This window comes from Exiguobacterium sp. s149, from assembly GCF_018618395.1.
Lineage (GTDB): Bacteria > Bacillota > Bacilli > Exiguobacteriales > Exiguobacteriaceae > Exiguobacterium > Exiguobacterium chiriqhucha.
On record NZ_JACSLZ010000010.1, the window covers coordinates 1 to 56,244 of the forward strand.

Below are 56,244 nucleotides of genomic sequence, written 5' to 3' on the forward strand. Positions count from 1 at the left end.
GAATAGGTTCATTATAGCGATTCATGCGCACACGAAAAACCCCGAGTGAGGCACTTTTTTCAAGTGTCCATCATTCGGGGTTCAGTTCATAATTCGTCTGAGGGTCTTTTCTGTTCGTCATATTCAAGTTCTTTCGGCGATTATAATTCTGTACTTCTCACCATTTTCAGACACGTAGTCCAAGTCTTGTCCATACAATGACTTCAGACTCATTTCCTCTATTTCATCTGTAAGATCCATGACAAGGTGTACTGTTCTATCTAGTAACTTCACCAAAACCCCTCCGTTTACGAACGACCGTTCATGTATTTATTTTGTACCCTAAAGATACCATCACATTTTGAATCACAGTCAATAAAATCCAAATATTCAATTATATCTTTGAAGTATATGAAACAACATAAAAATGTTATAAACATACTATAATTATGTTATAAACAAGATATTAGGAACGTTTGTTCCTATTTATGTACTCAGTATGAGCCCAACACAAAATATTTTCAACAATTTTCCCCATTGAGACAATCTGAGATGTTCGACAAAGTCCCAAAAATAGCATATTTTTGTCGAATGATTCTCATTTGAAAAATATGGGTGCTCTATATTCTGAATGGTACACTTATTTTGTATTCGGATAATTACATAGACGCAATGTCCTATTGATTTAGCAAGTAATAAAAAAGTGGCAAGGCGAAACAATCGTCCTGCCACTTTTTCATGTTCAGTAAAACTTTGGAGGGAGATGAATTACATGGGTTGGTGGCAAGATATCATGAACGCCCGGCAGAACCGGGAGGAAGTCGAGCGTTTGACTAAAGAGATCGAACGGATTGAGCTGACGAAGGAAGAGGTTCAGTATTTAGACCTGAAAAAGGAATCAGAATTCATCAAGTGGGAGAATCAAAAAAATCTTCAGTCTCATAAAGAAGAACTGGAGTCTATTACAGAAGCTTTGAAATTAGAACATGGTAAACTTCGTAATGAAATTTCTTCGTTGCAGAGTAAATGTGTTCTATTGAAATCTGATATTGGCGAATACGAAGGAATATTGAATTCACTTGAGCATGGACTTTATTCACCACCGCGTTATTTAAGCGATGAAGATTCATCGGAGAAGTTGAAAGCTAAACTCGGCTCTGTGCGCGCTAAACAAAAAGCTCTTATTAAAAATAAAAATGCAACTACACATCCACCTGCTTACACAGTTGATGGCGACAAAAAGAAAGGTAAGGAATTTGTTAACGACACAATTAAATTGTTACTACGAGCTTTTAATAACGAGTGTGATGTGATTATTTCTGGAGTCAAACACACAAATTTTGAACGATCTGTCGAAAAAGTTCAAAAAAGTTTTCATCAGCTGAACTCCTTGACAGATATGCAAACAGTCTTCATGACAACAGAGTACAAAAAACTAAAAGTCGATGAACTTACTATAATGTATAAATATCGCGTGAAGAAGCAGGAAGAGAAAGAGGAGCAACAAGCCATCAAAGAGCAGATGCGTGAAGAAGCTCGTGTCTTGAAAGAGATTGAGGAGGCTCGGAAAAAGGTCGAAAAAGAAGAGACTCATTTCAAGGCCGCCCTACTCGCTGCACGCACCAAGATCGAGAACGCGAGCGAGTCTGAGCGTACGGCACTCGAGGCGAAGATCGCGGAACTTGAGGCGAAACTTCAAGAAGTCGAAGAGATCAAAGGCGACATCGAGAATCGTGAGCGCAACACGCGCGCCGGTTACGTCTATGTCATTTCGAACATCGGGTCATTCGGGGAACATGTCTACAAAATCAGCATGACCCGTCGTCTCGAGCCGCTCGATCGGATCCGTGAGCTCGGGAGCGCATCGGTTCCGTTCACGTTCGACATCCATGCCATGATTTTCTCAGAGGATGCACCGAACCTCGAGAACAAGCTGCACAAACGTTTCACTGACCGTCGCGTGAACCAGGTCAACTTCCGTAAGGAGTTCTTCAAGGTCAACATCGACGAGGTCGCCGACGTCATCAAGCAGGAATTCGATCAGACGCTTGAAATCACTATGCTCGCGCAGGCTGAAGAGTATAATCGAACGCTTCAAATCATCTCTGAAAAGAAGGTTGCAGTGTATTAAGCTTATTAATAAATTTTACGTTTTGAAACAAGGGGAGAATTTACAGTGCAAATTTTAATGGATGTTCAATTTTTTAAGTGGAACGGAGACTTTGGTTGGTCTGATTTGATCAGTGCAATAGCTGCTATATTAACTTTAATTGCTGTTTTCATAAGTGCCAAAGCATCAAAAAGTGCCCAAAAGTCTGCAGAAATATCTAGTGCAGCTGCTTTGCTAGCTGATGAACAAACAAAATTAATGAGAGAAGAATTGGAGTATAATCAGCTTCCGACCGTTCTCCCTATACAAACACACGCAAAACTTAATCTTCAATCCATTACTTCTTACTCCAAAGAAGATCTAAATCCTTACACTGGTACTATACATTTTTCTTTAGTAAACATCGGACAAGGAAATGCGTACAATATAAACTCTTGGTTCAACTTAGAAGATAAAGATTTCTTGTTTGAACATAATCCAATAAAATCTGGCGTATTATATAATCAACTTTTTAACTCAAGTGGCTATTTACTTCGCTTCGAAAAAGATTATAAAACTAAAGTAATCGGACTTGTAGACACCTTGAATATAACTTTTATTGACGAGGATTCGATTAGAAGATTATCTATAGATGATTCTAAAAACTATAATACATATTTGAGGAACAATGAAACTTTTAAAGTGAATTTCCCTTCGTTTGCTCAGGTGATTATAGTTGATCATGCTCTCAGACGAAAAAATTATTTTCATCAGTACGTTGCAAAAAAAGTAGAGGGATCATTATCAGAGACAATGTCACCTGTTTTAAGAAGTTTTGAAGAGGCAGACTATATTAATTTAATCAATAATTTAACACTCAATGTAAAATACAAGACAGAAAAACAATTGAAAACTAATTCATCCTTACTAATTAAATATAAAATGAGTGTAACAGAGACAAAAATAGAGTCAGTTGTAAGTGCGAGTGTAGCATTTAAAATCTCATTTAACTACCTCAGTGAGGAAATAATCGAAGATGTGAAGCCTGACTTACTTCAAGATTAAACGAAAAAAAGAAGAAACCTTCTACGTAATCTTGCTGCAAAGATACGTAAAAGGTTTCTTTTAATTACTTTTCAGTTTCTGATTCAAGTTCGTCCACAGGGATGAACCAGGCTCTCTTGCCATATGTCTTCGCATAAATCTTTTGTTGGGTGCGAGGGTCAATTCTCCATGCACGAAAAACTCCGTAGCAACCAAACTTCTCACTGTATACCATTTTCGACATATATATCATGTCCCTTCTTTACAAGTTTTTACTTGTAGAAGGGCCGAATATTTTGTTATCATATTTAAGTACACCACTCGGCAAAGTATGTACAAGAACATGATGCAGCAAACAAAATGATGTATCTTAGTTCGTCGGCCCTCTACAAGGGCTATTTTTTTTGCCCATTTTTTTCTCCTCACTTTCGGATGTTATTAAAACGATGCGACGCTACAGACCAAGAAACTCCGCATTGCTCAACAATCTGATCAACGTCCAAATCTGCAATTAGATGTGCCGGAGCTAACAATTCACCAGCGAATTCGTTGGCCTGCCATTCCGGATTTTCGTAAGCCTTGATATTAGGAAGCTTGCCTTGAATACGTGCAAGCTTCCTAATGTCATTATGCAGCACAGCGTGACCAATTTCATGAGCGATGGTGAAACGGTGCCTCGGATTTCCTTTGAGAGCTTGTTCATAAACATCTTCGCGAATCACAATTGTTTTTATATCCGGTAGATACAGAGCGTACTCGTGCATTTCATCTCTATCTACAATTTGCAATTCGTACGCTTCCCCAAAGAAATTGAACATCCCAGCCTCAAGTACATCAATGATGTCTAGATTCATATTCATTCCTTGCCCAAAGATTCCTCTTAATACAAACGCTATATCTCTGATGTCTTTTCGTGATAGTGGCTTCGTTTTATATTGTGATTGTGTCATCGTAACCTCCGGGTTATTGGAATTATTTAAGGATGTCAAAGACTTTTTTCAGTTGTTCCTCAGAAATGTCTTCGGATTTTCTAGCTAATGCTTTGAGCAATACTTGGTTGTTCTCGCCTGTCTCGTTCAAATTAAAGGCGATGAGATTTTCTGTCTCTATGACGGATTCTTTGAGCTCCCATCGTTGGATATCGTCAAATTGATACAGAAGCGGGATTGATGTTTCCCATTCGTTAGGGATAGGACGTTTACCATGTTCGACCGCCGATAGATACGATACGGTCACACCGAGTTTGGAAGCCATGTCTTTCAAGATTTCATTGCGATCAATTCGAAGCTTGCGACAAAACTTCCCGAATGGAGTAAGCATAATAGTTCCTCCTAATGTTGATGATAAATTTTTGAGGCAGTCGGTTATTATCGACTTAGAAAGTCATTTTGCACTTTCTATGTATAATATAAACCTAACTAACCGAACTAGTCAACACTTATAATTTATAGTTCAACAAATTTGTTGAACTAACTTTTTTTATTTTCGATTTGTTTAAAATCGTATCGTCTTATAAACTTATTCCAAAGGAGTGAACATCATGGCAAACAGCAAGAAGAACGAGAAGACCGGCAAATGGGAGGTTCGACTCTCCGGGGTTCAACGAGGAAGGCAAGCGCGTGCAGCGCTACTTCTCCGACGAGCGAAAGAAGACGGTCGAATATTAGGTCGCCGACCAAATCCGAGCGCAGAAGGAAGGCGAGTTCGTCAAGGTACGTCCGAAAGGACGGGTCGGCGAGGTGCTCGATGGCTGGCTCGAGTTTTACATCAAGACGACGATGGCCAAGACGACGTACCACTCATACACGAGTTTAGTCGAGAACGTGCCGGGTTGGTTCAAGCGCCTGAACATGGACAACGTGAAACCGCAGCACTGCCTACGTTTACTCCGTGAATACCTCGACTCTGGCTTACAGCCGAACACCGTCAACATTCGCCGGAGCGTCTATGTCGGCTTCTTCTCCTGGGCGCGCCGTCTGGGCTATTATAAAGGTGACAACCCGATGGCTGCCGTCGAGAAACTGTCGGAGGGCTTAAAAGAATACAAGACGCTCACGCCTGATGAGCTGAGATGTTACCTCGAGACGGCGGATGAGACGATGGCGAATGGTTATCGTACAGCGGTCCACCTGATCGCCTATACCGGCATGCGTGCCCGCGAGGCGACGTCCCTCCGTTGGTCCGACATCGACTTCGACCGGAAACAGATCACGATTGCCCGTACCGCCATCGAGACGAAGGGCGGCTATTCGTTCGAGCAGACCAAAGGGAAAAAGGTGCGGGTCGTCACCATCCCCGACCAGTTGATCCGCTTCCTCGAGAAGTCGCGGCTTCGTCAGAAGTATGACATGGTCAAGTTCGGATGGCGCAACGACGAGGACCTTGTCTGCCTCGGCATCAAGGGCGCCTATGTCTGGTATTCCGGATTGCGACGACGCCATACCCTGACCGTCAAAACGGCCGAGATTCCTGAGATCACGATGCGTGAGTTACGACATACCCATGCGACGCTGCTCATCAAGGCCGGTGTCCATGCGAAGGTCATCCAAGAACGTCTGGGGCATGCCGATGCCAAGACGACGATGGATATCTACGCTCACGTATTGCACACTACTCAGGGAGATACGGCCGAGCTCTTCTCCACCATGATCGAGGACGTAAAAAAACCGCTCTAGGGAGCGGTTTTCGTGTGTCTGCGGCAGAAAAAAATAAAAAGTGTGCAATTAGTGTGCAATGGGTGATTACTTACCCTCTACAAACGTCTCTGTTGAGCGTCTTTTTGGACGTAAACCATAATACTGGTAGTATTGCGTCTCAATATTTCCGTTGTACAGCTTACGGCGTTTCGTCGCTGGACGGCCGTACGCTTTCTCGAAGTCCTCATAGCTCGTCAACATATAGACGCTGTAACCCGGATACTTGGCGAACTGTTGCCCGATCCGCTCGTACAGGTCGATAATTTCTTCTTCGGTCTGCAACCGTTCCCCATATGGCGGGTTCCCGATGATGACGCCGTACTCTTCTTTCGGCTTCAAGGCAGCCGCGTCACTGTGGACGAACGTGATCGCGTCACGGACGTCGGCGAGCTCGGCGTTATCCTTGGCGAGCTTGACCATGCGTGGGTCGAGGTCGATGCCGTAGATTTTAAGCGGTTTGTCCCACTCGGCTGTATCGTTTGCTTCATTGATGGCATCATACCAGGCCTTCTTCGGCACGCACGGCCAGTCTTGTGAACAGAACTCACGGTTGAGACCCGGCGCGATGTTGCGGCCGATGAGCGCCGCCTCGATGGCGAGCGTCCCCGAACCGGTGAAGACGTCGTAGAACGGCATGTCCGGCTTCCAGTTCGTCAGCTGAATCATTGCCGCAGCCATCGTCTCTTTGAGCGGTGCCTGTGAGTGGAGCTCACGGTAACCACGACGGTGAAGCGCGTCACCTGACGTGTCGATCGTGATCGTCGCCACATCTTTCAACAAGGCGACTTCAATCGGATAGTAGGCGCCCGTCTTCGGCAGCCACTCGCCCGGCTTATCGTATCCGCGTTGCATCGCGTCGACAATCGCCTTCTCCGTGATTTTCTGACAGTCGCGGATCGAGAACAACTTCGACTTGACCGAGCGGCCGTCGACGATGAATCGAGCGTCCCACGGCATGAGATCCTTCCAAGGCAATTCGACGACACCGTCGAACAGTTCCGTGAACGTCGTCGCTTTGAACTCGGCGACGACGAGCTTGACGCGGTCTGCCGTCCGGAGCCATAGGTTCAATCGCGGAATGTCTTCCATTTCTGCATCGATATAGACGCGTCCGTTCTCTATCTCACACGTGTAGCCGAGGTCGCGCACTTCTTTGGCGACGAGTGCTTCGATGCCCATCGCTGCGGTGGCAATCAGTTTTCGTTTTGCCATACTATCCCTACTTTCTATAAGTGTTACTCCTAAAATGGTCATGTAAAAAGGAGCTCAAGTAGGATTGCTTGAACTCCTGGTCAATGTTAAATGAGAGACTATGCTGCCCTGTAAGCCATGTTCTGTACTCCGGTGCTCATAACGGTCTCCCTGGCACGATGGAGTGACAATCATCTATCTGCGCCGATTGGCGCCTTCCGTCCCGTTCGGTTCCAGTCAGGAAGTTCCCCTACCATAGTTTGGGTTTCTCGCTCGTGGGGTTTACCTCGTTCCACTCTGAACGTTTCCGATCAGACTCCGTCACTGTGGCACTTTCAAGAAGCTTGCACCATATCCGAGGACTTAGGTGCTTCTTCTGCCGTCAACTTGCGTTGCCTACACTTATCTTTTCGTGTAGCACGATCACTACAGCCATCACAGGCTGTGCGAGCATGGACTTTCCTCAAGACTTGCGTCCCGCGATTGCCCAGACCTCATAGTCACTTTACCCATTGTAGCGGATAACCCGTGAAATGACAACCGAGAACCTGAACTTGATTTTCACCGGCGTCAGCGCTAAAATAAGGCGTGTTCCATTGAACAAGGAGGGATTTTGATGCGTCAAGATGCAAAAAACGGTTGGATTCAACGACTGACCTATGTGATTGAAATCGATGACATTAAAGCGCTCCACCCGAACAACGGCGTGTTCGCCTTCTACCGGAATAATCGACTCGTCCGAGGATTCGAGCCGTTTGACATTAAAGCACCGAATGAACTGTCTAAACGCCCGTATCACTTCGACCATCATAACTTGGCCCACTTACAGGAACGTTTTCCTGAATCGATTCCGACGTTCGACGCGTCGACTCAGACACGTCGCGCATGGAGCGAGGATGTCCGTGTCGGTCTCTGTGAGATTATCGTCGACGGGAAACTGAGTTTTGAACATATCGACGACAACGGCAACGTCTTAGAAGCGAACATTCGTTGGAGCGGTGAAGCCATCACGAAAGTATAAATCAACACCCGGAGCCAGCGCTGGCTCCGGGTGTTTTTTCATGTCGATTCCGCCGAGGTGTCCGTCTCGGCTTGGACCGGTTGTGGCGCATACTTGACCGTCACCACTTTCTCAGAGACGTCGGTCGGTTTCAAGACAACCGTGTAAGCGACGCTTGTGTTGCTCCGGACCGGGAACTTGCCTGGTACATGAAGCGCCTCATAGACGACTTTTTTGTTCGCATCGATTACGGTGACGACCCCTTTTCGCGTCGTCGCCAATTCGAACATACCGACTTCTGTAGCTTTAATCGAAACCATTGTCTTAACCGGACTAATATAAGAAAATGAGCGAGTAAAAGAGCGTTTATACTTTCCATCGGTTACTGCGCCTTGCAAGGTATACTTTCCAGAAGGTAACCAGTCACCAGATGCATACATTGTAAACGGTGAATCTGAAATTGAAAGAGTCTTAACTTTTCGAGTTCCCTGATAAAGTGCATACGTTGATTTTAAGTTCTGTTTCTTCATAGTCGTCATTCTTGCTTCCTTAACGTAGTTACTTTTAATTACTAAAGGTGCCGTAATGGTAATCGGTCTCGGTGTGTGATCGAGGAGCCGCTTCGTGTTCAACTCCGTATATGTCTTACCACTAGCCTTTGGCATCTTTTGAATCAAGCCTTCCACTTCGGCCGGTGTCAAGAACGGATTGACCGACTTGACGAGCGCGAGACCCGACGATACCATCGGCGCGGCCATTGACGTGCCGTCCATATAAACAAAACTATTTTTCACTCCGAGTGAGAGGACATTCACGCCTGGTGCAACGATTTTGACTTGGCTGCTCATATTGCTGAAGTTAGCGACGCGACGGTTCGCATCAATCGCCCCGACCGCGATGACTTCCTTCATATTGGCCGGGAACGAGACGGTCTTCTTCCCATCGTTTCCGGCCGACGCGACGATGATGACTCCTTTAGCTCGGGCCCGGCGAATCGAATCGGCAAGGACTTGATCGTAATCTTGTCCGCCGAGCGACAGGTTGATGATGTTCGCCCCCTTCGCCACGGCCGTATCAACCGCTTTGGCGACGGTCCAAGAATCTGTGTACTCCGAGTTCTTCCCATAGAAGACGTTATAAAAATGATAGCGTACGTTCGGAGCAAGTCCGGCCATCCCAAACTTGTTATGACGACCCGCCATGATGCCGGCCGTATGCGTCCCATGATAATCGACGCTGTATGGCCCTTTCATCGAATTGACGACGCGAGGGACATTATAGAGTTCTTTATGACTACGGTCTGCCGACGAGTCAATCAGAGCGATTACGATGTCTGAAGCACCACGCGTCGTGTTCCACGCCAAATCGGTGCCCGTTTGCTTGATATAATATTGGTTCCCAACCCTCGGCTCGGCCACGACGTAACCATGTTTCTCCAACACGACCGGTTTCGCCGCGTCCACCGACGTCGGCACGAGCAGCGCAAGCGCCGCCATAAGCATCATTTTCTTCATCGCCTACCGCTCCATTCCAAACTTCCTAAGATACCACCATTATCTCAAATTACGGAATCAATTTCCCTTTTTTTTTCGAAAAATAGATTGTGACATTTTTCCGACGCTCACCAATAGTTCGGTTCGTCGGGCTCGTCCATCTCATAGTCGACAATCTTTCCGATGGTCAAATACGTATAATAACGCGCCAGTTCTATCCGATATGGATCGGGTGTGAACCCGTCGAGGTCCTCACCGAGCGGAGAGCCGTCAATCGTCTCGAACTGTTGACAGAAAAACGATTCCGTCTCTTTGTCCCAGACGATATTATCGCCGATATATCCACTACCGAACCGAATATAGTCGATGATGGAAGGGACGATCACCTCGGCCGGGAGCCGTTCACTCATCCGGCCGACCAGTTCATAGCGGTCTCGGTCGACATAGTCGGCCTGATCAAGGGACGTACATTTTAATACTTCCTTGTTGATTTCAATCAACACGACATAATCCCCCGGTTCTATCGATAGCTTCATCTCATCACCTCATCTCAACATCCGCATAGCTCTATCATATTCAAGTATTCGCAATCAATCCACGAAATCCTGTATGCCTGTAAAATTTTCCATCTGGTCGATTCGTACAACATGTCGAATTTTGTTTTTGGTATACTAATTCATATGAATGCAAGAAAGGAAGTGCAACATGGCCAAACGTCCTCTGACCCCTCGCGAGAGTGAATTGATTGCCACCGCCTTGTTCGTCGTCGGACACGTCCCGTACGTTGGGCATATCGACCGTCTCGAATCAATCACACTCCGAGATATCGCCGACGATTATTTGAGCGGAAAAAATTCCGTCACCGACGCCGTAGAGGCGCTCGATCAATACATCTTCGTCCGCCGGCATCGTTTCAAGAATGTCACACCGAACAATCTATGGACGCTCGACGACAAGACCGAGCAAGAAGCGCTCCGCTACATCGTCCGTCGGCCAGAACTGAAAAAAGGCGAGACGCTCAACAAACAGAACCAACCGTTCACGGTCGGTCAGGACATCGAGTTCAAAGTCGATAAGCAACTCGACCGCGGCCAGTTCCGGATTTATATCGGCAAACTGAACGGCTACACGGTCAAAGCCCAGTCGAAAGACAAGGATAAGCTCAAGACGGTCAAAGGATGGATCACCCACCTCGATCGCAAGGACCGTCTCGTCTTCGTCAACATCTCCGAATTCGGACGCGAACCGATCGAGCCAGAAGCCAAGGCTCGACTCGAAGCGATGAGTGCCGGACTGCTCGGCTGGTTCGCCACGGCCACGCTGCCGTCCGAGGCGGAGGCACAGACGGCCAAACAGATGATTGCCACGTTGCAGCGTCGGGACCAACCGTATTGGTTCACGCTGACCGTCGCGATGGACCATCCGAAGCCCGAGCACGTCAAGCGCTGGGGAACGGTCGTCAACCTGCTCGTCAAAGCGAGCGCCGGCGATACGACCGCGCTCGAGACGCTCGAGGCACAAGAAGACAAATATTTCAAAGATGCCTTCCTGCGGGCGCTCCGGGCACTACACAAAGAACTGACCAAAACGACATAACGGCCAGGTGACCTGACAAAGGTCACCTGTTTTCGATGTCTTCACGAGAAAGGAAGAGAGTCATGCACGTACTGATTGTAGAAGACGACCTGGCCATCTTGCATCTGATTGAAACGACGCTGCAGCGGGCCGGTCACACCGTCACCACGGCCATGGACGGAAACGTCGCCGAGCGATTGTTTTTAGAGCGACCTGCAGATGCTGCCGTGATTGACATCCTGTTGCCGGGCCAAGACGGGCGAACGCTCTGTTCACGGCTGAAACGATTGACAGATATCCCAGTCATCCTATTGACCGCCCTCGGGGAATGGGAGGAGAAACGGAGCGGTTTTGAGCACGGGGCTGACGATTACATGACGAAACCGTTCATTCCGGAAGAACTGCTCTTCCGGCTCCAAGCCGTTGCGAAACGTTACGCCAAGAATGCGGCCACGGTTGTCACTGCCGGACCGCTCAAACTCGACTTGCGTGATTATCGGCTCGAACTTCATGAGGAGACGATCCACTTGCCGAAAAAAGAGTTCGAGCTGCTCTATCAGTTGGCAGCATTTCCAAGTCGCGTGTTCACCCGAGATGAATTGATTGAGCAAGTATGGGGCCTCGAGTTTGAAGGCGATGACCGGACGATCGACGTCCACATCAAGCGATTGCGGGGTCGCCTCCGTGACGAAGGCAACATGATTCGGACGGTGCGAGGCGTCGGGTATACGCTCAAGGTGACGCCATGAAGACGCTATACACACGGATTGTCTTGACCGTGTTTATGATTTTATTGTTGTCGGGCGCCATCGCCCTGCTCGTCAGCAACGTCGCCTACTACGTGTGGTGGCAACCGTCCTATAGCGACAAGACCGAACAGACGGCTGAAGCCGCGAAATCGTACTTCGAGACCCATACCGATGGTGAGACGTCTATGTTTTATACACTGCTCGCTCAGACCGGCTATCAGTTGTTCGTCGTACGACCGGACGATACGATTGAACGCTATGGCGGAGCGTTCCGGGATGAGCGGCTCGACACCGACGTCATCGCCTCCATCCGGACCGGCGAAACCTACGACGGGATGCGCACTTATCCGTTCCACTTGTTTTTGCTCGGACTCTTCGACAACGAGGTCGTCAATACGTACGGATTTAGCATCGATGGTGAGGATGCCGTCTTCATCCGTCCCGACCTGAGTGCCCAAATTCGCGAGCTGCATTTATTCGTCGGGTTATTCTTCGCCTTGTTGACCGGGCTCGCCTTCATCTTGATTGCCTTGTCGACGAGTCAACTCGTCCGCCCGTTGCGGACGTTGACCGCGGCGACCGATTCGGTCGCGTCCGGGGGACGGCCGAGTGACCTCCCGCTCGAGCGCAACGATGAGATTGGCACGCTCTCCCGTCGCTTCAACGATATGGTCGACTCGCTTGAAAAATCGGAAGGCGAGCGCAGACGATTTGTCTCGAGCGTCTCCCATGAGTTCCAGACCCCTCTCACTTCCATCAAAGGCTACGCCTCGGAACTCGTCGGGACAACCGACGGTGACGCGAAGGCGCATGCCGCCATCATTCGTGACGAGGCTTCGCGCCTGTCCGAGCTGACGAGACAGTTACTGCTCCTCGCCCGGCTCGACGAGGCCAACGTGTCGTTAACGAAACCGGTCGATGTGCGTGCGTCCATCGAGGATGTCATCCGCCGGCACACGTTCCAACTCGACGAGAAAGGGATTGCTGTCGCCACAGAACTCGATTCGACGCTCATCGTGACCGGCGACCCGCTGTTACTGGCACAAGTGTGGTCCAACTTGCTGACGAACGCGATTCACGCTTCTGCAGACGGTGGCCTCATTACCATCAAGGCGTATCAAGGCGAACGCCCGACCGTCTCGATTCAAGACGTTGGTGTCGGCATGGATGAAGCGACGCAGGCACGGCTGTTCGAACGTTTCTATAAAGGAGACACCTCACGATCCGGACGAGGCACCGGGCTCGGCCTCGCCATCGCCCGAGATATCGTCCACCTGCACGGCGGCACGTTGACGGTCGAATCTCAGCTCGGGTCGGGTACCGTCTTTTACGTCACGTTGTAGTCATGTTCATATTCCGTTCATCTTGGTCGGTTATGCTTCCTTCATCGCTATGAAGGAGGCTTTTTTTATGAATTTAGGATTGAAAGAAATGTGGCGGCAAAAACGAAAATTTTCTCTCATCTTCGTGATCACGCTACTCATCGTCTTGTTGTCGACATTGATCACCGGACTCGCGGACGGCCTGGCTTATGATAACGGGGCCACCTTGCGTGAACTCGATGTCGAGTCGTTTCAACTGGCCGATGATGCCGACGGGCAATTGACCCGCTCGTTCATCGAACTGCCGACGCCCGATGCGCTCACCCCGCTCGGCGTCAAATCGATGACGCTCGTCCATGGGACGAAAAAACAGGATGCCACATTATTCACACTACCGAAAGATTCGACAATCGGCCCCGAGCTTGACCTCGCCGTCGGGGACGTGCTCGTCGACCCAAGTTTTCTCGGTGACGTCGAGATCGGAGATACGGTTCGCGACTTTACGTCCGGGTATGCATTCACCGTCGTCGGGACGACGGGCGGTCGCTATAGCCACGCCCCGGTCATCTGGGCAACACAGGACACGTGGAAAGCGTTCCAGACGTCTAGTGGTCAGCCCGCCTACGTCTCGGCCTGGCTCGGGAAGGCTGACACCTCACTCGCGCCGATGACGAAACAGGAAGTCGTTGAGGCCGTCCCTGGGTATACGGCAGAGCAAGGCACATTCATGATGATGCGCGGCTTCTTGCTGTTCATCGGAGCGTTCATCTTGACCGCGTTCTTTTATATGTTGACGCTCCAAAAGCTCCCGGAGCTCGGGATTTTGAAAGCAATCGGGATTCGTCCCCGTGTGATCGGCACGGCACTCGTCATCCAGGTCATGGTCACAGTGCTCACGGCGAGCCTGCTAGCCACGGTGCTGACAGGGCTCACCGGCACGTTCGTCCCCGACGCCATCCCGTTCCGGTTCGACTTGGGCAACGTGCTCGCATATGGTGCGATCATGGCCGTCCTCTCACTCATCGGGACGCTGTTGCCACTTTGGAAATTACGCCGGCTTGACGCCGCCGACGCGCTAGGAGGAATTGGACAATGAAATTGACGAATATTTGCCATACGTATGACGGACAGCCCATTTTGCGTGGCATCAATTTACAGGTCGAGCCCGGGGAATGTATCGGCATCATCGGACCGAGCGGGAGCGGGAAGAGCACGTTGCTCCAAATTCTTGGTTTATTGAAACAACCTGATGTTGGGCACATCGAGCTTGAGGGACGGGAGTTGCTCGCTGCGAGTGAAGAAGAACGACGCTTGCTTCGCTTGAATGAAATCGGCTTCGTGTTTCAGCAGGCCCACCTCGTTCCATATTTGACGGTTCGAGAACAACTCGAGCTCGTCCAGGCCGACAGCGAATCCAAACAAGACCCGCTCCACCTGCTCGACGTCCTCGGTCTGAGTCATCGCCTCAATCAACTGCCGAAACACTTGTCGGGCGGCGAACGGCAGCGTGTCGCCGTCGCCCGTGCCCTCATCAATCGGCCTCGGCTCTTGTTGGCCGATGAACCGACAGCGAGCCTCGATTTCGAGAACGGGCGCCGGGTCATGGAGTTGCTCGTCGCTGAAGCACGTAATCACGGACGTCGAGTCCTCGTCATCACTCACGATGAACGCATGCTAGACGTCTGCGACCGGGTCCTGTTGCTTCAGGACGGACAGCTTCAACCCTCGCCCCGACACTAACAAAAAGGGAAGACCGCGTCGGTCGCGGCCTTCCCTTTTTGTTGTTCAAGTATGTCACATGGCGTGCACGCGAGGCGGCAGCTCGACCCACTCGCCCGATAGATGGTCCAAATGATGCGTCAGCCAAGCGTTGAAACCGATGACGAGCGTCAATCGACCCGCTTCATCGATGCCCGCCGAGACGACACGAATCAATCTCTCCTCGATATGTTGCGAGACGAGAGTAATGCGGGCGAGCGCGAGCACAGACCGGACAATTTCGTCCGCCGACACGTCGATGGAAACGGCGATGTCCGGGACCGATAGTTCGATTGCCTGCCCAGGCCGACATAAGTAGCGGTCAATTAACACGTCCAAGACGATTCCATGTTGCCGTTCCCCGTTCGTCGGAGCGCGATAAAACGTCACCCCGTCAGTCGTCGTATAATCCGTCTGTCCCATCAAACATGCCTGTAAAAATTGATACATCGCCTGTCGCTCCATCGGTTCATATCCTCCCACTTGGTGACTATTCGCTACCATCATATGTGGCAACTCTATTCGGCACAATGTGTCTTATCTTACATAAGCCTTGGCGTTCCGTCATTGAAAACTCACCATGATCCATATGGCACGTGAATTGGGAACGCGTTTTCGGGTACAATAATGGAGAAAGGAGCGGTTCACATGCAGAAGAGATGGAAGGTTGGACTCGCAACATTATTCACTGGCTATTATGCCATCAGCTACTATGCGTTCAAACGCATGACACGAGGGAAACGCAAGACGCCCGAGATGCTGTTGGCCCCCTACACGAAGGAAGATCAATCCTTTTATCACGACGTGCCATTTGAGCACGTCTCGCTCCGCTCGCAAGACGGATATCGCCTCTATGGGCGTGTCTACCGAAACGAAGGCTCATCGAAGTGGATCGTCTTCGTGCATGGCTATACGGCGTCCCACAGCTTCATGGCCCCGCATTTGGCGATGTTCCATCGCCTCGGCTACAATCTGCTCGCCGTCGATTTGCGGTCCCACGGCGAATCCGAGGGCGTGTACGCCTCGTACGGCTATCATGAGAAACATGACATCGTAGATTGGGTCGACTGGTTGCGGGTTAATGAGTCCGTCTCCGAGGTCGGGCTGCATGGCGTGTCGATGGGCGCCGCCTCGATTTTACAGGCCGGTCCATTGACAGATGTCGATTTTTTGATTGCCGAGTGCCCGTTCGACGACATGAGACAACTCATGCGCCATCAGTTGAACGTCTTACACCGACTGCCTGGTGATTTGTTGTTGCCGGGAATCAATTACTTCCTTTGGACGCGAGCCGGATTCCGGATGCACCAAGTCCGACCGAAACGAGCGCTCGCGGCAATCGATGTGCCGGTCTTGTTCATCCATGGGACAGAGGATGATTTCGTCCCTACCTGGATGTCCGTCGAGATGAATGCGCTCAATCGCAAAAATGAGATCGCCCTCATCCACGGCGCGGAACATACGAACTGTATTTTGAAAGACCAGCCCGCGTATGAGGCGGCCGTCAGTCAGTTTCTGAATCGACGACGTGAATCGGTCCAGCAATAAAATCGAGCAAGGCATGAACGATCATCACCGGCCAGAGGATACCCATCGCCACATATAAATAACCGAGCCCCCACCCGACGAGACCGGTCACGAGGATGCCTCGGACACCTTGATAAGCGTGGGCCAACCCGAATAACGCTCCGCCGATCAAGGCGAGCATCAGGGGCGAGACGTCCACCCACAATGTGACCGTATAGAGCAGCACGCCACGGAAGATGAACTCTTCGGTCACTCCGGCCGTCCAAGACACGGCGCCCCACGCTCTCGCCTCCTGAATCGTCTGAGGCAACAGCAACCGTTCAATCTCGAGCTCATAATATGGCCGTAACCGGCGCCGCAAACCTGGGGACGTTTTCACGAGCAGATAGAACGCAATCAATGCCGAGATGAGGACACTCGTCAAAAAGAAGAACTGCCAGGCGCGCAAATCCCCTTCAGCCGGGGCGAAGCCAAGCCCGACTGCTTCAGGCGGGACCTGGAACAAAAAGACGAGGGCGAGCAACAGCAAGCAGAGTCCCCACGCCGATTTGATGGTCTGATCGTACACGCGGCTTCGCCCGAGCGTTTCAATCATCGGTTTCATCAACCGGGCGTTGAACAACTGGACAATCAATAAGTACACGAGAATGATGGTAAAGACGGCCTGTTCGAGCATGAATATCCACTCCTGTCCTTCCTGTTAGCTATATGCTACACTATTCGGGTATTGTCTAGAAAGCTAGGAGGCGGAATCTTGAAACGATTGATTTTGCGACTGACCGGTCTCTTGCTTGTGATCGTGCTGTGCCTCGGCGCAATCGGCTGGTTTGGTCAACATGATAAAGTGAACAACGCCCTTTACCGGGCCTATTACGGGGATCATGGCATCCCCGCCGTCCATCGTGACGTTTATGAGGATGCGGCGGCGACCTATGACGTCGATTGGCGACTCCTCGCCGCGGTCCATCGCGTCGAGACGATTTTCTCCCATAGCTCATCGATGCGTTCATCGGTCGGGGCGATTGGTCCGTTCCAATTCATGCCGCGGACGTGGCTCGGTTGGCAGTACGACACCAACGACCAAAAAGGAGATGTCCCCGAGGATGAAGTCGATTTGACAGACCTCGCCCTTATCGAACAGTATGGCGGTCTCGGACGGGACGGCAACAACGACGGTCAGGCCGACCCGCACAGTCTCGTCGATTCGGCCCATACGGCCGCATATTATTTGAGTGAGCACGGTGGGACGACGGCAGACTCGACGGATTCGATTCGGAACGCCATCTTCGAGTACAACCGAAGTGAGCAGTATGTCAACGATGTGATGTCGTTTTATGAGTCATATCAAACTGACGTGTCTTATTTACCAGATGACAAGGCGTCGGCGACGCAACAAGTCGCCCGCTATACGATTCGCTATTTGGAATGGTTCGCCGGCTGGGTCTGACCTGGCACTATTTGAGCAAAAGTGAGGAAACATTATGAACACCCATATCGAGGAAGTGACGATTCGCGTCAAGTCGGTCTTCAATGAGGACAAGACGAAACGATATATGCGAACGTACGAATTCACCGATGTCGTCGACGGCGTCATCTGTGCCGTCATTATCTACTCGCCCCGGATGAGCGATGCCTTCTTGTCCGGCACGACCACGCAGCGGGCGTATATGCTCATGCGTAACCATCTCGATCAACCAATTCGTGAGATGCGCGTTATCAGTCTCGTCCCGACGCTTGCCATCAATGACAATCTGCCTTACGTCGAGTCTCAGCTTGACGAGGTCAACTTTCATTACGTGGAGGAAACGCTCGACGAGGTTGAGGCGACCGGCGGGATGATCATCGTCGGCTGGGGCTCTCCAGGACGCTTGATGCACCATGCGACTCCGTATAAGACGCTGTTCGCCGACCATGAGGCTCATATGTTCTGTATCGGTACGACGTCCAAAGGCGAGCCGCAACAGATTCGTATGGCCAACGAGAACACTGTGCTCGAGGCGTTCAATAACGAATCGGTCAAACCGAAGTTTAGAATCGTGAAAGAAACGAAACAAGACGACTCCGAGTGAGTCGTCTTGTTTCGTTTATATGCCAATCCATACGCTCACTCCGAACAATACAATCAAGAGCGACGCCAACAGAAAGTCGTACCGAGTGATGGCGACGACTTCATACGTCGCTCGTGGTTCGCCCGTGAACCCGCGTGCCTCCATCGAGAACGCGATGCGTTCCGCTTGTCGGATCGATCCTGCCAGAAGCGGGATGATTAAATTCGGAACGTGCCGAATGTGATCGAGTCGCGTCTCTAAACGAACGCCTCGCAAAGCATGCGTTTCATACAGCTGCATCAGTTCATGCTTCAAAATCGGAAAGAAACGAAAGCCGACGAAGACACTGTAAGCGATTTTAGGCGACAACTTCCCTTGTTGCATCAAGCTGTAGACGAACCGTTTGGGGTCCGTCGTCAGTGTGAATAGGAGTGATAACGCGGTGAATGCTAATACCCGTAAGGAGAGCGTCGATGCTAGCATCACATTTTCGACGGTCACGTCGTTGCCGAACAGCGTGAACATGACCTCCCCGCCCGCCTCTTTTCCAAAGACGAGCGTCGTCCACAATGTCCCGAGCGCGGTGAATAAAAACGGAATCATGAACAGCCCCCAGCGTTTCCAGTTCACGTTAGAAAAGAGAATTTGAAGTATAAGCGTTCCGATGAATACAGCAAGCGGCGTCCATGGATTGTACATAAAGGCGAGACCGAACATGAGCAACGTGACGGTCAGAAATTTAATCGTCGGGTTCATCTCATGAAACGTCATCACGATTCCTCCAGCAATAAACCGTGAGCTTGTAGAAGCTCTGTCTCATTCCAGAGCGATGCATCATATGGCCCACTCAAGTAACCTTCACGCATCAAGTAATATGTGTTCGCGATTCTGGCGAAACTAAGGTCGTGCGTCACAAACAGAACCGTCTGGCCGGCGCGGGTTCGTTCAACCATCAATTCATAAAGCGCACGAAGCGATATCTCATCCTGTCCAGCAGTTGGTTCATCGAACGCGATGAGCCGTTTATTCGAGAGCATCATCACCCCGATGGCGAGCCTTCGTTTTTGACCGTGACTAAGCGAGAGTGGATGGTCGTTACGAAACGGTCCAAGCCCGAGCCGGTTCATGATGTCCTCAATCGGACGATTATGGCCATATGCGAGTTCACGTGTCACATCACTCGTGATAAACAGACGAGCCGGAGATTGTGGGACGAGTCCGACTTCTTGATGTTCGCGGGCAAGGCTCTTGAGCCAAGTCGATTTGCCACTGCCGTTTCGACCAAGTACGGCAATGAGATCACCCTCGGCGACGGTCAGCTCGCTCGCTGCTAGTTTGAATGTTATTCGTTTCAATTGCGGTACGTGAAATAAAACAGTATTTCCTTGTGTCACCTTAACCGGAGAGAACGTATAATCCGGGCGGGCAACGAACGGTCCGTCATAGTTGATGCGTCCGTTCACGAGCTCCACTTCTCTATCGAAGAACCCGCCCCATAGGAAGGGTCGATGTTCGATGACGACAACGTTTACCGTCTGTGCGACGTTGTCGAGCCACTGAACGAAACGGGTTGAGGTTTCGGGATCAAGGTGCGCGAGCGGCTCATCGAGTAGTAGCCATTCCGGCTTCCCGATCAAAGCACAGGCGACAGCGATTTGTTGCTTTTCACCACCTGACAGGTCATGAATGACTCGGTCACGATAATCGGTCAACTGCAATTCCGCTAAAATCGTGGCCACACGCGCCATCATCTCGTCCCTCGCCACGGCAAAATTTTCAAGTGTGAAAATCAATTCCTCCTCGACCGTCTGCATGACGAATTGACTGTCAGGATCTTGAAACACCGTTCCAACACGACGATTCACCTCACCAGCTGTATACGTGTCGTAAGAGCGGTCAAACAAATGTAATTTGCCTGTCACGATGCCATCGCAGTTATCCGGGTACAGACGATTCATCAAAGAGAACAATGTCGATTTCCCCGATCCGCTCGCCCCTGTGATGAGCGTCCTCCCAGCCGTTAATTGAAGCGTGATGTCTGTCAATACTTCGCGCTGTTTGTCCGGATAGCGGAACGCCAGCTGTTCTGCCTCAACCATGTACTCGTCCCTTACGCGCGAGGGCATACCCTTCGAGCGCACCCGTACGAAGCAACAAGTCGCTCAAAATCTTACCTCCCAGACCGGCAATGAGCATTCCGCTTGTCGCACGTAACGCGAACATCGTCGCTACGTATGTCGGACTGAGGGCAACGAGTCCACCCATGACATACGTATACGCGAAACTCGTCGCAGCTGCACCAAATCCGGCCAGCATGAGCACCCAAAGGTCATATCGCTTGTAGCCCGTGACCGCAAACGCCGCTTCAGCACCAAGTCCTTGAATGATCCCGACTAAAATAATACGAGGTCCAATCGCGTTACCAATCATCATCTCAATCGTCGCCGCAAGCACTTCTGACAAAAATGCTGCGCCAGGTCGGCGGATGATATAAGCCGCAATAATCGAGACGATGAACCAAATCCCAAAAATCCATTCGTACGCGATTGGTCCAATCAAGCCTGCCCATAGATTCCCGACATGGACGAACGCCAAATAGACGACAGCGAATACGACCGATAAAATGGCCAACAAGACGATTTCTTTTAACTTCCACGACTTAAGCATGCTGCTGTCCCTCGTGTGACGGGCTGTTCACGCTGAACGTGACCGTCATGACGACATGGCTCGTCTTCGCACGGACGCGGTCGAACGTCGCCTCGTAAAATGAAAACACCGGTTCGATGTCGCCGTGAATACCCGAGGCATAATGCATCGAGTCATTGAAAACGCCACGCTCTTTCGCAAACGCAATTTCTTCGTAGATGATGTCCATATACTTCGGGTCCCCGAGCGGATAGAGTGCAAATTGTGAAGATACGTACTGCGAGCCCGCCGTGCCATTCCCCGGCTCAGTCGTCACGTCGAGCAGATTGTCTCCTGCCGTGTCGCCTGGGCAGCCGACCGAGAACGTCCCGCTCATCGACACATGTTCTCCTGTCTTCGTCGCATGTGACAGGACGGCTTTGGCCACATCGAACACATGCTCACTTCGTCCACGGATGACCGTCGAGACGTCGTCGGTATGTCGCCAGACGTTTTGCAAGTTCGTCTCCTTCAATGCCCCTTTGATGACACTCACAAAATCAGACGTCATTGGGCTCAGCGTAAAGCGGAATCCGACGATCGGACTCCTTTCACATTGATTGTTCATGTTCTATTCCCCCTTAATTGTATGTACACAAAAAAGCCGCATCCATGAGAATGCGGCCACTCGTCCAATTTACAAATCCATTAGAAAAAGTGCCACACTTCCTCACGCCGGTATTACCCGGATCGAGTCATAAGGGATTGGAGCCATGCTCACATCTCAGCCGAAGCACCCCTAGTGTAGTCCAATGTATGCGGTTGTCTATGCAACGAAAAGTATAGACGACCACTCCGGATTTGTAAACGGTTTATGTGAAAGTCACGATACCGTTCCCCGGAAGCGTATCTTGCAACGTCGTCCAATCGAGGGTCATCTCCTCGTCTGTCAACAGACACGCGTCGAGTCCGGCCTCGATGACCGAACGCTCCATCCGCTGCCCAATCAAGACGAGCTCCGTCTGACGGTCCCCGTACGGCTCGACGTAATCGGCGGCGAGCTCGGGTTCTGCTGCGAACATAAGACGACGCTCTTCCTTCGGCAGCGTCGCGAGCCAACGTCCTGCGTGTTCAAGCGTCGAGGCGTACCCCGCTTGCGAGAACAGGCAGGCGAGGTCGTTTCGAGAAGCAATCCATAAGAACCCTTTGGCGCGGACGACTTGTTCCGGGAACGCCTCGATCCACGCATGAAGCCGCTCCGGGTGGAACGGACGGCGTCGACGATAGACGAACGAGCTGATGCCGTACTCTTCTGTCTCCGGCGTATGTACTTCCGCCTCAAGCTCGTGAATCCAGCCGGCGGCATGCATCGCCTGCTCGAAATCGAACAGATTGACGTCTAACAGCTCGGTCAATTCTACGTTCGCAAGGACCGACGTCAACAGTTTGGCGGTAGGATTGAGCGCCTTTAACAGCCCGGCCATCTCGTCGACTTCCGTCTCTGTCACGCGGTCCGCCTTGTTCAAGACGATGATGTCCGCGAACTCGATTTGATCGACGAGCAGATCGACGACTTCACGGACGTCCGTCTCATCGATGGCCTGCTTGCGTTCATGGAGTGACTCGCCCGAGTTAAAATCTTTCAAGAATCGATATGCATCGACGACGGTCACCATCGCATCGATATAGACGCGGCTCGTTAAATCGATCCCGAGGGCGTCATCGGCGTATGTAAACGTTTGAGCGACCGGAATCGGTTCTGAGATGCCGGATGATTCGATGATAATCCCGTCGAGTTCACGGTCGTTCGTGATGTCCTGTACCGCTTCGAGCAGGTCCTCACGAAGCGTGCAACAAATGCAGCCGTTCGATAGCTCGACCAATTTTTCGTCCGTCCGCGAGAAACCGCCCTGCTCAATCAATCGTTCGTCGATGTTCAACTCGCTCATGTCGTTGACGATGACCGCATATTTCTTACCTGACCGATTGTTCAACAGATGATTCATCAACGTCGTCTTGCCGCTCCCTAAATAACCGGACAGCACCGTGATTGGAATTCGTTTCATATATCCCCACTCCTAAATCGTAATCATTACTTTTTAGATAATGACGGGTCACCATTGTCTTGTCAAGAAAAAAACACGCCCGTTCCCAGACGTGTTCCTTTCCCTATTCTTCCAACGCCTTGCGTTCCGCCTCGGAGCGGGGATACGTGTTCGCCTGCCACTCGGCCCGATAAATCGAATCGAGCTGCGTCAGACCGACCTCATCCTCATCCTTATCGGCATCGACACTCGGGGCCTCATCCCAGCGCGGATTCAAATACGTGTGGTCGTCTTCCCGGTTCGCATCCAATAGTTTTTGGATCCCGACCCGGGCCACTGCCGCGAGTGCCAAACCGATGCCTGCACGAACGAGCAATCGCTTCACCATTTCTTTACCTCCTTATCGTCCAAACCGATAGAGCGGCATCCCTTTCACGTCTGTATCGATTTTAAAGACCGACCCTGCGTCCGGATGGGCTTTGAGCGCCTCGTCATCCATCCCTTCACGAGCCGTCGTGATGGCGAGTTGGTTCAAGTTGTCGCCGACAAAACAGCACGACGTGACGTTCGGGGCCGGCACGAGCACCTCGAGCACTTTTTCACCCGTCTCCGGGTTCCAGCGCGAGACGCGGCCGCCGGCAAAGTGCGCAATCCATAAGAACCCTTCCTCATCGGACGTCATGCCGTCCGGGAATCCTTCTTCGACTGTGAAATCGATGATGGCCTCCCCTTCGCCGAGCGTACCCGTCTTCAAGTCAAAGGCGTATTTACGGACCGTCTCGGTCGGTGTATCGATATGATAGAACGTCGAATGGTCGGGTGACCATGTCAGTCCGTTCGATAATGTCAACTCGCTCAACATGACCTCGGTCGTGCCGTCGCGATTCAGACGGTATAGCGTCGCTTGTTCCGCCTCGTCTTCAAGATGGAGCGTGCCGGCGAAGATGCGTCCGTACGGGTCGGCTTTGCCGTCATTGAAGCGGAGCTTTCCTTCTGGGTCGTCGAGTTCGACGATTTTATCGAGCTCTTTTGACGTCTCGTCCCACTCATAAATCCCGTCTTTCAAGCCGACGACGACGCCGTCCGTCACTTTCGGGACCGCGAACCCGATCTGTTGTCCCATATCGAACGACGACAGTTCATCTTCTTTCTCATCGTACCACCAGAGTGTATGTCCCTCGATATCGACCCAATAGAAGCGTTTCAGTTCCGCATCCCAACACGGCCCTTCCCCAAGCGTATTTCGAACTCGAATCCATAACGCAGCGTTTACTGTCTCCATTGAATTGCCTCCACTCTCTACATTGATTTCAAGTGACTATTCCCTGAGGGGGCAATCTCTATTCAACATTTCCCAAAATAGCAACCGCTCGGAAGAAAAATATTGAACCGGGCCGGCATCCTTCTAGGGCAGAAGACAAAAAAACTCCTTGAATCATGAGATTCAAGGAGTCTCTGTCATTTTGCGCCTTCGACATTCATATGCTTGCTGCGCAACTGGCCACAGGCCGCATCGATATCGGTCCCGTGCTCGAGGCGGACCCCGGTATTGATGCCCCGTTTCTTCAAGACGTCATAAAACGCCATGATGTCCTCGGACGTGCTCCGCTCATACTGGATATGCTCGTTGACCGGGTTGTACGGAATCAAGTTGACGTATGACTTGTCTTTAATATCGTCAATCAAGTCGGCAAGTTCCTCGGCGTGCTCAGGCAAATCGTTCACTTTCGATAAGAGAATATATTCGAACGTGATCCGCTTGTTCGTCGTTTCGACGTAATAACGGATGGCCGGCATGAGCTTGTCGAGCGGGAACGCCCGGTTGATTTTCATGATTTGCGTCCGAAGCGCGTCGTTCGGCGCGTGGAGCGACAGCGCCAAATTAATGCGCAAATCGAGGTCCGCGAACTTGTAAATCTTGTCGGCGAGTCCGCTCGTCGACACGTTGATTTTACGCGGTGCGATCGCGAGGCCGCGCTCGTCCTTGACGACACGGAGGAAGTCGACCAAGTTGTCGAAGTTATCGAACGGTTCCCCGATTCCCATGACAACGATATGGCTGACGCGAGCACCTTCCCCGACCTCGTCCAAGTAGTGTTGCACGGTCATGATTTGTTCGACGACTTCACCGGCCGTCAAATCGCGTGTCTTCTTCAACAGACCACTCGCACAGAAGCTACAGCCGATATTGCAGCCGACCTGTGTCGTCACACAGACCGAACGTCCGTATTTGTGACGCATGAGCACCGTCTCGATATAGTGCCCGTCGTGTAATTTAAGTAAAAATTTGACCGTCCCGTCGCCCGCTTCTTGTTTGACGAACAGGTCTTGCGTCGAGATGACGTATTCGGCGGCGAGCGCCTCACGCACTTCAGCGCGAACCGAGATGTCCTCGATGTGCTTGACTCGGTCGATATAGAGTGAGTCCCAGATTTGTCTCGCGTGGAAGGCACTGTATCCCCAAGAGACGCACGCTTCCGACAGCTGATCGAATGTCAGCCCGTATATAGATGGTTTCATTGCTATCTGTCCTTTCTTCAATCCGCATACGTACCATTGTAGCGGACGTGGACGACCGGTGCAACGTTCTTATAACGGTGGGACGGGACGTGTCACATGACGCTCGAACGCGTAGGCGAGACGAATCAAGTCGCATTCGGCATAGCTCGTCCCGGTGAACGATAGACCGAACGGGGCCCCGCTCGCCTTCAAGCGATACGGGATCGTGACGGTCGGATGGCCGGCTTTCGCCGCCATGTCATAATTGTGGTCATGCGGCAAGACGAGGGCATGAAGTTCCTGCTCGGCCAACAATCGGTCGATGCCGTCCGTCTTGGCGTGATAAACGTCGTCGAGGCGGCGCGTCAAATAGGCGTCCTCAATCAAGCGGCCCGATTGTTCATCCGCTTTCTCGAACGTCTTCTGTCCATGCGGAATCGTCTCGGGATGACTGTTGTTACAGTTAATCAAATCCGACAACGTCTCATACGGGAGCGTCGTCGAGGCGAGATACGCCTCGATTCCGAGCTTGAACTCATGGTACAGGATATCCCCTTGGTCGAGCCCTGCTTTCGACGGCAGTTCGACGGTGACGACCTCGATGCCGCTCTGTTTCAGCAATGCGATCGCTTCGTCGTAGAGCACCTGCTCTTCTTCAGACAGATCGGTCTTGACGACGCCGACACGCATACCGACTGCTTGCCGCTCATCAAGACAAGTCCGGTAAGGCGGACCGGCCGGAAGATGCGTCGTCGCTGGGTCAGCGGGATCTTCCCCGACCATCGCCTCAAGGGCGAGCACCGCATCCCGTAGTGTCCGTGCCATTGGGCCGGCCGTGTCCTGCGACCGGGAGATCGGGATGATGCCGCTGCGGCTAATCAAACCGACGGTCGGTTTGATGCCAACGATTCCATTATGGACGCTCGGGTGGATAATCGAGCCACTCGTCTCGCTGCCGACGGCAAGCAACGTCAAGTTGGCAGCGACCGCCGACGCCGAACCTGAACTCGACCCTCCGACATCGAGCTTGTCCCCATATGGATTGAGCGTCTGGCCACCAACCCCACTCCAGCCGTTCGGCATGCCCTCAGTCAAAAAGTTGGCCCATTCGGATAAGTTCGCTTTTCCGAGGATGATGGCCCCATTCGCGCGCAGGCTTTGAACGAGATGGGCGTCCCGGCCGGCGAAGTGATGCGCGAGGGCGACGGCCCCGGCCGTCGTCTTCATCAATCCCGCCGTCTCGACATTGTCTTTAATCAACACCGGGATGCCGAGCAACGGCAAGCGGTCACCTCGTCGAAACGCCCGGTCGGCCGCCTCGGCCTCGAACAAGGCGTCCGGGTTCACTTGAATGACCGCTCTCAGCTTGTCGTTCAACTGGGCGATCCGTGTCAAATAGTAGGCCGTCACGTCACGCGCCGTGAACGTTCCTTCTTTATATCCGCGCTGGGCGGTCTCGATATCGAGTTCGAAACATGTGTTTGGTTCAGTCATATAGATTCCTCCTTTGGTCACTCGATGGTATTCGCTATCTCCAGATGATTTCCTGTTTTCGTTCGCCAACGAATATGTAACTTGGTACACTGAAAGAAAAGGGAGGTTACTATGAATCGTTCGTACGTACTCGTCTTATTGTCCGTCTTTGCCTTGTTCTTCTTACAGCTATATGCCGGGGACGCTCCGTATACGCTACCGCTCTCCATCGTCCTCGTCATCTTGATTCTCGGCGCCACCTTGTTCCAACTTCGACGCAAACCAAACCGTTGACGCCGCTTCAAATCTGATGGTATGATGCTCTCACCAACTACATATCGATATCTTGAGTGAACGAGAGACCTGGCTCTATGACTTCACAGCAACCTGCTTCGGCAAGGTGCTACTTCCAGCAAGGCATGTGCCTTGGCCGATATGACAGAGCGCTCATGTCGATGACATGAGCGCTTTTTTTGGGAAAATTGATCGAGGGGGACTTACTAATGGAAAAAGCAACATTCGCAGGCGGCTGTTTTTGGTGCATGGTGACGCCGTTCGAGGAGCAACCTGGCATCGAGTCAATCGTATCCGGTTATACGGGAGGTCACGTCGATGACCCGACGTATGAACAAGTGAAAACAGGGACGACGGGACATTATGAGGTCGTCGAGATCACGTTCGACCCGACGCTGTTCGTTTATGAGCGCCTGCTCGAACTATATTGGATTCAGACCGATCCGACCGATGACGGCGGCCAGTTCCAAGACCGCGGCAGCCAATATGCGCCGGCCATCTTCTATCATACTGAAGAACAACGCGTGAAAGCAGAGCAGAGTCGCGACGCGCTCGCGGCGAGCGGACGATTCAAACAGCCAATCGTCACGAAGATTCTACCGGCCGACACGTTCTATCCGGCCGAGGAATACCATCAAGACTTCCATAAAAAAAATCCGGCCCACTATAAAGAGGACCGGAAGAAATCTGGGCGCGACGCATTCATCGAGCAAGCCTGGTAAACAAAAGACGGGTCGTCTGACCCGTCTTTTTAGCTTTTCGCAATCCCGAGCATGAATCCGGCCACGACGATGAGCCCGATTCCCATAAAGACGAAGACCCGTTCTTTCGTCGTCTTCTCTTCTTTCAATAGATAAATCCCACCGAGCGTCGCCACGACGACGTTCAATTGCGACAAGGCGAACGACGTCGCGATGCCGACCTCACCGCTCGACACGAACAGCCCGAAGTTCCCAATCCCCCAGGCGAGACCGGCCAAGATGTTTTTGAACGTCTTCGGGTCGAACTTCTTGACATCTTTCTCGCGCAAGCTGAACAAGAGCGCTGCGATGAACATCCCGACCGATTGCGGCAAGATGGCCGTGATGCCGTCGACCTCGAAATAGTTCGTCAAGACGGCATACGTCACATAACCGATACTCGACACGAGCAGGACGAGCAAGCCTTTCTTCAAGGCCCCGCTACTGTCGCCGTCTTTGTTCTGCTGATATGACGTCAGTGCCGCCCCGATGATAATCAACACGAGCGCAGAAAAACCGAGCCATAACTCGGTCGACGTCTGCCAATCACCGAGCACGATGACGCCGAACAAGGACGTCCCGACGAGTTGCATACCGGTGCTGATCGGCATCGCTTTCGATACACTTAAAATTTGGAACGATTGGAACTGTAAATATTGCCCGAGTGCCCAGAACACACCGGAGATGAAGCCGGTCACGATTGCTAGCGTCGTGAACTCCGGATTGAATACGAGTGCGATGATGACCGCCATCACCATCGCCCCAATCGTCGTCCCGATTAACTGTTGAATCGGCTTACCACCGACTTTCGACACGATGAGCGGGATACTCCCCCACATCAAGGCAGGTAAGAGTGCGAGTAAAATCATTTCCATAGATAACACCTGCTTTCGTAGAATAACATTACCAATGATTTTCCCACGTTTACGCACGATTAAACTTTGTTCGAAAAAATTTAAAAATATCCATTGCCAAATGTTTTACTAGGATGATATAATAATTTTCGAACGGGGCATTAGCTCAGCTGGGAGAGCGCCACGCTGGCAGCGTGGAGGTCAGCGGTTCGAGCCCGCTATGCTCCATTATGGAAGTCACCACTCATTTGAGGGGTGACTTTTTTTTGCGTCTCCGCCCGGTTTAAGTCACCTGGTAGCGGGTAATGATTGTAAGACATCATTATTCTAAGGGGGACTTACTATGGATCGTGCCTCTGTCGAAGAGACCATTTTAGCCGTCATCGACTGTATGCGGGCAAGCAATCACTGTTTCTCAAAATGTTTACAAGAAGAGGATTTATTGATGGTCGCCGAGTGTATCCGGCTGACGAAAGAATGTTCGGAAGTGTGTGCGCTCGCCTTGAACGCGCTCGAGACCGATTCGGCTTTCACCAAACCGATTGCTGCACTCTGCGCCCAGGTGTGCGACACGTGCGCCGTCGAATGTGGCCGCCACTTGCATGACCATTGCCAACGTTGTTCCGAAGCGTGTCTCCGCTGCGCAGAGGCGTGTCGCAACCTCGTGGCCGCATAATCGCTTTTTAGTCTAACGATATGTTAGACTTTTTTTATACTTGTTTTATGAGAAAGGGACCGATTATGTCATATTCAATTCTTGCCATCGACGTCGAGACGGCCAACCGCGATAGTCGCAGCATCTGCTCTGTCGGCTGGAGCCTACTCGTCGACGGTGAAATCATCGAGACGAACCAACTACTCGTCAATCCAGAAGAAGACTTTGACGCAGGCAATATCCGCGTCCACGGCATCCGGCCGAGCGACGTCTGGGACGCCCCAGCCTTACCCGAGGTGCTTGAACAGCTCTATCCGACGCTGCGGGATGTCGACCTCGTCATGGCGCACAATGCCTCATTTGATATGGGCGCTTTCAAGAAAGCAATCGCCAAATATGATTTATATACGTTTCCGACGATCGAGTACGGCTGTACCGTCAAGCTGTCGAGAAAACTGTATCCTGGACTGCCGAATCACAAGCTGAATACGATGGCGGAATATTTGAACGTCCCGTTCATCCATCACGATGCGGCTGAAGATGCCCGCGTCTGCGCATTGCTCATGCGCGATATGATGCAGAAGACCGGGATACATGACCCGCGTGAACTGCACCGCTTTACATCGGTCAAGCTCGGGAAGCTTGCCTATTAATCGAAATGTACGTCAGACAGGCCAAGACGATCGTCTTGGCCTGTTAGCGTTTAAAGATCCATCTTTTTTGGATGTAATAACTGACGACGAACAAAAGGCTGTCGACAAACACTTTAATCCATACTTCCCCGTCCCGAAACAACAGGAACAATACATAGACGAGACCGGCCGACAACGCCATCTGCAAGCCGACGAGACCGAAGTATTTCGGCATCGCCCGTCTCGCTTTCGAGTCGAACACGACTTTTCGATTCACCACGTAATTGAATAAGGACGAGATGATGCGGGCCAATACCGTCGCAATTAAGACATGGGTCGTCTCGAACCACGGATTCAATAAAAAGATGAACAAGGCATAGGCGCCGATATCTAATAAAAATGAGGCGACCGAGGATAACGAATAGGCTAAAAACATGCGATAAATCAGAATCGAGTCGATGACCGGGCGAAAATGGGATGAGGCGTTCTCGGCCACATACACGGTTTGAATCGGAATCTGTTGAATCGGGACTTGCCAACGTTTCGTGAACGTCAACATGTTCATCTCGAACTCATAACGGTTCCCGGGCACGTCGAGCAACTGTTCCGCATAGCGCAACGGAACGGCCCGTAGACCGGTTTGGGTGTCTTTCAGTCGAAGCCCGCTGCCGACGAGCATGACACCACGTGTCATCTGGTTCCCGAATCGGCTCCGAAACGGAATATGCGCGACAGAAAAATCACGACAGCCCATGACCAGATGGTGCGGCCGTTGAACCCCTGCTTCATACAAGCTTTTTACATCCTCCGGCAGATGCTGTCCGTCCGCATCGACGGTGATGACACCATGCGTACCGGGGAATCGTTCGACGACGTAACGAATCCCCGTCTTCAACGCCGCACCCTTACCTTGATTCCGTTCATGGACGAGAACAGTCGTCACCCACTTCCCGACCTCATCGAAGACAGTTTGGGATGTCTCGACACTCCCATCGTTCACGACGATGACATGGACAAATCCCGTCTCTTTCAGCTCGCGGACAAGTGTGACGAGCGCTTGATCCGGATTATAGGCTGGGATTAAAACGACATACTCATCTAAACGTTCTACGGAATGCATTTGCATCGCCACCCCTCCTTCCCTCCTTCTATACCCAAGACGATGAAAAGTGATTCCTCTGACCGCGGTAAACAAAAAAACACGGTGTCTCGGAGGACACCGTGCCAGATTAACCGATGAAGATGAAGTAAGACGAAGCGAAGTAGACGAGTACGACAAGCACTGACGGCAAGACATAGCGGAACTTCGACGTCACGTCTTTACGAAGGAGCGTATACATGACGAGCACCGACAAGATCGTGATCCCAATCGCAGTCACCAAGTGAGACGCCGACACGTCGGCCAGAATCGAACCGTTGCGGTAAAACACGTCCGACATGGCGATGATAAGCATGTTAAAGATGTTACTTCCTAAAATCGAACCAAACGCCAAGTTGACGTTTCCAAGCTTCAAGGCGACGAAGACAGCCACTGCTTCCGGGAGCGAGGTCGTCGCGGCAATCAAGAAGCTGCCGACGAAGCTCGAACCGAGGCCGGTGACGACGGCGATTTGATCGCCTAACACCGATAGCGCCGTTCCGGCCGCCATGATGACGAGCGCGGCGATGATGAAGCCGATGACCGCACGTTTGACCGTGATCGAGTTCGTCGCACTCGCGCCGACTTCTTGTACCGTCTCGTGGGCAGCCTCACGCTCGACGGCAGGTTGTTGCGGACGTTTTCCGATATAGTAAATCCCAATCCCGTACAATGCCGCGATCAATAAGGCGTCGATTCCGATGCCGAGAACCGTGAAATCGATGCGCACGATGAGAGCAATCATCGTGACGAGCGTCAACATGAGCCCGAGACCGGCCGTATAGAGATGATCTCGGCTCGCTTCATTGAACAAGCGTTTCTGACGATAGAAGAGATCGAACATCGCCAAGATGAAAATGTTGAACAAGTTCGATCCGAGCATGTTCCCGATCGCGATATCCGGATTGTCAATCAAGACGGCCGAGACGCTCGTCGTCACTTCCGGCAGCGATGTCGCACCGGCCAGCAATACCGTCCCGACGAGCATCCCGCTCATCGTCGACTTCTCACTGATGACGTCAGCGTAAGTCGAGAGTTTCATGGCAGCGTAAACGGTGATGGCTGCGGCCAAAATGAAATAAATAAATACCATTTGAATAAGTCTCCCCTTTTTCATGAATTCAAAAAGACCTTTTTATGGACGCCGAAAAAGCATCCATAAAAAGGTCTTGCGGACTTGGTAAGAAGCTCGATGGACCGAGTGCGTTGCACCGTAATGACGACCCATCGACCACAGCTGTGGTCGCTACTCCCCCTCTTATGTTCACGACGAATATATCACGTTACAATTCATTTGACAATCAATTGACCCTTAAATGGGCGACGACGTCATCGACTGGCATCGCCGTCCGGTAAGACAGTTCATCAATCGCTTGGAGTATCGGGAGCGGCAACGGTTTCCAAAGCCCCGCTTCTTTCAATTGTGCGGACAAGCCGTCGAGCTCCGGTTGATTGACGTCCGTGCCGTGGCGATAGCCTTCGCGCATTGCCTCGTGTAACTCATAGGCGGTCTGACAGAGCGTCGTCGTCTCTTGAAGCCAGTCCTCTTCGTGAAATCCGTGCTGTATGACATCAAACAATTTCCCGAGTTTCTCGAACCGCTCGTCGGCGACGCCGTAAAACAATAAGTTCAGCTCGGTCTCGAATGACTCGATGAGCGTCGTCGTCTGTCTAAACGGTCGGAACGCTTGGAGCAGTTCGTGATAATACCATGACTGGTCGCGGAGCGGTCGTCTGAACCGGTCCCGCACTTGTCTCCCGGCAGACTCGACGTCGAGTCGAATCGAACGAAGGTTATGTAACTTGTCCGCCGCCAAGAGCGCCACTTCATCATACTGCATCGTCTGGACGTGTTGAACCGTCATCCGTTTCCGCTCTTCCCATGACAGGTGCTTCCCGGGTTCGGACACTGCTTCGACGAGTCGTCTCACTTCGCTTCCGAATCGTTCCTCGATCTCTTCAGGTGTCGTCAACGTGTCTTCAAGCAAATCGTGGAGCAGGCCGGCCGCCACGACCGGGACCGGTTGCCGGTCTTCGACGAGCAACATCGACACGGCGACGGGATGGGTCAAGTAGGGAATATTCGTTCCTTTTCGAAACTGTCCGTCGTGTCGGACGGCCGCGAATCGGAGTGCCTCTTCAATCAACTGGTGCACGGCGATTCCTCCTTCAATGGGTTGATAAAGCGTCCCCATCCTTTACCCGTGCCTAGTCCTATCTACTCACATCTGTTGTTAAAACATAGGGTAATGGTCCCGGTTAGACGAATTACGGCTCATAAATCATCTTCTTCGTCATCCCGCCGTCAACGACGAGGTTATGCCCGTTGACGAAATCGTTCTGTTCATCAATCAAATAGGCGACCGCACGGACGATATCATCCGGTTTCCCGACCCGGCCCGACGGATGTTGCGCATGATCGATGTCACGGAGCGACTCGTCCGACGTGTGGATCCAACCGGGACTAATCGCATTCACCGTGATCGGGCGTTCCGCGAGCGAGACCGCCATCGATTGGGTCAATGATACGATGCCGCCTTTGGACGCGCCGTACGCTTCCCAATCTGGTTCGTTTTGAAGGGAGCGCGTCGAGGCCAGGTTGATGATGCGGCCATATTCAGCTTTCTCGTTCAACGTTAAGAACGCCTTGGCACAAGCGAACGTCCCGACGAGGTTGACGTCAATCACCTGCTTGAACGTCTCGACGTCAAGTTCAGCCATTGGTTTGACGAGTGACGAGACGCCGCCATTATTGATGAGCACGTGAGCGATACCGACTTGGCGCTGAATGTCAGTGAATACGTGAGCAATCGCCTCATGGTCGCCCAAATCCAGCTCGTGGAACGTCACTCCGTCCAGTTGCGGATCATCGCTTTTATCGAGTCCGATGACGTGATACGTCTCGCGGAAATGACGTGCCAATTCATGTCCGATGCCTTGGCTGACACCTGTGATAATCATAACTTGTTTCATATACATCCCTCCTGCACACTCACATACCCGGATTCGATGGATTTGAGTCCTATCCGTTCGTCCAAAGCCGTTGGTCGGACGTCGTCACGACCGTCGCACCGGCCTCGAGGGCGGCCTCGACTTCCTCGGTCGACGAAATCAGTCCGCCGGCAAAGACCGGGATTCCGGTTTCCGCCTTCACGGCCCGGATATATTTCGGGACGAGACCCGGTAACACTTCAATATAGTCCGGTTGCGTCCGCTTGATGAGGCGATAGCTTCGCTCGAGCGAGCTCGAATCGATTAAAAACAAACGTTGGACCGTTTTGACCTGTTTTTGCTTCGCTTTTAAAATGACGCTTCCTTTCGTCGAGATGATGCCGTACGGACGATACGTCTGGCAAATATACTCGGTCGCATACTCATCTGCCTTCAATCCTTGAATCAGGTCGAGATGGACGAAGACGTGTTTATCGTGGGCCGCCAATAATTGAAACACGGCATCGAGCCGGGCGACGTGCACTTCGAGCAGGACACCGATGTTAAACGGACCTTTTACAAATTTTTCGAGGTCACGCATATCACGCAGGGCGGGTAAAATCGTTTGACCATCTATCATCTGAACACGTCCTTTTTTTCATATCCTGGTTTCATTATTTGAATAACGCGGACCGGAAATCAAGGTTTACCGATTCAATATAGCGGGAAAATAATTTCAACTTATGCACAGAGAGGAAGTAGCGATATGGTCAATGAAGTGGAAGTACGAATCGAGACACCGACACCGGAGGAACATCAGCGCCTTCGCGTCATCGCCGGGATGCCGAAACGTTCCGACTCGGGGACGGTGAAAGGACTGGCCAACACGTTATATGGCGTCTGTCTATATAAAGATGATCACATGGTCGGGATGGGCCGCGTCGTCGGCGACGGCGGAATGGTGTTCCACCTTGTCGATATCGTCGTCGACCCGGATTGTCAGGGGCTCGGGCTCGGAAAATTGATCGTGGAGCAGTTAATGGACTGGATTTTACAGGAAGCCGACGAGACGGCCATCATCAGCCTGATTGCGGATATCCCGGCCGACGGACTGTACCGTCAATTCGGCTTTGACTATTCGCGCCCGGAATCGGTCGGGATGGAATACCAATGGAACCGAGACTGATTTGTTACCCGGTAATCCTGTCTGATATCTGGGGTGTCATATGGAACTGAATATGATCGTCTTACTCGGTTTAGCGTTAGCCGTCATTTCCGTGCTCAGTCTCATCATCGAGCGGTTATTCTTTCCGAGTATTCTTGCCTTTATCGCCATCGGCGTCGCCGTCGGCTTCTTCTGGGACGGAAATGAGGTCTTTAAAATCGCCGGCGAAATCGGGATTATCCTGTTATTCTTTTTACTCGGTTTGAAGTTTCCGCTCGGCGAGTTGATGAAGCGCCTAAAACGGGTATGGAAGGCAGGCGTCTTAGACATCGTGCTCGCCTTTGGCGTCACGATCGGGATTGCCATGCTGTTCGGACTCGATTTTTCACAATCTTTTTTAATCGGTGCCGTTTTATTTGCGACGAGCTCGTCGATTTCCGCGCGCCTGCTTGAACGGCATGCCGATAAACATGAAGATGTGAAAGAGTTCGTCTTGGCGCTCCTCATCTTTGAAGATATCTTCGCCCCGCTCATCTTGACAGTCGCCCCGTTCATCATTCAAGATGAGCCGATTGAAGTGTCCGATATCGGGAAAGTCTTCGCCGGTTTTCTCATCTTTGGCGTCTTACTCTTTATTGGATCGAGCTTCGTCAAAAAACAGCCGAAAATCGCCAAACATCTGTTGCGACAAGATGATGCGAGCATCGGCTTGATTGGCTTGATTCTCTTTTTCGCCGGAATCGGGATGGTGTTCGGACTGTCCGAGATTCTCGGTGCGTTCATTGCCGGGATCATGCTTGCTGGCATCCACGACGTGCGTCCGTTGAAACGGTTGACCGTCCCCGTTCGCGATTTGTTTTTACCGATTTTCTTCATCTCGTTCGGAATTTCAATCAACCTGGAACAAGGCGTCATCGTCAACACGCTCTTCTTCGTCTTAATCGTCTGGGGGGTGTTATCGAAATGGATTGTCGGCCGCGTCGGGGGCCGTCTGTATGGCCTGACACGGGTCCAAGCCAACGAGGCGGGTTTCTCGCTCGCTCCGCGCGGGGAGTTCTCGATTCTTTTCACGGCCCTATCGAACGGGGCAATCAACCTGTTCGTCGGACTATATATTTTCGTCTCGGCTATCATCGGAATCGTCTTGTTCCGCTTCTCTGAGATTTTAGCCGCCAAAACGGAAGAAAAACTTGAAAGAGTCTTGCCTGACGAGAACAAGGATGATTCGAACAAATGAAACGTGATATAAAGGACCGATCTTCTCGAGAAGATTGGTCCTTGTCGTTTAGAAAGAAGAGGCCCGTTTGTCCTGCTTCTTCTTCCGTTTTTTTCGCCAAACGAAAAAAACGATCACCCCGATTGCCAAAAGTCCGTAAATGGCGTACGAGTATACATCCAAATAGCTTAAAATCGATTCCCAATTCTCACCGACGCGAATGCCGATATAGATGAGAATTGTATTCCAAATCACCGTCCCCGCCGTACTGAGCAATAAAAATTTCAAGAACGGCATATTCGACATACCGGCCGGGATTGAAATCAAACTCCTCACGACCGGCATCAAGCGGCCAAAGAACACCATCCATCCTCCGTATTTGTCGAACCAGGCGTCGGCCCGATGCACGTCGGCAATGTCGAGCCGAATCCATTTGCCGTACCGTTTCGTCCACTTCTCGATTTGTTCGACATCCAAATAAAGTCCGATACCATACAGCAGGACCGCTCCTAGGATGGCGCCTGCCGTCGCTGCGAAGATGACGAGCGGGACGATCAAATCGGTCTTCACGGCGAAAAATCCGCCGAACAAGAGCACGACTTCCGAAGGAATCGGCGGGAACACGTTCTCAATAAAGATCATGAACGCGATACCGAAGTAACCGAACTGTTCAATGACTTGGATCATCCAGTCTCTCATGTGCTTCACCCTCCAATAGTTCCTACTATACCCGTCACGCCCGGTCAAAAACCGAAACAGCATGTTAAAATGAAGTACTTGAAGGAAAGCGAGGACATGACATGACTGAAGTAACACGTTGCCCATGGTGCGGCACCGACCCGTTGTACGTTCGTTATCACGATGAGGAATGGGGCAAACCCGTCCATGATGATCATAAGCACTTCGAATGTTTGACGCTCGAGAGCGCCCAGGCCGGTCTCAGCTGGATCACCATCTTACGGAAACGCGAGCATTACCGGGACGCCTATGCCGGGTTTGACGTCGCGACCGTCGCGACGTTCGACGAGACGGACGTGGAACGGTTGCTGACCAATCCTGGTCTCGTCCGAAACCGTCGTAAAATCGAGGCATCCATCAACAACGCCAAGCGATTCATCGAGATTCAACAAGAGTTCGGGTCGTTCGATGCCTACATTTGGTCATTCGTTGACAACACAGTGATTCGCAACGAGTGGGAATCGACCGACGACATCCCTGCCACGACCGAATTGTCCCATCAAGTGAGCAAAGACTTGAAGCGCCGCGGATTCAAATTTTTGGGACCGACGACCGTCTATGCCCACCTGCAAGCGACGGGCCTCATCAATGACCATCTCGCCTCTTGCTTCGCCAAATAATTTGATTATTTGGTCAATCCCTAAACAAAATCGTGCACTTCATTCATTTTTGTGACAAAATTTTGTCATGGTGCAATCCATAGATTTTGAAAGCGTTTTCATTACGAATGAGGGGGATGTTGTATGAACGGTGTATTGATTTCGATTACAGTGTATATGGCGCTCATGGTGTTACTCGGTGTCATCGCCTATCGGCGTACTGAGAGCATCGGCGACTATATGCTCGGAGGACGCGGCCTTGGTCCGGCCGTGGCGGCTTTGTCGGCCGGTGCTTCCGATATGAGTGGTTGGCTGTTGATGGGGTTGCCGGGGGCGATGTTCGCGACCGGACTCTCGAGCGGATGGATCGTCATCGGGTTGACGATCGGTGCGTACTTGAACTGGTTGCTCGTCGCACCTCGCTTACGGACATATTCGTATTTGTCCGAGGATGCCATCACGATTCCAGATTTCTTTGAGAAACGATTTAAAGATTCACGCGGGACGCTCCGGACGTTCTCGGCGGCCGTGACACTCGTATTCTTCACACTCTATGCCACGAGCGGGTTCGTGGCCGGTGGTCGCTTGTTCGAAGCCGTCTTTGATATCAATTTCGGGACCGGGGTCGTCATTTTGGCTTCGATTATCATCATCTATACGTTCATCGGTGGCTTTTTGGCCGTCAGTTGGACCGACTTCGTCCAAGGGCTCATCATGTTGTTCGCTCTCATCCTCGTACCGGCCATCGCCATCACGGCGACCGACGGGGTGAGCGCCGCGTTCCAGACGATCGGTGATATCGATGAGGCGCTACTCGATCCATTGACGGGGCAATCGCTCATCGGCATCGTCTCGCTATTCGCTTGGGGACTCGGTTACTTCGGACAACCGCATATCATCGTCCGTTTTATGGCCATCGAGAAGTTGCAGGACATCAAGAAAGCACGACGCATCGGCATCTCGTGGATGTTGTTCACCGTCGTCGGGGCGATGGCGACCGGATTGTTCGGCCTCGCCTACTACACCCAGCGCGGACTTGAAATCGACAACCCGGAAAATGTTTTCATCAATTTATCTGATTTGTTGTTCGTCGATCTCATCACCGGGGTGTTGCTCGCAGCCTTGCTTGCAGCTATCATGTCGACGATTTCGTCACAGCTCCTCGTCTCATCGAGTGCCGCGACGACCGATTTCTATCAGAAGTTCTTCCGAAAAGACGCCGGCGACCGCGAACTCGTCATGGTCGGCCGAATTACCGTCATCCTCGTCTCGTTGATTTCGATTTGGCTCGCGTTCGGGGCGGATGACACGATTTTGAACTTGGTTGGCTATGCTTGGGCCGGATTCGGCTCGTCATTCGGTCCACTCATCTTGTTCAGCCTGTTCTGGAAACGGACGACGCGTCAAGGTGCGCTGGCAGGCATGTTGACCGGTGCGTTCATCGTCATCGTCTGGAAAAACTTTGCTGCCGATTGGTTCGGGACCTTCGGCGAACTGTATGAGATGATTCCAGCGTTCTTGTTGTCGAGCCTTGCCATCTACGTCGTCAGTTTGATGACACCACCGCCGAGCTCGATTATCACGAACGAGTTCGAGGAGATGGAACACATCTTGAAGACAGAACGAATTTAACAAACAGCGTGCCAGGCTACAATCGCCTGGCACTTTTTCTTATTCCCTGACAAGGATATTCTTCTTCCATGGCGAATGAATGGAGTAGTCCAGTTTGAATGACACGAAAGGAAGTGACTCGTCCGTTGAAACGAGTAATCCGATATAAACAAACGATGTTGACTTTGCCCCTCCTCCTGCTGTTCGGCTGCGCGACCGCCGACGTCGAGACGTCTCCAGAGCAAACGGAGACCCCGGCTCCAGAGACCGAGGAGGAAGCCCCGGCACCCGTTCCGGAAGAGCCAGAACCCGTCGTGACGACGACGTCGCTTTATGCAATCGGCGACATCTTGTTACATGACAGCGTCTATAACGCCGCCAAGAGCGGAGACGGCTATGATTTCACTTCCGCCTTCGAACCGATTGCGCCGATTTTGACCGAGGCCGACATTGCCATCGCCAACCAGGAGAGCATGATCGGCGGCAGTCAGATCGGATTGTCGAGTTATCCCGCCTTCAACAGTCCGTATGAGGTCGGCGATGCACTCCAAGACGCCGGCGTCGATTTGGTGACGACCGCGAACAACCATACGCTCGACCGGGGTGTCACGGCCATCGAGAATTCAATCGCGCACTGGAACGAGATTGGCATGCCGTACACCGGTTCGTTCTTATCGGAGGCGGACAAGTCTGAGCTTCGGACGCTGACCGAGAATGACATCTCATTTGCCTTTCTCGCCTATACGTACGGGACGAATGGGGTCGTTCCGAAACAACCGTATCACGTCAATTACATCGATCTCGAGGCGATGACCCCTGAAATCGAAGCGGCCGAGCAAGCGGCCGATATCACTGTTGTCTCGCTTCATTTCGGGAACGAATACGAGACGGTCCCGAACGAGGCGCAACAGACGCTCGTCCAACAACTGTCCGACCTCGGGGTCGATCTCATCATCGGCCACCATCCCCACGTCCTCCAACCGGTCGCCTGGGTGGACGGCGCCGAAGGCAATCGGACATTCGTCGCCTACTCGCTCGGCAACTTCCTGTCCGGACAACAAGGGGACGACCGGAATACAGGTGGCATCGTCGGCATCGATGTCGTCAAGACGGTCGAGGCGGATGAGACGACGTTCGAACTCGCCAACCCGATGTTCTATCCGACGTTCACCCGCCGCACAAGTGCCGACGGTCCGTTCGAGGTCGTACCGCTCCAGACCGGCAAGCCGGAGCTGTTCGAGGCCACGAGCCAACACATGTCCCAATGGATGCCCGAGCTCGAAATCGTCCAATGAAGGATCACTTTTCACAAGTGATTCTTTTTTTTTTGCCAAAAAGGTTGCTTTACGGAGAATCATACGTTAGAGTAATTCGTATATTTATAAATACAGATGAATAATTATGTATAAGGGGTGTAAGGAAATGAAACAAAAACTCGTATTAGCTTATTCAGGTGGACTTGATACATCGGTCGCAATCAAATGGTTGGATGAACAAGGGTATGACGTCATCGCCTGCTGTTTGAACGTCGGCGAAGGAAAAGACTTGGAGCGCATCCAACAGAAGGCACTCAAAGTCGGGGCCGTCAAATCGGTCGTCATCGATGCGGTCGATGAGTTCGTCAACGATTTCGCCCGTTACTCGATGCAGGCCCATACGATGTATGAGGGCGTCTACCCGCTCGTCTCAGCCCTATCGCGCCCGCTCATCTCGAAAAAGCTAGTCGAGGTCGCTCAAGCCGAAGGCGCCATCGCCGTCGCCCACGGATGCACGGGGAAAGGGAACGACCAAGTCCGGTTCGAAGTGTCAATCCATGCGCTCGACCCGTCGCTTGAAATTATCGCCCCGGTGCGGGAGTGGAAATGGTCACGGGAAGAAGAGATCGCCTATGCGGCCGAGCACGGTATCCCGATTCCAATCGTCCAAGAAGAACCGTTCTCGATCGACCAAAACATTTGGGGCCGGGCCGTCGAATGCGGCATCCTCGAGGACCCTTGGGCCGCTCCACCAGCGAGTGCCTACGAATTGACGGCGCAACTCGAAGACACACCGAACGAACCGACGTATGTCGAAATCGAATTCAACGCCGGTGTACCGGTCGCCATCAATGGACATGCGGCGACGTTCACAGCCATTCTTGAGCAGTTGAACATCGTCGCTGGGGCCCACGGCATCGGGAAAATCGACCATATTGAGAACCGGGTCGTCGGCATCAAATCGCGGGAAGTGTACGAGGCACCGGGTGCGATGACGCTCATCACCGCACACCAGGCGCTCGAGGCACTCACACTCGTCCGGGAAGTCGCCCATTTTAAACCGATCGTCGAACAGAAGTTGACAGAGACGATTTATAATGGCTTATGGTACTCACCATTGACGAAAGCACTCCTCGCCTTCATCGATGAGACGCAACAGACGGTGACAGGTACGGTCCGGATGAAACTATTCAAAGGACAGGCCATCGTCGACGGACGGAAATCACCGATTTCGCTCTATGACGAACACCTCGCGACATACACGTCAGCCGACACGTTCGACCAGCAAGCGGCCGTCGGCTTCATCAAACTTTGGGGGCTGCCGACGAAAGTGCAAGCGGAAGTGCTCGCCGAGAAAGGAACGATGGTGCATGAGTAAATTATGGGGCGGCCGGTTCGAACAGACGGCCAGTGAATGGGTCGACGAGTTCGGGGCCTCGATTCATTTCGACGCCCAGCTCGTGTTAGAAGATATTGAAGGGAGCATCGCCCACGTGACGATGCTCGGGGAGCAACATATTTTGACAGCAGATGAAGTCGCGCAAATCGTCGCTGGTCTGAAGACGCTAGCCAAGAAGGCACAAGCGAGCGAATTGACGTTCAACGTCTTCCATGAAGATATTCATATGAACCTCGAGGCGTTGTTGCATGAAGAGATCGGGCCCGTCGCTGGAAAGATGCACACGGCCCGTAGCCGGAACGACCAGGTCGCGACCGATATGCACCTCTATTTAAAGCGCCGCGTCCTCGAGACAATCGAAGGGATTGAAGCCGTGCAGACGGCACTCTATGACCACGCCGCTCAGAACGTCGAGTCGATAATGCCAGGTTATACACATTTGCAACGGGCACAGCCAGTCTCGCTGGCCCATCACTTGCTCGCTTACTTCTGGATGCTCGAGCGAGACAAGGAACGTTTCAGTGACAGCTTGAAACGGATCGACATGAGCCCGCTCGGTGCCGGGGCTCTCGCTGGGACGACCTTCCCGATCGATCGCCACCGTTCGGCCGAACTACTTGGATTCGCAAACGTGTATCCGAACAGCCTGGACGCCGTCAGCGACCGTGATTTCATCTTGGAATTTTTATCGAACGCGTCGCTCCTCATGATGCACTTGTCACGGTTCTGTGAGGAGTTGATTCTTTGGAGCAGTGAAGAGTATCGGTTCATCACGATCTCTGACGTGTTCTCGACGGGATCGAGCATGATGCCTCAGAAGAAGAACCCGGACATGGCCGAACTCGTCCGCGGGAAGTCGGGACGGGTCGTCGGCAATCTGATGGGGCTGCTGACCATTATGAAAGGCTTGCCGCTCGCCTATAATAAAGACCTGCAAGAAGACAAGGAAGGCATGTTTGACACCGTCAAGACGCTCCAAGGAAGCCTCAGCATCATGGCCGGCATGATTCAAGACATGACGTTCCACACGGACACGATGAAACAAGCGACCGAGCGCGATTTTTCGAACGCAACCGAGCTCGCCGACTATTTGACGGCGAAAGGCATGCCGTTCCGGGAGGCGCATGAAGTGACGGGGACACTCGTCCGCTACTGTATCGACCATCGGCTGTATTTGGTGGAGCTCCCGCTTGAGACGTATCAAGCCCACTCTGGATTGATTGAACAGGACGTCTACGAGGCACTCTCACCGGTGACGGCCGTCAAACGCCGCAACAGCTACGGCGGGACGGGCTTCGACTCGGTTCGCACCCAACTAAACGAGGCGGCAGGAAAACTGCCACAGCGCACTTAAATAAAAGAGCATTTGGTCACTTAAGACCAGGTGCTCATTTTATGCTTGTCAACCTTATCCAATGGTGTTAACCTTATTTTAGTTAACGTTAACAGAAAAGGGGTTTACATAATGAAGATTCATGATTTAACGCAAATCGCTATCGGCGCCGCCCTGCTCGCGAGCATCGGTTCAATCGCTATCCCGATCGGCCCTGTGCCAATCACGCTGCAAATGCTCGGCATCATGACCGTCGCTTCGATCCTTGGGGCCAAAAAAGGTGGACTCGCTGTCGTCGTCTATCTCTTGCTCGGTTTAATCGGATTACCGGTGTTGAGCGGTTCGGGCGGACTTGCACCGTTCGTCGGTCCGACGGTCGGCTATCTGCTTTCCTTCCCGATTGCGGCCTTTTTGATTGGATGGTTCTCGGAACGGCATCGTTCGTTCCCTGCCCTCATCGGCTACAACGTCTTATTTGGACTCGGTCTTGTCTATTTGCTCGGCAGTCTTGGGTTGCAAGCCGTGTTTGGTATGACGTTCATCGATGCGCTCAAAGTGAACATTCCGTTCATCATCGGCGACTTAATCAAAGCAGTGTTGGCGGCAGCTATCGCTTATAAAGTGTCCACCAACCCTCAAATGCGCAAAACCCTCGCCTCTTGAAGGTTCAAACGTTTCAGCGGAAAGTATAGGTGGAACGTATATAGTATGGAAGGGGGTGTCCTTATGAGCGATTCGACGTTTAAAAAACGTTTGGCTAAAGCGACCCATCGCTTTCCGAAAGGACAACGACGCGGGAAAGACGAGACGCGGCACGAGAAGCGCGATATCGAGGCGTTCGAACGACGTCTGCTGGAAGCGAAAAGTAAAGTCGGAGAGATTCAAGAAAACATTGACCATATTGCCAGACGTTAAAACCTCGTCCTCGGACGGGGTTTTTTACTGTGCTGAACTGGTTAAGAATGCTTGGTACGTCTCGTCGATTTGAATACCAATGGAATGGTTCCCACAAACAAACCCCCGTCCGTAGACGAGGGTTTAGGATTACTTCGAACGCGGTCGGATGAACAGCGCGACGATGAACGAGAGTGCGAGCACGACGAGCAGTCCGAGCGAGAGATCGTTATAACCGAGCAAATTGAGGGCGACACTGATGGCGACGGCGACATAGAAGCCACCGAGCGCCTTTTTGACGAGTTGCGAACTGAACCGCTGCAACTGTTTCGCCCCGATTGGTGAACCAATCATCGCACCGGCGATGAGCGCCAAGCCGTGCCAATAGTTCGCATCGGCTCCGGCGACGGCATAGTTGATCACGCCCGAGACGACGATGAGGAACGCCGCGGCGATACTCGTCCCAACGGCCCGTTTCATCTCGGTGTTGAGTAACTTGACTTGAAGTGGCGTCAATACGAACCCACCGCTGACACCCATAAGTGACGAGATGAATCCGCCGAACAACCCGATGAACCCGAGGCGTGGGACCGACTCCGAATCGACGCTACCCTCTTCGTGCTGTTTCGACCGGAAGAACGAGACGGCGAAATACGTCAACAGCGCGATATAGGCGAGCGAGATGACCGGCTTCGCGCCGTCGAGTGTCTCTAGATAAAATACGAGCGGCGTCGCCACCCACGTCCCGACGACCCCGAACGCGCCAATTAAGAGGGCGTGTTTCGGATTGACGTTCTTTAATTTGATATGGGAGATCGTACCGGCCGTCGTTGACCCGAGCGTGAGCATGAGACTGAGGGCGATGGCCGCGCTCGCCTCGTATCCGAAGACGAGCAAGAGCGGCGTGAGTAAAATCCCGCCCCCGATGCCGAAGAATCCGCTCAAAATTCCGATGAGCGTTCCGAGCAAAAGAAACGATAGTAATGCTGTGACGTCCATGAACAAACCTTCTTTCTTTCCTTTTCATAACTAATCATAACAAAAAAGGAGCGCATGTTGCGCCCCTCACTTACAACACACGCTCTAAAAATTCGAATACCGTCCGGCGATATTCGGTTTGGAACGATCGATGCGACTGCACGTGCCCATCATTCTCGGTCACCCACAGTTCGACATCCTCGCCGGCTTTGGCCAATTGCTCGCTCTCGCTTACGGGAATGGCATCGTCACCTTGACTATGAATCAATAACACCGGTGCCTCGATTTGAGCCATATCGTCAATCGGTTTGACCACATCCGCGTCGAGCCCCGTAAACCAAGGCGTCACCGTCATGATGACCGGTGTGAACGGGAAGTTCGGTAAATCGCTCCATACCGGCAGATTCGTCTCGAGATAGCCGCGGAGGTCACTGAACGGGCTATCAGCGATGACGGCGGCGACATCGGTCTCGTCAGCCGTCGCGAGTGCTGTCGCGGCACCCATCGAAACCCCATATAAGACGATGGGCCCGTCCGAGCGCTCTTTCGCGTACGCGATGGCGGCAGCAAGGTCAGATTGCTCCTTTGCCCCGACCGTCACGCGATCCCCTTCTGAAATTCCGGAGCCGCGAAAGTCGAACGTCAAAAACTGATACCCTTGCTCATGGAATTCCGGAATCAATTCTTTGAGCGGCAAATCGGATTGTTCACGGTTCTTCCCGTAGCCATGCGCGAAGACAATCGTCGCACGCGGCGTCGGGTGCGGGATCCACCAGCCGTATAATTCCTGTTGATCCTCTGATTCGATCGTGATGTTCTCATACTTGACGCCTAGCGTCTTAGGGGTGAACGTCAACGTCTCCCGTTCAGGTGACGTCAATTGATCCCCGATGTGGGCCGAGATGCCCACGACGGCAAGAAACGCGACGAAAACCAATACGCCGACGGCGATTCCCATATATTTGACCCAACGATTCATCGCAGTGCCCCTCTCCTAAGTATAGTTCGCATCAGCCGTCTCACCGGAGCCAGCTCCGTAAGGCGACGAGCGCATGTTGTACCGGCTCCCACGTCTCAGACGGGATGACGTAACATGTCGCCTCGTGAATCGTGAACGTCTTGACGTCCGCCCGTTTGACGATATTCTCTCCAATGGCACCGAACGGGTCACTGTTGACGTCGGTATGCTCGAACGTCTTCCACACCCGTTGACCGTTCTCCATTAACGCACATTCGAACGGCTTCACCGGACCGTCAATCCCGTATTCGGCATAATGCCATAACGTTGTCGCATCGAGCGGCGAACCGAGATGTAATATTTTCGCATCGCGCTCAATCATCCGTTCAATCGGCGACCCTGGCCCGAAGCCGACGTCGAGCGTATGTCCGGCCACGATGTGTTCGGCGTCCCGTCCCCACGCGGCGACCGACCACATCGGGTGATCGCTCCGGAACACTTCCGGATACGAGCGGAACAGCTCTGGGACACGACCCATCCCTCGGGTCGCTGTTTTCGCCGGGTCATACGCTGGCATCTCATCACGGATGGTCTGCCACCATTCGACTGGGACCGGTGGGGCTTCCCATTCAGCGGGATTTGAATTATCCCCGCTCTGGGTCGCCATCATGATGAGCCCGTCCGGTCCGACCGTTTCTTGGAGCGCCTCGATGACCGTCTGAGGCCCGCCGCACACCCAGCCAAGTTTTGATAGCGACGTGTGGACGAACAGTGCGTCCCCTCGTCGAATGCCCGCCTCTTGCAGGTGGGCCACTAACGTTGTTTTCGTTTCCATATGTTTCATCGGTCTCACTCCACGATGAGCTGGATCGTTGACCCGCTCCTTGATTTCTTGACTTCAATCCGGGCATCGACCCGGTCTTTCAATTCTTGGACGTGGCTGATGACCCCGACGAGCCGGCCGCTCGATTGCAGCGACATGAGCAATTCAATCGCTTGATCGAGCGATTCGGCGTCGAGCGTCCCGAAGCCTTCATCGATCAGCATCGTCTCGAGACTGACCCCGCCACTCAACTGTTGGACGACCTCGGCCAATCCAAGGGCGAGCGAGAGCGATGCCTTGAACCCTTCGCCGCCCGATAAGTTTTGGACCCGGCGTGACTGACCGGTATAGGCGTCAAAGACTAATAATTCGAGACCCGACTTGGCATTTCCTTTCGCCGTCTCGATTTTCCGCTCCAATTGGAACTGTCCGCTCGTCATTTGATCGAGATGGACGTTGGCCGCATGGAGAATTTGATCGAAGAACGCCGTCTGCACGTACGTCTCGAACGTCAATTTTTGCGGATTCAGGCCACGTCCGGTGTCGGCGATCAATTTGACCGTCTCCAGATTCCGTTGATCCTCATCCGTCTTCTCCCGTAACGCGTTCCATTCGGCGACGATGTGACGATGGCGTTTCAATTGCCCGTCCGCCGTCACGAGTTGTTCCGACAGCGTTTCGAACGAACGGCCCTCTTCGTGCAACTTCTCCTGGAGGCGTTCAAGGTCTGGTCGCGGACGGTCCCCGATTTTCTCGTTCAGCGCCTTGACGGCGTGTTCGAGCCGGACACCTTCCTCAAGCTCAGTCGCTTGGCGCTCGCGTAGTTCGGGCAGTTGCTCGACGCGCAAGCGATACTCCTTGAACACAGCTTCAGTCAACTCAATTCTCTCGAAAGCGGCCTCCAGTTCAGCCGTCGCTTCGGAAAGACGAGCATGTTCGAACTCGAGTTGTTCGCCAAGGAGACGGAGTCGTTCCGCTTCCCCCCACTTCAATCGATTCAATTCTTCAAGCCGACGTTCATACGTCTCCACGTTTCGTTCGATGTGAGCGAGTCGCGTCGCGAGCTGATTCCGCTCGGTCTGCAACATCTCTAACGTCGTCCCATCCGGTTGACGCATCGACTGAAGCTTCTCTTGGACGGTTTGGAGCTGTTCGAACAACTTCTGTCGTTCTTCAGCCTGCACACGCTTCGCCGTCTCGAGTTGCTTCAATTCGGTTGTGGTCGACCGCAGGAGACGCTCCATCCGTTGTCGTTCTTCGGCTTCTTGACGCAACTGACGGATGCGGGCGTCTTGGTGTTGCATCGCAGTGTCAGCTGCATCATCTAGCTTCAACTCAAGTCGAGCGAGATCGCGTTCACGGATCAGTTCATCGAGTTGGCGTTTGAGCGCCCGATAATCCGCCCGAGCTTCATGGAGGTCGGCCTCAATCCGTTTCAGTGTCTCAACGGCTGAGCGATGACCAGCTTGGTCGATGGACGTCCCCATTCGCTCGACGTGTCCGTGGGTCAATGAACCGCAGACCGGACAAGGTTCCCCCGCTTCGAGATGCTCGCGTAGCGTGTCGGCCATGAGCGCATGCTCGGCCTCGACGAATTGGTCGACCTGTTTCGTCTGGGCGGTGAATTGTCGTTGGACTTCCTTCCCGTTGCGTTCACAGGCACCGAGTCGTTCCGTGACCTCTGCCACTTTCGACTCGAGTCGAACCTGATGTTGGAGCTGACTATACAGTCGTTCGGCCTCGACGAGTTGGTCTGGGGCCGGTGCGTGTTCCAGTTTAGCCGCAAGTTCACCTTCGGTCGCTCGGAGCTCCTGGAGACGCGCTTCTTCTGAGAACAGACTGAGCGGCTCCAACCGGCGTTTCAAGTCATCCCGACGTCTAGTGGCCCGGTGCCATTCATCGACATAGGGCAACATCTCGTCAATCGCATTGACGCGACTTGTCGCTTGGTCTGCCTCCTGGCGCATGGTCGTGATGGCCTCTGCTTCTGCCTTCAACTCCTCCAACTGTCTCGTGTAGCCTTCGTCTCGTTGACGGGATACATCGCGTTCACGGGTCAACCGTTCGATATCATGACGCACCGTTTCGGTACGTTGATAGAGCGGGCTGATGCTCGCCACTTGTTCAAGTCGCAAGATGAGCGCCTGGCGTTCTTCGCGTGCTTGTGCCGCTTGGCGGAATGCTTGGAGCGCGGTTGCGCGCACGTCCCGCTCTTCCATCAACTCTGCGAGCGCGGTCGCTTGATTTACTTCTCGGCGCAGCGCCTCGAGTCGTTCCTCACCAGTCCGGCGCTTTGCCTGTAGCGTGTCCCGCACCGCCAAGAGTCGCTCCTCCCGGGCGTCGAGCCACGTTACGATTTCAGGCAAGTTGCGGGTCGACATGTCCTCGACGGCCTCATCTTCGAGTTCCAACAGTTTTAAACGCGTCGTCTCGACCGCCCATTCGACTCGTTTGCGATACTTGCCGTAACGTTCGATCCAATCCTCCTGAAAGGCGCGGTACGCCTCCGTCTTGAAGATTGATTGCAGAATCTGTTGCTTCTTCGTCGAATCGGAATCGAGGAGCTGACGGAACTGGTTCTGCGGCAACAGCAAGATTTGACTGAACTGCTCATAGCTCAGCTGCAACAACGATTCAATCGTCTGCTCGACGTCGTTCACTTTCGTCGCCAACGGTTTCCATGTTTCTTTCCATTCATAGAGCACCGCCTCGTGCGGAATCGGTGTCTTGTTTTTCGGGTGCGGCTGTTGTGGTTGGCGGACGATCCGATACCGTTCGTCGCGAATCGTGAACGTGAAGTCGATTTCAGTCTTCCGTTCCGGGTCCGCATATTGGCTTCGGAAATCGCTGGCGTTCCGGAGCGCCCCGCTGGCCCGGCCATAGAGTGCGAACGTCATCGCGTCAAAAATGGTCGTCTTTCCGGCACCGGTCCGGCCGCTGATGACGAACATCGATCGTCCTTCAAGCTGCGTAAAATCGATTTGTTCCGTCTCGGCGTAAGGACCAAAGGCGGAGATGGTTAATTGTTCCGGTCTCAAATCGATTCCTCCCCTTCTAAGAAGCGTTGCACCGTCGCATCGGCATCGCGGCCGTGGACGGCTTTAAAGAAGTCCATATATACATCCTCGACTGATTGCCGCTCGAGCTTCTCACGTTCGAAGCGGGACGTCTGGTCTTGGCGACGCAACAACTCGAGTTCGAGGTGTAAGATATTCGGATAGACGGTCCGTAATTTCGCCATCGGGTCGAATAACGCACGTTCATCGGTCAAGACGATTTTCAAATAGTCGTCGACGGCCTCATCTTGATAAAACGACGGGTCGAGTAGCTCGTTCAGCGTCCCGGTCAAAATGCGCAAATCTCGTCGCGCTTTTAGCGGGCGCCGACGGCGTGTCCATGTCCCGTCCCATTCGATGACGTCGACCGATTTCATATGGGACGCCTCGGAGAACGAATATTTCATGAGCGAGCCGCTGTACGCGACCCGGTCGTCGCGGATGGCGTCACGGTTATGCAAGTGTCCGAGTGCCGTATAGCCGAACGGCGCGTATAGTCCTTTGGCGACTTGCCCTGCCGTCCCGACGGACAGCTGCCGTTCGGAATCGGTCTCGAGTCCACCGGCGACGAAACTGTGGCCGACGGCGACCGCGCGTGCATCAATCGCCCCGTATGAGTCAATGACTGCGGCGAGTGCGTCATGATGGGTCCGAATCGACTCGTCGCCGAACGCATAACGGATGCGCGCCGGCTCAAGGAACGGCATCAAATAAAATGGGATGTCGTTCACGACAATCGGCCCTGTGCCTGGGTCAACCTTCCCGACGATATGGAGACCGACTTTCGTCAACAGTTTGGAGCTGTATTGGAGCCGCTCGGCCGAATCATGATTGCCGGCGATGGCGAGCACGGGGATGCCCCGCTCGAGGACGAGCGCGCGCCACATCTCATCGAGCAGATCGACGGCCTCAACGGGCGGCACGGCCCGATCATATAAATCACCGGCGACGACGATGGCGTCAGGCTTCTCCTCGTCGACGATGTGTAAGAAAGACTCAAATAAAATGATTTGTTGTTCTTCTGTCATATGGCGGCCGTGGACGATTTTACCTAAATGCCAATCGGCCGTATGTATCCATTTCATGCGACTTCACCTCTGATTCCATTCTAGCATTATTCCGGTGTACGATTCGACGTCTTGACACTTGTTTTCGAAACAGCGAAAGTTAATAGGAAAGGGGGACGTATCATGGAGTCCACATCTACATGGCAAGCCTTTCTGCGCTTGTTCCGTGTCGCTCAACCACCGAAAGGTCTGTTTATCGGTGCCGTATTGATTTCATTGCTTCAAGCGATGGCTTCACTCGCCATTCCGCTCATCTTGCAACGCGTCGTCGACAATTGGAGCGAGGCCGCGCTCGACGCCCGCCTCGTCGCCATCTTCGTGACGGCGTTTCTCATCCAAGTCGTCTCGAGTGCGATTTCGATTTATTGGCTACATATCGTCGGACAACGGGTCGTCGCCAATTTGCGGACGACGTTATGGGAGCATCTCGTCGCCCTCCCAATCCCGTTCTATGACGGCGTCAAATCAGGGGATCTCGTCTCACGGTTAAATAACGACACGACGACGTTGCAGCAGCTCTTGTCCGAACAGAGCGTCCGTCTCTTGACGTCGTTCGTCTCGGTCATCGGCGCCGTTGGTATCTTGTTCACGCTCGATTGGCAGATGACGCTCGTCATCTTGTTCTCCGTGCCGACGACACTTCTTATCGTCATCCCGCTCGGGCGTAAACTTCGGAAAATCGCCAAGGCGACGCAACATGAGCTCGGTGACTTGTCCGGGTTTTTCGCTGAACTGCTCGGAGAGATCCGGCTCGTCAAATCACAGGCGACCGAATCCGTCGAGGTCGCAGAAGGAAAACGACGCATTGAGCGTCTCTTCGGCCTCGGTGTGCGCGAGGGACGGATTCAAGCGATTTTGATTCCGCTCCTGAACGTCACGTTGACGGCGATGCTGATCGCCATTCTCGGCTTCGGGGCTTATCGCGTCTCGACCGGTGCCTTATCGACCGGTTCGTTGCTCGCGTTCATGCTGTACTTGTTCCAAATCATCACGCCGCTCATCACGATGACGGAGTTTATCACTCGGCTCCAAAAAGCACGCGGGGCCACCGAACGAATCTCGGAACTGCTCGCCATCGAGCCGGAACCGTACACGGATAAGCCGTCGACGATTCGGCAGTCATCGCTCTCGTTCGAGGGCCTGACGTTCCGCTATGGCGACCAACCTGTCATTGACGACGTGACGCTCACTGTCCCGTTCGGTGCCACGACAGCCATCGTCGGACGCAGCGGTGCCGGCAAGACGACACTGTTCGCCCTCGTCGAGCAGTTCTACCTTCCGTCGAGCGGACACATCCATTACGGGGACCGGGACATCTCAACCTACGGCCGCAACGAATGGCGGCAAGTCATCGGCTACGTCGCCCAAGATTCGCCCGTCTTATCCGGGACGGTGCGGCAAAATATCTTATACGGCTTGACCCGGACCGCGACCGAGGACGAGATTCGTCACGCCTGTGATATGGCCAACGCCTGGTCGTTCATCGAGGCGATGCCGGACGGGCTCGACACGGAAATCGGCGAGCGCGGCGTCCGGCTATCTGGTGGACAGCGCCAACGACTCGCCATCGCCCGGGCGCTGTTACGTGACCCGCAAATCTTATTGCTCGACGAGGCGACATCAAGCCTTGACTCGGAATCCGAGCGTGTCGTCCAAGAAGCGCTCGACCGGCTCATGACAGGACGGACGACACTCGTCATCGCCCATCGGCTCTCGACCGTCCAACATGCCGATCAAATCGTCGTGCTCGAGGACGGCGGCATCAGCGGGCTCGGGACACATCAAGAGTTGCTTCGGGAAAACGTGCTCTATGAACGACTCGTGAAACAACAACTTTTAGGAGGCAATCAACTATGAAGACAGTCGGATTTATCGGACTCGGTGTGATGGGTCAATCGATGGTCAGAAACTTAATGAAGGCGGGATTCGAAGTCCAAGCGTATACGCGGACGAAAGAGAAAGCGGCTGATTTATTTGCGGAAGGTGTCCGTTGGTGTGATTCGGTCGAAGCCGTCTGTCAAAACGCCGATGCCGTCATCACCATCGTCGGCTATCCGTCTGACGTCGAGAGTCTTTATTTCGGGGACGGTATGATTTTGCAATCGGCTGAGCCAGGAACGCTCGTCATTGATATGACGACGTCTTCGCCACTCCTGGCCGAACGGATCGCTGATGCCGCAATCGATCGCAGCTTGCTCCCGCTCGACGCACCGGTCACGGGCGGTGACGTCGGTGCCAAGAACGGCACGTTGTCGATTCTCGTCGGCGGCGGCGAATACGCCTTCACGAAGGCGCGACCGCTGTTCGAGGCGATGGGCCAATCGATTGAACGGATGGGGTATGCCGGAAGCGGCCAATATGGGAAACTCGCCAATCAGATCGCAATCGCCGGCATCATGATGGGCAACGCCGAAATGCTCGCCTTCACGAAACGGGCCGGGCTCAATCCCGATCAATTGCGCCAGACGATTCGGGGCGGTGCCGCGGGCAGCTGGACGCTCGAGAACCTTGTTCCCCGGATGATTGTCGAGGACTATGCTCCTGGTTTCTTCATCAAGCATTTCCTGAAGGACATGAAACTCGCCCTCGAGAGCGCCGAACAGTTGAACATCAAACTGCCGAGCCTCGAGTTGGCGTATAAACTGTACTCCATCCTCGAAGAGAACGGCTACGGCGAGAACGGGACGCAGGCGCTCATCGAATACTACATGCATCAGGACGTTTGAATCGTCCCGCTCGTGGAATTAGTAGTACAGAAGGGAGCGATTACAGATGCCATGGAATATGAAAGACTATCCGGAATCACTGAAAAACTTCGACCCGCTCGTCAAAAAGAAAGCCATCGATATCGCCAACGCCTTGCTCGCCCAAGGTTACTCCGATCAAAAGGCGATTCCAATCGCCACGGAACAAGCGAAGAAATGGCACGAACATGCCTCAAAAGAAGAGAAATCTGAGTTTCGTGACGCTCCTGACCCACAAAAGTCGGATCGGCACGGAACATAAAAACAACCGGTCGGCTCATGAGCCGACCGGTTGTTCGTTTGCATCTGTCGCTGCCTTGATTTCAACATATAACCCGGCGAGCGCCGTACTGATATAAGGCTGTACGAAGATATAGGCCAATCCGCCCGTGAACATGACGAGGACGTACCAGCCGATGAAACTCGCATACAAGCGCAACATCGTCCGTTTATGGCCGCGCATGAGACGCCGGCTTTCCCGCATCGCTTGAAACGCAGACAGTTCCGGTCGGTCCCGTAACACGAACGGGACCATGCGATACGTCAAATAGAACCAGACACCAGGGACAATCAAGAACAGCATGAGCACGTTCAACCCGAGATAAAAGACGGCATAATACGTGACGGACCGAACGTAATCTTTGAGCGAACCGAACGCATCGAACAAGAGCCCGAACGATGGCTTCTCGGCTTTGGCGATATCGAGGAACACCCAGTTGCGTCCCAGTTCGAGCGGGGCGAGCAAGACGGTCGCACCGTACAGCAGACAGATTGACACGAACAGGACGCTCGGGTCGGTCGATTCCAAATCGAGCTGCGTCGTGATGACCGCCTGAACGAGCATCGTCGCCACGACCGCAAGCAGCGAGATGCCCCAGTTGCCGGACAACATCCGAAGAGCAAATTGTTTATAGACTGATGATTGCATGACTTCACCTACAGTATCGTTTTCTTCATTATAGCAAAAAAACAGTCAGCCGACTTTTTTTAGCGTGCCATCTGTTGTTTGATTGCCTTGAACTTGTGCTCATCCAAGCGGCCCTCGGTCCGTACCCCGCTTCCGACATGGACGAAATCAACGCCTAGCCGGTCGATCAGTTGCGCCACATTATCGGCCGTGATGCCGGCACCCGGGAGGACGTTCATCTCCGCCACCTCATGCATCGCACTTAATCGGTCTATGCCTTCTAGTGCCGTCGCTTGTCCTCCGGACGTCAAGACGTGGTCAACTTCTGGGAAGTCGTTTAGCACCGTGATTGCGTCCATCAAGTCGGCCGCGTCATCGATGGCCCGATGGAACGTGAGCACCATCTCGCCTTTATGTTTAATCACTTCTCCGAGCAGCGCCTCATCGATACGCCCTTCGCTCGTCAAGGCTCCGAAGACGATGCCATCGGCCCCGAGTTCACGGCAAAGACCGATATCAGCCAAAATCGTCTCTTCATCTTCCTCGTCATAGACGAACGAGTCCGCATGGGGCCGAATCATGACGTGCACAGGAATGGTAGCCTGTTCGAGCACGTTACGAATCGTCCCGAAACTCGGTGTCGTCCCGCCGGCCGGCAGATCGGCAATCAATTCGAGCCGGTCCGCCCCGAACCGTTCAGCCGTCTTGGCTTCGGTCAACGTCGTCACAATCACTTCAATCATGAAATCCCTCCTCGTTATGGTGCGAAGCGCCACTCGACCTCATGCTCCGCCAGGGCGCGCTTCCAATCCGTCGGTTCCGGAAAATCAGAGATGATGGTCGTCACCTTTGAAAAGTCGGAGACCCGATAGCGTTTTTGTTGATTGAACTGGGTGTGGTCGGCGAGCAAGTAACATTGACGCGATTGATCGATGACCGCCTGCGTCACGGTCGAGAGACCATGGGCATCACACGTCAAGCCGAGCGAGGCATCGACGCCCTCGACAGACAGGATGGCCATATCGAACACGTACGCCTTCAGTTGCTGCAGGACGTGCTCGCCGACGGTGACGAGATGTTTCGGATCAATCGTCCCACCGAGTAATTGGATATCGCCAGTAAACACGCCCTTGGCCCGTTGTT

The 56,244-nt window shown here is 52.7% G+C and carries 59 protein-coding genes, 1 tRNA gene, 1 other RNA gene and 2 riboswitches (1 of these 63 only partly in view); of the genes, 29 read left to right on the top strand and 32 right to left on the bottom strand.

Features of this window, described 5'->3' with window-relative positions; genetic code table 11:
• Positions 1–751 precede the first annotated feature (751 nt).
• Positions 752–2,110: an SNIPE associated domain-containing protein gene (locus tag KNP81_RS12350; protein ID WP_214720165.1), complete on the top strand. Its 1,359-nt coding sequence runs from the start codon at positions 752–754 to the stop codon at positions 2,108–2,110.
• Positions 2,111–2,155: 45 nt separating this feature from the next.
• The gene (locus KNP81_RS12355) at positions 2,156–3,133 is read left to right on the top strand and encodes a hypothetical protein (RefSeq protein ID WP_214720166.1); all 978 of its coding nucleotides are present in this window, start codon (positions 2,156–2,158) and stop codon (positions 3,131–3,133) included.
• A 401-nt stretch (positions 3,134–3,534) separates the two neighbouring features.
• Here the strand turns inward: KNP81_RS12355 and KNP81_RS12360 are convergent, their stop codons facing one another.
• Both KNP81_RS12360 and KNP81_RS15340 read right to left on the bottom strand, forming a co-directional pair.
• Positions 3,535–4,062, bottom strand: a complete 528-nt coding sequence (locus KNP81_RS12360) for an ImmA/IrrE family metallo-endopeptidase (RefSeq protein ID WP_214720167.1) — start codon at positions 4,060–4,062, stop codon at positions 3,535–3,537.
• Between the two features lie 22 nt (positions 4,063–4,084).
• Positions 4,085–4,432, bottom strand: coding sequence for a helix-turn-helix domain-containing protein (locus tag KNP81_RS15340; protein WP_251128792.1), 348 nt, complete (start codon positions 4,430–4,432; stop codon positions 4,085–4,087).
• Between the two features lie 419 nt (positions 4,433–4,851).
• Between KNP81_RS15340 and KNP81_RS12370 the strand changes: the two genes are divergently transcribed.
• Positions 4,852–5,787: a tyrosine-type recombinase/integrase gene (locus tag KNP81_RS12370; protein WP_214720168.1), complete on the top strand. Its 936-nt coding sequence runs from the start codon at positions 4,852–4,854 to the stop codon at positions 5,785–5,787.
• Between the two features lie 66 nt (positions 5,788–5,853).
• On the opposite strand, the gene KNP81_RS12375 is transcribed toward KNP81_RS12370, so the two are convergent.
• Complete coding sequence (locus KNP81_RS12375) at positions 5,854–7,020, bottom strand: THUMP domain-containing class I SAM-dependent RNA methyltransferase (RefSeq protein WP_214720169.1); 1,167 nt, start codon at positions 7,018–7,020, stop codon at positions 5,854–5,856.
• A gap of 106 nt (positions 7,021–7,126) precedes the next feature.
• Positions 7,127–7,494, bottom strand: an RNA gene (rnpB, locus tag KNP81_RS12380) — RNase P RNA component class B.
• 121 nt (positions 7,495–7,615) lie between these two features.
• On the opposite strand from rnpB, the gene KNP81_RS12385 reads away from it, so the two are divergent.
• Entirely contained in the window at positions 7,616–8,020 is a 405-nt protein-coding gene (locus tag KNP81_RS12385; protein ID WP_214720170.1) for a hypothetical protein, read from the top strand.
• A gap of 38 nt (positions 8,021–8,058) precedes the next feature.
• Here KNP81_RS12385 and KNP81_RS12390 read toward each other — a convergent pair whose 3' ends face one another.
• The gene (locus tag KNP81_RS12390) at positions 8,059–9,513 is read right to left on the bottom strand and encodes a S8 family peptidase (RefSeq protein ID WP_214720171.1); all 1,455 of its coding nucleotides are present in this window, start codon (positions 9,511–9,513) and stop codon (positions 8,059–8,061) included.
• Between the two features lie 107 nt (positions 9,514–9,620).
• Positions 9,621–10,028, bottom strand: a complete 408-nt coding sequence (locus tag KNP81_RS12395) for a hypothetical protein (protein ID WP_214720172.1) — start codon at positions 10,026–10,028, stop codon at positions 9,621–9,623.
• Positions 10,029–10,197: 169 nt separating this feature from the next.
• Between KNP81_RS12395 and KNP81_RS12400 the strand changes: the two genes are divergently transcribed.
• The 5 genes from KNP81_RS12400 to KNP81_RS12420 all read left to right on the top strand — a co-directional run bounded on the left by KNP81_RS12400 (position 10,198) and on the right by KNP81_RS12420 (position 14,878).
• Entirely contained in the window at positions 10,198–11,088 is an 891-nt protein-coding gene (locus tag KNP81_RS12400) for a hypothetical protein (RefSeq protein ID WP_214720173.1), read from the top strand.
• Between the two features lie 62 nt (positions 11,089–11,150).
• Positions 11,151–11,816, top strand: coding sequence for a response regulator transcription factor (locus tag KNP81_RS12405; protein WP_214720174.1), 666 nt, complete (start codon positions 11,151–11,153; stop codon positions 11,814–11,816).
• Positions 11,813–13,159, top strand: coding sequence for a sensor histidine kinase (locus tag KNP81_RS12410; protein WP_214720175.1), 1,347 nt, complete (start codon positions 11,813–11,815; stop codon positions 13,157–13,159). The genes KNP81_RS12405 and KNP81_RS12410 overlap by 4 nt, the downstream gene beginning before the upstream one ends.
• Positions 13,160–13,226: 67 nt before the next feature.
• Positions 13,227–14,234, top strand: coding sequence for an ABC transporter permease (locus tag KNP81_RS12415; protein WP_214720176.1), 1,008 nt, complete (start codon positions 13,227–13,229; stop codon positions 14,232–14,234).
• The gene (locus KNP81_RS12420; protein ID WP_214720177.1) at positions 14,231–14,878 is read left to right on the top strand and encodes an ABC transporter ATP-binding protein; all 648 of its coding nucleotides are present in this window, start codon (positions 14,231–14,233) and stop codon (positions 14,876–14,878) included. The genes KNP81_RS12415 and KNP81_RS12420 overlap by 4 nt, the downstream gene beginning before the upstream one ends.
• A gap of 54 nt (positions 14,879–14,932) precedes the next feature.
• Here the strand turns inward: KNP81_RS12420 and KNP81_RS12425 are convergent, their stop codons facing one another.
• Positions 14,933–15,361: a hypothetical protein gene (locus KNP81_RS12425; RefSeq protein ID WP_214720178.1), complete on the bottom strand. Its 429-nt coding sequence runs from the start codon at positions 15,359–15,361 to the stop codon at positions 14,933–14,935.
• 183 nt (positions 15,362–15,544) lie between these two features.
• On the opposite strand from KNP81_RS12425, the gene KNP81_RS12430 reads away from it, so the two are divergent.
• Positions 15,545–16,444: an alpha/beta hydrolase gene (locus KNP81_RS12430; protein WP_021067521.1), complete on the top strand. Its 900-nt coding sequence runs from the start codon at positions 15,545–15,547 to the stop codon at positions 16,442–16,444.
• Here KNP81_RS12430 and KNP81_RS12435 read toward each other — a convergent pair.
• Positions 16,401–17,099 carry a CPBP family intramembrane glutamic endopeptidase gene (locus tag KNP81_RS12435; RefSeq protein ID WP_214720179.1) on the bottom strand — a complete coding sequence of 233 codons (699 nt, stop codon included), beginning with the start codon at positions 17,097–17,099 and terminating at the stop codon, positions 16,401–16,403. The genes KNP81_RS12430 and KNP81_RS12435 overlap by 44 nt on opposite strands.
• 78 nt (positions 17,100–17,177) lie before the next feature.
• Here KNP81_RS12435 and KNP81_RS12440 point away from each other — a divergent pair, with 78 nt between their 5' ends.
• Both KNP81_RS12440 and KNP81_RS12445 read left to right on the top strand, forming a co-directional pair.
• Entirely contained in the window at positions 17,178–17,870 is a 693-nt protein-coding gene (locus KNP81_RS12440; RefSeq protein ID WP_251128793.1) for a lytic transglycosylase domain-containing protein, read from the top strand.
• Positions 17,871–17,904: 34 nt separating this feature from the next.
• Entirely contained in the window at positions 17,905–18,492 is a 588-nt protein-coding gene (locus tag KNP81_RS12445) for a DUF1643 domain-containing protein (RefSeq protein ID WP_021067524.1), read from the top strand.
• Between the two features lie 15 nt (positions 18,493–18,507).
• On the opposite strand, the gene KNP81_RS12450 is transcribed toward KNP81_RS12445, so the two are convergent.
• The 9 genes from KNP81_RS12450 to KNP81_RS12490 form a co-directional block, all read right to left on the bottom strand.
• Entirely contained in the window at positions 18,508–19,242 is a 735-nt protein-coding gene (locus KNP81_RS12450; RefSeq protein WP_214720180.1) for an energy-coupling factor transporter transmembrane component T family protein, read from the bottom strand.
• The gene (locus KNP81_RS12455) at positions 19,242–20,570 is read right to left on the bottom strand and encodes an ABC transporter ATP-binding protein (RefSeq protein WP_214720181.1); all 1,329 of its coding nucleotides are present in this window, start codon (positions 20,568–20,570) and stop codon (positions 19,242–19,244) included. The genes KNP81_RS12450 and KNP81_RS12455 overlap by 1 nt, the downstream gene beginning before the upstream one ends.
• On the bottom strand, positions 20,563–21,138 hold the full coding sequence (locus tag KNP81_RS12460; RefSeq protein ID WP_214720182.1) for an ECF transporter S component: 576 nt from the start codon (positions 21,136–21,138) through the stop codon (positions 20,563–20,565). Before KNP81_RS12460 ends, KNP81_RS12455 begins: the two co-directional genes overlap by 8 nt.
• Complete coding sequence (locus KNP81_RS12465) at positions 21,131–21,724, bottom strand: YkoF family thiamine/hydroxymethylpyrimidine-binding protein (RefSeq protein WP_214720183.1); 594 nt, start codon at positions 21,722–21,724, stop codon at positions 21,131–21,133. The genes KNP81_RS12460 and KNP81_RS12465 overlap by 8 nt, the downstream gene beginning before the upstream one ends.
• Positions 21,725–21,806: 82 nt before the next feature.
• Positions 21,807–21,907: riboswitch (TPP riboswitch) on the bottom strand.
• 61 nt (positions 21,908–21,968) lie between these two features.
• Complete coding sequence (locus KNP81_RS12470; RefSeq protein WP_214720184.1) at positions 21,969–23,162, bottom strand: GTP-binding protein; 1,194 nt, start codon at positions 23,160–23,162, stop codon at positions 21,969–21,971.
• Positions 23,163–23,265: 103 nt separating this feature from the next.
• Complete coding sequence (locus KNP81_RS12475) at positions 23,266–23,529, bottom strand: hypothetical protein (RefSeq protein ID WP_021067530.1); 264 nt, start codon at positions 23,527–23,529, stop codon at positions 23,266–23,268.
• 12 nt (positions 23,530–23,541) lie between these two features.
• Positions 23,542–24,423 carry an SMP-30/gluconolactonase/LRE family protein gene (locus KNP81_RS12480; protein WP_214720185.1) on the bottom strand — a complete coding sequence of 294 codons (882 nt, stop codon included), beginning with the start codon at positions 24,421–24,423 and terminating at the stop codon, positions 23,542–23,544.
• Positions 24,424–24,599: 176 nt separating this feature from the next.
• On the bottom strand, positions 24,600–25,661 hold the full coding sequence (gene rlmN / locus KNP81_RS12485) for a dual-specificity RNA methyltransferase RlmN (RefSeq protein ID WP_214720186.1): 1,062 nt from the start codon (positions 25,659–25,661) through the stop codon (positions 24,600–24,602).
• 69 nt (positions 25,662–25,730) lie between these two features.
• Positions 25,731–27,134 carry an amidase family protein gene (locus KNP81_RS12490; RefSeq protein ID WP_214720187.1) on the bottom strand — a complete coding sequence of 468 codons (1,404 nt, stop codon included), beginning with the start codon at positions 27,132–27,134 and terminating at the stop codon, positions 25,731–25,733.
• A gap of 111 nt (positions 27,135–27,245) precedes the next feature.
• Between KNP81_RS12490 and KNP81_RS12495 the strand changes: the two genes are divergently transcribed.
• Together KNP81_RS12495 and msrA are read left to right on the top strand one after the other, a co-directional pair.
• Entirely contained in the window at positions 27,246–27,407 is a 162-nt protein-coding gene (locus KNP81_RS12495; RefSeq protein ID WP_021067534.1) for a hypothetical protein, read from the top strand.
• Positions 27,408–27,451: 44 nt separating this feature from the next.
• Positions 27,452–27,552, top strand: a riboswitch (SAM riboswitch).
• Between the two features lie 64 nt (positions 27,553–27,616).
• Positions 27,617–28,129, top strand: a complete 513-nt coding sequence (msrA, locus tag KNP81_RS12500) for a peptide-methionine (S)-S-oxide reductase MsrA (protein WP_034806547.1) — start codon at positions 27,617–27,619, stop codon at positions 28,127–28,129.
• 29 nt (positions 28,130–28,158) lie between these two features.
• Here the strand turns inward: msrA and KNP81_RS12505 are convergent, their stop codons facing one another.
• The gene (locus KNP81_RS12505; protein WP_214720188.1) at positions 28,159–29,022 is read right to left on the bottom strand and encodes a GRP family sugar transporter; all 864 of its coding nucleotides are present in this window, start codon (positions 29,020–29,022) and stop codon (positions 28,159–28,161) included.
• A 134-nt stretch (positions 29,023–29,156) separates the two neighbouring features.
• On the opposite strand from KNP81_RS12505, the gene KNP81_RS12510 reads away from it, so the two are divergent.
• From KNP81_RS12510 to KNP81_RS12520, 3 genes are all read left to right on the top strand, one after another.
• A tRNA-Ala gene (locus KNP81_RS12510) sits at positions 29,157–29,229 on the top strand.
• 115 nt (positions 29,230–29,344) lie between these two features.
• Entirely contained in the window at positions 29,345–29,677 is a 333-nt protein-coding gene (locus KNP81_RS12515) for a four-helix bundle copper-binding protein (RefSeq protein ID WP_021067537.1), read from the top strand.
• Positions 29,678–29,742: 65 nt separating this feature from the next.
• The gene (locus KNP81_RS12520) at positions 29,743–30,309 is read left to right on the top strand and encodes a 3'-5' exonuclease (RefSeq protein WP_214720189.1); all 567 of its coding nucleotides are present in this window, start codon (positions 29,743–29,745) and stop codon (positions 30,307–30,309) included.
• A gap of 43 nt (positions 30,310–30,352) precedes the next feature.
• Here KNP81_RS12520 and KNP81_RS12525 read toward each other — a convergent pair whose 3' ends face one another.
• From KNP81_RS12525 to KNP81_RS12545, 5 genes are all read right to left on the bottom strand, one after another.
• A complete protein-coding gene (locus tag KNP81_RS12525; protein ID WP_214720190.1) occupies positions 30,353–31,414 on the bottom strand; it encodes a glycosyltransferase in 1,062 nt (353 codons plus the stop codon).
• A gap of 103 nt (positions 31,415–31,517) precedes the next feature.
• Entirely contained in the window at positions 31,518–32,519 is a 1,002-nt protein-coding gene (locus KNP81_RS12530) for a sodium:calcium antiporter (RefSeq protein ID WP_214720191.1), read from the bottom strand.
• Between the two features lie 208 nt (positions 32,520–32,727).
• Positions 32,728–33,582 carry an HD domain-containing protein gene (locus KNP81_RS12535; RefSeq protein ID WP_286038408.1) on the bottom strand — a complete coding sequence of 285 codons (855 nt, stop codon included), beginning with the start codon at positions 33,580–33,582 and terminating at the stop codon, positions 32,728–32,730.
• A gap of 112 nt (positions 33,583–33,694) precedes the next feature.
• A complete protein-coding gene (locus KNP81_RS12540) occupies positions 33,695–34,399 on the bottom strand; it encodes an SDR family NAD(P)-dependent oxidoreductase (protein ID WP_214720193.1) in 705 nt (234 codons plus the stop codon).
• A gap of 49 nt (positions 34,400–34,448) precedes the next feature.
• The gene (locus KNP81_RS12545; protein ID WP_214720194.1) at positions 34,449–34,997 is read right to left on the bottom strand and encodes a glycerol-3-phosphate responsive antiterminator; all 549 of its coding nucleotides are present in this window, start codon (positions 34,995–34,997) and stop codon (positions 34,449–34,451) included.
• 126 nt (positions 34,998–35,123) lie between these two features.
• Between KNP81_RS12545 and KNP81_RS12550 the strand changes: the two genes are divergently transcribed.
• Both KNP81_RS12550 and KNP81_RS12555 read left to right on the top strand, forming a co-directional pair.
• The gene (locus tag KNP81_RS12550) at positions 35,124–35,543 is read left to right on the top strand and encodes a GNAT family N-acetyltransferase (protein WP_214720195.1); all 420 of its coding nucleotides are present in this window, start codon (positions 35,124–35,126) and stop codon (positions 35,541–35,543) included.
• Positions 35,544–35,583: 40 nt separating this feature from the next.
• Positions 35,584–36,759, top strand: a complete 1,176-nt coding sequence (locus KNP81_RS12555) for a cation:proton antiporter (protein ID WP_214720196.1) — start codon at positions 35,584–35,586, stop codon at positions 36,757–36,759.
• A gap of 48 nt (positions 36,760–36,807) precedes the next feature.
• Here KNP81_RS12555 and KNP81_RS12560 read toward each other — a convergent pair whose 3' ends face one another.
• The gene (locus KNP81_RS12560; RefSeq protein WP_214720197.1) at positions 36,808–37,437 is read right to left on the bottom strand and encodes a DedA family protein; all 630 of its coding nucleotides are present in this window, start codon (positions 37,435–37,437) and stop codon (positions 36,808–36,810) included.
• A gap of 101 nt (positions 37,438–37,538) precedes the next feature.
• Here KNP81_RS12560 and KNP81_RS12565 point away from each other — a divergent pair, with 101 nt between their 5' ends.
• The 7 genes from KNP81_RS12565 to KNP81_RS12595 all read left to right on the top strand — a co-directional run bounded on the left by KNP81_RS12565 (position 37,539) and on the right by KNP81_RS12595 (position 44,589).
• A complete protein-coding gene (locus tag KNP81_RS12565) occupies positions 37,539–38,096 on the top strand; it encodes a DNA-3-methyladenine glycosylase I (protein ID WP_214720198.1) in 558 nt (185 codons plus the stop codon).
• Between the two features lie 123 nt (positions 38,097–38,219).
• Complete coding sequence (putP, locus tag KNP81_RS12570) at positions 38,220–39,707, top strand: sodium/proline symporter PutP (RefSeq protein ID WP_214720199.1); 1,488 nt, start codon at positions 38,220–38,222, stop codon at positions 39,705–39,707.
• Positions 39,708–39,832: 125 nt separating this feature from the next.
• Positions 39,833–40,981: a CapA family protein gene (locus KNP81_RS12575; protein ID WP_251130355.1), complete on the top strand. Its 1,149-nt coding sequence runs from the start codon at positions 39,833–39,835 to the stop codon at positions 40,979–40,981.
• Positions 40,982–41,108: 127 nt separating this feature from the next.
• The gene (locus KNP81_RS12580; protein WP_214720200.1) at positions 41,109–42,320 is read left to right on the top strand and encodes an argininosuccinate synthase; all 1,212 of its coding nucleotides are present in this window, start codon (positions 41,109–41,111) and stop codon (positions 42,318–42,320) included.
• Complete coding sequence (gene argH / locus KNP81_RS12585) at positions 42,313–43,695, top strand: argininosuccinate lyase (protein ID WP_214720201.1); 1,383 nt, start codon at positions 42,313–42,315, stop codon at positions 43,693–43,695. Before KNP81_RS12580 ends, argH begins: the two co-directional genes overlap by 8 nt.
• Positions 43,696–43,806: 111 nt before the next feature.
• Positions 43,807–44,337, top strand: coding sequence for a biotin transporter BioY (locus KNP81_RS12590; RefSeq protein ID WP_214720202.1), 531 nt, complete (start codon positions 43,807–43,809; stop codon positions 44,335–44,337).
• Positions 44,338–44,400: 63 nt separating this feature from the next.
• A complete protein-coding gene (locus tag KNP81_RS12595; protein ID WP_214720203.1) occupies positions 44,401–44,589 on the top strand; it encodes a hypothetical protein in 189 nt (62 codons plus the stop codon).
• A 129-nt stretch (positions 44,590–44,718) separates the two neighbouring features.
• On the opposite strand, the gene KNP81_RS12600 is transcribed toward KNP81_RS12595, so the two are convergent.
• The 5 genes from KNP81_RS12600 to KNP81_RS12620 all read right to left on the bottom strand — a co-directional run bounded on the left by KNP81_RS12600 (position 44,719) and on the right by KNP81_RS12620 (position 51,468).
• Entirely contained in the window at positions 44,719–45,567 is an 849-nt protein-coding gene (locus KNP81_RS12600; RefSeq protein ID WP_214720204.1) for a sulfite exporter TauE/SafE family protein, read from the bottom strand.
• Between the two features lie 70 nt (positions 45,568–45,637).
• Positions 45,638–46,525, bottom strand: a complete 888-nt coding sequence (locus KNP81_RS12605) for an alpha/beta hydrolase (protein ID WP_214720205.1) — start codon at positions 46,523–46,525, stop codon at positions 45,638–45,640.
• A 40-nt stretch (positions 46,526–46,565) separates the two neighbouring features.
• A complete protein-coding gene (locus KNP81_RS12610; protein WP_214720206.1) occupies positions 46,566–47,348 on the bottom strand; it encodes an AAC(3) family N-acetyltransferase in 783 nt (260 codons plus the stop codon).
• A 5-nt stretch (positions 47,349–47,353) separates the two neighbouring features.
• A complete protein-coding gene (locus tag KNP81_RS12615; protein ID WP_214720207.1) occupies positions 47,354–50,365 on the bottom strand; it encodes an AAA family ATPase in 3,012 nt (1,003 codons plus the stop codon).
• Positions 50,362–51,468 carry an exonuclease SbcCD subunit D gene (locus tag KNP81_RS12620; protein WP_214720208.1) on the bottom strand — a complete coding sequence of 369 codons (1,107 nt, stop codon included), beginning with the start codon at positions 51,466–51,468 and terminating at the stop codon, positions 50,362–50,364. Before KNP81_RS12620 ends, KNP81_RS12615 begins: the two co-directional genes overlap by 4 nt.
• Positions 51,469–51,573: 105 nt before the next feature.
• Here KNP81_RS12620 and KNP81_RS12625 point away from each other — a divergent pair, with 105 nt between their 5' ends.
• Genes KNP81_RS12625 through KNP81_RS12635 form a run of 3 tightly spaced genes read left to right on the top strand, consistent with a single transcriptional unit; the run spans position 51,574 to position 54,456 of the window.
• On the top strand, positions 51,574–53,307 hold the full coding sequence (locus KNP81_RS12625) for an ABC transporter ATP-binding protein (protein ID WP_214720209.1): 1,734 nt from the start codon (positions 51,574–51,576) through the stop codon (positions 53,305–53,307).
• Positions 53,304–54,176 carry an NAD(P)-dependent oxidoreductase gene (locus tag KNP81_RS12630; protein ID WP_214720210.1) on the top strand — a complete coding sequence of 291 codons (873 nt, stop codon included), beginning with the start codon at positions 53,304–53,306 and terminating at the stop codon, positions 54,174–54,176. The genes KNP81_RS12625 and KNP81_RS12630 overlap by 4 nt, the downstream gene beginning before the upstream one ends.
• A gap of 46 nt (positions 54,177–54,222) precedes the next feature.
• Positions 54,223–54,456: a DUF2188 domain-containing protein gene (locus tag KNP81_RS12635; protein WP_021067563.1), complete on the top strand. Its 234-nt coding sequence runs from the start codon at positions 54,223–54,225 to the stop codon at positions 54,454–54,456.
• Between the two features lie 15 nt (positions 54,457–54,471).
• Here KNP81_RS12635 and KNP81_RS12640 read toward each other — a convergent pair whose 3' ends face one another.
• The 3 genes in view from KNP81_RS12640 to KNP81_RS12650 are tightly spaced (at most 59 nt apart) and all read right to left on the bottom strand, a layout consistent with a single transcriptional unit that may run on beyond the window.
• A complete protein-coding gene (locus KNP81_RS12640) occupies positions 54,472–55,122 on the bottom strand; it encodes a DUF975 family protein (protein WP_214720211.1) in 651 nt (216 codons plus the stop codon).
• A 59-nt stretch (positions 55,123–55,181) separates the two neighbouring features.
• The gene (locus KNP81_RS12645) at positions 55,182–55,844 is read right to left on the bottom strand and encodes a copper homeostasis protein CutC (protein WP_214720212.1); all 663 of its coding nucleotides are present in this window, start codon (positions 55,842–55,844) and stop codon (positions 55,182–55,184) included.
• 14 nt (positions 55,845–55,858) lie between these two features.
• A protein-coding gene (locus KNP81_RS12650) for a DeoR/GlpR family DNA-binding transcription regulator (protein WP_214720213.1) crosses the window boundary here: on the bottom strand, positions 55,859–56,244 show its 3' portion. The gene runs 385 nt beyond the window's last position; 386 of the gene's 771 nt are visible here — the last part of the coding sequence; the start codon falls outside the window, past its right edge; its stop codon occupies positions 55,859–55,861.

What these genes read in the sequence shown, in the direction of transcription:
- KNP81_RS12350 (WP_214720165.1), top strand. Translation starts at nt 752, where the DNA reads ATGGGTTGGTGGCAAGATATCATGAACGCCCGGCAGAACCGGGAGGAA.
- KNP81_RS12360 (WP_214720167.1), bottom strand. Translation starts at nt 4,062, where the DNA reads ATGACACAATCACAATATAAAACGAAGCCACTATCACGAAAAGACATC.
- KNP81_RS15340 (WP_251128792.1), bottom strand. Translation starts at nt 4,432, where the DNA reads ATGCTTACTCCATTCGGGAAGTTTTGTCGCAAGCTTCGAATTGATCGC.
- KNP81_RS12375 (WP_214720169.1), bottom strand. Translation starts at nt 7,020, where the DNA reads ATGGCAAAACGAAAACTGATTGCCACCGCAGCGATGGGCATCGAAGCA.
- KNP81_RS12385 (WP_214720170.1), top strand. Translation starts at nt 7,616, where the DNA reads ATGCGTCAAGATGCAAAAAACGGTTGGATTCAACGACTGACCTATGTG.
- KNP81_RS12390 (WP_214720171.1), bottom strand. Translation starts at nt 9,513, where the DNA reads ATGAAGAAAATGATGCTTATGGCGGCGCTTGCGCTGCTCGTGCCGACG.
- KNP81_RS12395 (WP_214720172.1), bottom strand. Translation starts at nt 10,028, where the DNA reads ATGAAGCTATCGATAGAACCGGGGGATTATGTCGTGTTGATTGAAATC.
- KNP81_RS12400 (WP_214720173.1), top strand. Translation starts at nt 10,198, where the DNA reads ATGGCCAAACGTCCTCTGACCCCTCGCGAGAGTGAATTGATTGCCACC.
- KNP81_RS12405 (WP_214720174.1), top strand. Translation starts at nt 11,151, where the DNA reads ATGCACGTACTGATTGTAGAAGACGACCTGGCCATCTTGCATCTGATT.
- KNP81_RS12410 (WP_214720175.1), top strand. Translation starts at nt 11,813, where the DNA reads ATGAAGACGCTATACACACGGATTGTCTTGACCGTGTTTATGATTTTA.
- KNP81_RS12415 (WP_214720176.1), top strand. Translation starts at nt 13,227, where the DNA reads ATGAATTTAGGATTGAAAGAAATGTGGCGGCAAAAACGAAAATTTTCT.
- KNP81_RS12420 (WP_214720177.1), top strand. Translation starts at nt 14,231, where the DNA reads ATGAAATTGACGAATATTTGCCATACGTATGACGGACAGCCCATTTTG.
- KNP81_RS12425 (WP_214720178.1), bottom strand. Translation starts at nt 15,361, where the DNA reads ATGGAGCGACAGGCGATGTATCAATTTTTACAGGCATGTTTGATGGGA.
- KNP81_RS12430 (WP_021067521.1), top strand. Translation starts at nt 15,545, where the DNA reads ATGCAGAAGAGATGGAAGGTTGGACTCGCAACATTATTCACTGGCTAT.
- KNP81_RS12435 (WP_214720179.1), bottom strand. Translation starts at nt 17,099, where the DNA reads ATGCTCGAACAGGCCGTCTTTACCATCATTCTCGTGTACTTATTGATT.
- KNP81_RS12445 (WP_021067524.1), top strand. Translation starts at nt 17,905, where the DNA reads ATGAACACCCATATCGAGGAAGTGACGATTCGCGTCAAGTCGGTCTTC.
- KNP81_RS12450 (WP_214720180.1), bottom strand. Translation starts at nt 19,242, where the DNA reads ATGACGTTTCATGAGATGAACCCGACGATTAAATTTCTGACCGTCACG.
- KNP81_RS12455 (WP_214720181.1), bottom strand. Translation starts at nt 20,570, where the DNA reads ATGGTTGAGGCAGAACAGCTGGCGTTCCGCTATCCGGACAAACAGCGC.
- KNP81_RS12460 (WP_214720182.1), bottom strand. Translation starts at nt 21,138, where the DNA reads ATGCTTAAGTCGTGGAAGTTAAAAGAAATCGTCTTGTTGGCCATTTTA.
- KNP81_RS12465 (WP_214720183.1), bottom strand. Translation starts at nt 21,724, where the DNA reads ATGAACAATCAATGTGAAAGGAGTCCGATCGTCGGATTCCGCTTTACG.
- KNP81_RS12470 (WP_214720184.1), bottom strand. Translation starts at nt 23,162, where the DNA reads ATGAAACGAATTCCAATCACGGTGCTGTCCGGTTATTTAGGGAGCGGC.
- KNP81_RS12475 (WP_021067530.1), bottom strand. Translation starts at nt 23,529, where the DNA reads ATGGTGAAGCGATTGCTCGTTCGTGCAGGCATCGGTTTGGCACTCGCG.
- KNP81_RS12480 (WP_214720185.1), bottom strand. Translation starts at nt 24,423, where the DNA reads ATGGAGACAGTAAACGCTGCGTTATGGATTCGAGTTCGAAATACGCTT.
- rlmN (WP_214720186.1), bottom strand. Translation starts at nt 25,661, where the DNA reads ATGAAACCATCTATATACGGGCTGACATTCGATCAGCTGTCGGAAGCG.
- KNP81_RS12490 (WP_214720187.1), bottom strand. Translation starts at nt 27,134, where the DNA reads ATGACTGAACCAAACACATGTTTCGAACTCGATATCGAGACCGCCCAG.
- KNP81_RS12495 (WP_021067534.1), top strand. Translation starts at nt 27,246, where the DNA reads ATGAATCGTTCGTACGTACTCGTCTTATTGTCCGTCTTTGCCTTGTTC.
- msrA (WP_034806547.1), top strand. Translation starts at nt 27,617, where the DNA reads ATGGAAAAAGCAACATTCGCAGGCGGCTGTTTTTGGTGCATGGTGACG.
- KNP81_RS12505 (WP_214720188.1), bottom strand. Translation starts at nt 29,022, where the DNA reads ATGGAAATGATTTTACTCGCACTCTTACCTGCCTTGATGTGGGGGAGT.
- KNP81_RS12515 (WP_021067537.1), top strand. Translation starts at nt 29,345, where the DNA reads ATGGATCGTGCCTCTGTCGAAGAGACCATTTTAGCCGTCATCGACTGT.
- KNP81_RS12520 (WP_214720189.1), top strand. Translation starts at nt 29,743, where the DNA reads ATGTCATATTCAATTCTTGCCATCGACGTCGAGACGGCCAACCGCGAT.
- KNP81_RS12525 (WP_214720190.1), bottom strand. Translation starts at nt 31,414, where the DNA reads ATGCAAATGCATTCCGTAGAACGTTTAGATGAGTATGTCGTTTTAATC.
- KNP81_RS12530 (WP_214720191.1), bottom strand. Translation starts at nt 32,519, where the DNA reads ATGGTATTTATTTATTTCATTTTGGCCGCAGCCATCACCGTTTACGCT.
- KNP81_RS12540 (WP_214720193.1), bottom strand. Translation starts at nt 34,399, where the DNA reads ATGAAACAAGTTATGATTATCACAGGTGTCAGCCAAGGCATCGGACAT.
- KNP81_RS12545 (WP_214720194.1), bottom strand. Translation starts at nt 34,997, where the DNA reads ATGATAGATGGTCAAACGATTTTACCCGCCCTGCGTGATATGCGTGAC.
- KNP81_RS12550 (WP_214720195.1), top strand. Translation starts at nt 35,124, where the DNA reads ATGGTCAATGAAGTGGAAGTACGAATCGAGACACCGACACCGGAGGAA.
- KNP81_RS12555 (WP_214720196.1), top strand. Translation starts at nt 35,584, where the DNA reads ATGGAACTGAATATGATCGTCTTACTCGGTTTAGCGTTAGCCGTCATT.
- KNP81_RS12560 (WP_214720197.1), bottom strand. Translation starts at nt 37,437, where the DNA reads ATGAGAGACTGGATGATCCAAGTCATTGAACAGTTCGGTTACTTCGGT.
- KNP81_RS12565 (WP_214720198.1), top strand. Translation starts at nt 37,539, where the DNA reads ATGACTGAAGTAACACGTTGCCCATGGTGCGGCACCGACCCGTTGTAC.
- putP (WP_214720199.1), top strand. Translation starts at nt 38,220, where the DNA reads ATGAACGGTGTATTGATTTCGATTACAGTGTATATGGCGCTCATGGTG.
- KNP81_RS12580 (WP_214720200.1), top strand. Translation starts at nt 41,109, where the DNA reads ATGAAACAAAAACTCGTATTAGCTTATTCAGGTGGACTTGATACATCG.
- argH (WP_214720201.1), top strand. Translation starts at nt 42,313, where the DNA reads ATGAGTAAATTATGGGGCGGCCGGTTCGAACAGACGGCCAGTGAATGG.
- KNP81_RS12590 (WP_214720202.1), top strand. Translation starts at nt 43,807, where the DNA reads ATGAAGATTCATGATTTAACGCAAATCGCTATCGGCGCCGCCCTGCTC.
- KNP81_RS12595 (WP_214720203.1), top strand. Translation starts at nt 44,401, where the DNA reads ATGAGCGATTCGACGTTTAAAAAACGTTTGGCTAAAGCGACCCATCGC.
- KNP81_RS12600 (WP_214720204.1), bottom strand. Translation starts at nt 45,567, where the DNA reads ATGGACGTCACAGCATTACTATCGTTTCTTTTGCTCGGAACGCTCATC.
- KNP81_RS12605 (WP_214720205.1), bottom strand. Translation starts at nt 46,525, where the DNA reads ATGAATCGTTGGGTCAAATATATGGGAATCGCCGTCGGCGTATTGGTT.
- KNP81_RS12610 (WP_214720206.1), bottom strand. Translation starts at nt 47,348, where the DNA reads ATGAAACATATGGAAACGAAAACAACGTTAGTGGCCCACCTGCAAGAG.
- KNP81_RS12620 (WP_214720208.1), bottom strand. Translation starts at nt 51,468, where the DNA reads ATGAAATGGATACATACGGCCGATTGGCATTTAGGTAAAATCGTCCAC.
- KNP81_RS12625 (WP_214720209.1), top strand. Translation starts at nt 51,574, where the DNA reads ATGGAGTCCACATCTACATGGCAAGCCTTTCTGCGCTTGTTCCGTGTC.
- KNP81_RS12630 (WP_214720210.1), top strand. Translation starts at nt 53,304, where the DNA reads ATGAAGACAGTCGGATTTATCGGACTCGGTGTGATGGGTCAATCGATG.
- KNP81_RS12635 (WP_021067563.1), top strand. Translation starts at nt 54,223, where the DNA reads ATGCCATGGAATATGAAAGACTATCCGGAATCACTGAAAAACTTCGAC.
- KNP81_RS12640 (WP_214720211.1), bottom strand. Translation starts at nt 55,122, where the DNA reads ATGCAATCATCAGTCTATAAACAATTTGCTCTTCGGATGTTGTCCGGC.
- KNP81_RS12645 (WP_214720212.1), bottom strand. Translation starts at nt 55,844, where the DNA reads ATGATTGAAGTGATTGTGACGACGTTGACCGAAGCCAAGACGGCTGAA.